The following is a 55,965-nucleotide window of genomic DNA, read 5'->3' as shown; positions in this document are numbered from 1 at the left end:
ATCGGTATCGCCGTCACGGCATTCTGCGGACTACCCTCGATGATCCGGTCGCTGTAGACCAGGTAAACCAGGGTATTGCGCTTCTTATCCAGGAAGCGCACCACCTGCATGGTCTTGAAGACCAGCGACGTACGCTCCTTGAACACCTCTTCGCCCTCCTTGAGCGGCGACTCGAAGCGAATAGGCCCCACCTGACGGCAGGCAATGGAGGCCTCGGCACGATCCTCGGCCAACCCCAAGCCACCCTTTACCCCACCGGTCTTGGCGCGGGACAGATAGCAGGTCACACCTTCAACCTTGGGATCATCGAAGGCCTCGACCACGATCCGGTCATTAGGCCCCACAAACTTGAACACCGTCGAAACCTGACCAATCTCTTCGGCCGCAGCCAGCGCCGGAACGACCAGCAAAGCCGCCAAAAAAGCCTTCATGCCCCGCATCGAACCTTCCTTTTTGGTGAGCCCGATTCAGACGAGAATCAGGTTATCCCGATGAATCAGCTCCGGCTCGGCCATATAGCCCAGCTCACGCACAATCGCGTCGGATGACTGACCGATGATCTTCTGCGCCTCAACTGCACTGTAATTACTCAGGCCGCGAGCGATCTCGCGCCCGTCAGGCGCCACGCAGACCACCATTTCGCCACGCCGGAAACTGCCTTGCACCACTTTCACACCGACAGGCAGCAAGCTCTTGTGATCATTGACCAGAGCCGCAACAGCCCCCTCATCCAGAACCAGCGTGCCCCGAGTCTGCAGATGCCCCGCCAGCCATTGCTTGCGAGCCGCCAGCATTTCCCGCTCAGGTGACAGCAACGTCCCCAGCAGCTCACCCGCCTTGAGGCGCGCCAGAACCTGCTCGATACGCCCACCGACAATCACGGTATGCGCGCCAGAGCGAGCCGCCAGGCGCGCCGCACGCAGCTTGGTCTGCATCCCACCACGCCCCAGAGCGCCACCCGTACCGCCCGCCACTGCATCCAGAGCCGGGTCATCGGCACGCGCCTCATAAATGAGCTGCGCATCCGGATTGTTGCGTGGATCGGCGTCGAACATGCCATCACGATCAGTCAGAATGACCAACAGATCCGCTTCAACCAGGTTGGCCACCAGCGCCGCCAATGTGTCGTTGTCGCCAAAACGGATTTCGTCGGTCACCACCGTGTCATTTTCGTTGATGACCGGCACGACACCCAACTCGACCAGCGTGCGCAGGGTGCTGCGAGCATTCAGGTAACGCTTGCGGTCGGACAGGTCGTCATGGGTCAGAAGGATCTGCGCCGTATGGCGGCCATGCTCGGCAAAGCTCGACTCCCACGCCTGCACCAACCCCATCTGACCAATGGCAGCAGCAGCCTGAAGCTCATGCATGGCACTGGGTCGTGTCGCCCAGCCCAGACGGCTCATCCCGGCAGCCACCGCCCCGGAAGAAACCAGCACCAGCTCGACGCCCGCCTCATGCAGCGCCACCATCTGCTCCACCCACACACCCATGGCCGAACGATCCAGGCCTTTACCGTCCGCCGTCAGCAGGGCACTGCCGATCTTCACGACCCAGCGCTGGGCACCCGTCACTTTGCTGCGCATCATCTTCCAACCTTAGCCAGAGAGTTTCTTAATACGGATTCGAGATACAAAAACGCCGCTATCAGTCAGTAGCGGCGTTCAAGTTTACTGCAAGCGATCAATCTCGGACGTAAATGATTTCCGGACCATCGTCATCATCCACATCGTCTTCATCCCAATCATCCTCACCGATGTCATGCACGCTCTTCACGCCGCTACGGCGCAGAGCACGCTGATCATCCAGAGCCTGCAACTGGGCACGCGCCTCGTCTTCGATACGCTGATCCAGCTCGGCAAGCTCCTCGGCATAACCCGGCTCCTCGATCAGACGCAGACTGCGCTCCTCAAGGTAACGCATGATGTCGCGAGAAAGCTGCTCGGTGCCTTCTTTCGCAATTGCAGAGATCACGTAGACCGGTCCGGTCCACTCAAGACGATCGATGATTTCCTGCTTGCGAGCCTCATGCTCTTCCTCAAGGATCTGATCGCACTTGTTCAGCACCAGCCAGCGATCACGCTCAGCCAGAGAAGGACTGAACTTGATCAGCTCATTGACGATCACCTCGGCCGCATCCGGAGCACTGGACTCATCCAGAGGCGCCATATCGACGAGATGCAGCAACAGACGCGTGCGCGCCAGGTGCTTGAGGAAGCGAATCCCCAGACCCGCGCCATCGGACGCCCCTTCGATCAGACCCGGAATGTCCGCAACGACAAAGCTTTTCCAGCGATCGACACTGACCACACCCAGGTTCGGCACCAGCGTGGTAAACGGGTAATCGGCCACTTTCGGCTTGGCGGCCGAAACGGAGCGAATGAAGGTACTCTTGCCCGCATTCGGCAAGCCCAGCAGACCGACATCCGCCAGTACTTTCAATTCCAGCTTCAGGTCACGCTGATCGCCGGGCTTGCCCGGAGTCGTCTGGCGCGGAGCACGGTTGGTACTGGACTTGAAGCGGGTGTTGCCCAAACCGTGCCAGCCACCTTGAGCCACAAGCAGGCGCTGACCGTCTTTGGTCAGGTCGCCGATGATTTCCTGGGTCGCCGCATCGATCACGGTCGTTCCGACCGGCACGCGCAACACCAGATCCTCACCCTTGCGCCCCGTGCAGTCGGTGCTGCCGCCATTGGAGCCGCGCTCGGCGTCGAAATGGCGGGTATAACGGTAGTCGACCAGCGTATTGAGGTTTTCGTCGGCGATCATATAGACCGAACCGCCATCACCGCCATCACCGCCGTTAGGCCCACCGTTTTCGATAAATTTTTCGCGACGGAAGCTCATGCAACCGTTGCCGCCGTCACCGGCTTTTACTCGAATGGAAACTTCATCTACAAACTTCATAACGCACGCTCCCGCCACAGGGACGAGCAGAACCACATAAATTACATAAGACTCTTGCAAAGATGAGCGTTGCGATACCGATCAGAAACCAGTGACCCCAAGGGTCAACATCACAACAGCCCGCACAAACAGCTTTGCAAGAGACTCACCAACATCTACAAACAAAAAAGCCCCGTCGCAAGACAGGGCTTTTCAAGCTACTGCGAGATTACGCCGCGGAGACTTCAGTCTTCGGAACGATGCTCACATAGCGACGACCGAAGGCGCCTTTAACCTGAAACTTGATCACGCCTTCCACTTTCGCGAACAGGGTGTGATCTTTACCCATGCCAACGCCGTAGCCAGCGTGGAATTGGGTGCCGCGCTGACGCACGATGATGTTGCCTGGAACGATAGCCTGGCCGCCATACATCTTCACGCCAAGTCGTTTGGCTTCTGAGTCGCGACCGTTGCGGGTACTACCACCAGCTTTTTTGTGTGCCATGAGTCAATTCTCCAAATGAGGATTAGGCTGAATTAAGCCTGAATACCTGTGATTTTGATCTCGGTGTACCACTGGCGGTGGCCCATACGCTTCATGTGGTGCTTACGACGACGGAACTTGATGATGCGAACCTTGTCGTGACGACCTTGCGAAACGACTTCAGCCACAACAGTAGCGCCAGCAACAACCGGAGCACCGATGTTGACGTCGTCGCCATTGCCGACCAGCAGGACGCGGTCAAAAGTAACGGATTCGCCAGTAGCGACTTCCAGTTTTTCAATTTTCAGGTATTCACCTGGGGCGACTTTGTACTGCTTGCCACCGGTAACAATTACTGCGTACATGGTATTTCTCCGAAAATCCTGCTCACCCAGCTCTTTATAAGAAGAGTATCGGCTGGCATGGCTGCATCAGGCTGGAACGGCCCGCATGCAATTGCGTAAGGCAGGTGCTGCCCAGGAAAGTTAGGGTGCGCGATTGTACGCAAGGCCGGAACGGCTTGCAAGGGGGCCGACGTCATACCTTGACATGCCCTACCCTGCGACCTAGCATGCGGCGCAACCTTTCTGGAGCACCTGTCGCTGATGCAACCCCAAGCCTTCTACCGCGCGGTGGCGGACGACTTTAGTGCCGTCGACCTGATCATCAAGAAGCAACTGACGTCGCGCGTACCACTGGTTTCGAAAATCGGCGATTACATCACGTCCGCCGGCGGTAAACGCCTGCGCCCGCTGCTGGTGCTGCTCTGTGGCAAGGCCCTTGGACGCGAAGGCGACGACCTGCGCCTGCTGGCCGCCACCATCGAATTCCTGCACACCGCCACCCTGCTGCATGACGATGTCGTCGACATGTCCGGCATGCGTCGTGGCCGCTCCACGGCCAACGCCCTGTGGGGCAACGCTCCCAGCGTGCTGGTCGGTGACTTCCTCTATTCCCGCTCGTTTGAAATGATGGTCGAGCTGGGCTCGATGCCGGTCATGCAGATCCTGTCCAAGGCCACGCGGATCATCGCCGAAGGCGAGGTTCTGCAACTGTCGAAGATTCGCGACGCCAGCACGACAGAAGAAACCTATATGGAAGTGATTCGCGGCAAGACAGCCATGCTGTTCGAGGCCTCGACCCACAGCGCCGCCGCCCTTTGCCAGGCCACGCCCGAGCAGAGCGAAGCGCTGCGCACCTTCGGAGATCACCTGGGCGTTGCCTTCCAGTTGGTGGATGACCTGCTGGATTATCGCGGTGACGCGGAAACCCTGGGCAAGAACGTCGGCGACGATCTGGCCGAAGGCAAGCCGACCCTGCCATTGATCTACACCATGCGCGAAGGCTCGCCAGAGCAGGCTGCCCTGGTCCGTCAGGCCATTCAGAAAGGCGGTCTGGACGATCTGGAAAGCATCCGCAATGCCGTCGAAAGTGCTGGTGCCCTGGATTACACCGCCCAGCTGGCCCGTGACTACGCCGCCCGCGCCATCGCCTGCCTGGAAGCCCTGCCCCCCAGCGAATACCGCGATGCACTGGTCGAACTGAGTGAATTCGCGGTCGCCCGCACCCACTGAGTGCTGCCGGTCGTACAAGAGCCCGTCTTCGTGACGGGCTTTTTTATTGCCTCAGATCAACCGCTCGCCAGAAAATGCGAATTAATCTCAAATAGAAGCTTGCTATTATCGTAATAAGAATTATTCTCATTGCAACAACGCAGGAGATGCTCCATGACTTATTTGATCGATGCATGGCTGGACCGACCACACCCTTATTTGAGGATTCTTCATCGCGAGACAGGAGAAGTCTGCGCCGTACTGGAAGAAGAGGCGCTGGAAGAACTACGCGATCAGGGCGACCTGGACGTGCACAGCCTCAACTCCAGCGAGCCGGTGGTGCTGAAGGAACTGGTGCGCAATCTGTTTCTGTTCTGTTATGCGCGGGCATTGCGCCCGATAGGTGAGTTGCACTGAACATGACGCACTTACATGCCGCTACTGCTGAGCGAATCAACCCGATTCGCTCAGCAGCCTTCTGCATCGAACCGTGATCGATTACAGAACGGCCAGCAGTTCCACGTCGAACACCAGAACGCTGTGTGGAGCAATGCTGCCAACGCCTTGAGCGCCGTAAGCCAGCTCGCTCGGCACGTGCAGGCGCCATTTGCTGCCAGTGTTCATCAGTTGCAGCGCTTCGGTCCAGCCAGCGATGACACCGCTGACAGGGAATTCGGCCGGCTCGCCACGATCGTAGGAGCTGTCGAAGACAGTACCGTCGATCAGTGTGCCGTGGTAGTGAGTACGAACCTGATCTTCACGAGTCGGTTTCGGACCGTCGCCCGCAGTCAGCACTTCGAATTGCAGACCCGACGCCAGCGTCGTCACGCCTTCGCGCTTGCCGTTTTCAGCCAGGTAAGCCAGACCGGCACCCGCAGCCTTTTCAGCCTTGGCAGCCGCTTCGGCCTGCATGATTTCACGGATAACCTTGAAGCTGGCGGACATTTCTTCCTGACCCACACGGCTTGGCTGACCGGCGAACGCATCGCTCAGGCCGGCCAGGATGGCTTCCAGGCTGACACCCGGTGGCGGGTTGTCGCGCAGTTGGTCGCCCAGCTGACGGCCAATACCGTAGCTGACGCGGGTTTCGTCGGTAGACAGATTGACTTCGGACATGACACTGCTCCGTTAAAGGGGCACGCCGACGGTAAACAGCAAAAACCTGAACGGCCACCGCCATTTACCCTGATGCGCCCCGAACCAAAAGGGCAAGCAGCCTAGCACAATTGACCGCGACGCCCTATCGCAGCAACGAACAGGGCCAGAGGGAGAAACAAAACCGCCCGCCCCTTTGCTCATGACTGAACACAGAGGGCGGGCGGCCAGGTATTCCGGGAAAAGCGTCAGTGCTTGGTGAGCTTGTCCAGATAGCCCATCGCAAATGCCGATACCACGAAGGTCATGTGGATGATCACGTACCACATCAGGTATTGCGGCTCGACATTCTTGGCATCCATGAAAACACGCAGCAGGTGGATCGAGGAAATCGCCACGATGGAGGCCGCAACCTTCATTTTCAGCGACGAGGAATCCATCGTCCCCAGCCAGTTGAGCTTTTCCTTGTCTTCACCGATATCCAGTTGCGAAACAAAGTTCTCGTAGCCGGAAATCATCACCATCACCAGCAGACCGCCCACCAGCGCCATGTCGATCAACGACAACAGGACCAGAATCAGGTCGGCTTCGGCCAGCGAGAAGATGTTGGGGAGAACGTGAAAGATTTCCTGGAAAAATTTCAGGCCAAGGGCCAGCAAACCAAAGGACAGACCGAAATAGATGGGGGCCAGCAGCCAACGCGATGCGTACATCGCATTCTCAAAAAAACGTTCCATTGAAACTCGCCAGTGATTTGGAATGACGGGCGAGTATATCAGCGAGAGCCAGCAGCTCTAGAGATGCGACAAAATGACACAGAAAAACCACCGTCGGAAATGACGGATATCAACGACATAACGCAGCCAGGAACTCAGAAAGGGAACGATCGCTGGTAACGGGAAAGCTCGCCATTGATGCGACGTAGCTCACCCTGCATATGCAGTCTCCAGATGGGCACATCTCCGGCCCCTTGATAGCCATGCAGGGCAAGGCTTTCAGCGATGGCGAGCAATACCGACTCGGCGGCCAGAAAACCGTGAAAAGGTCCTTGAGATTTGATCGCGGAAGGTTGCTCGCCTGACATCCCGGCGGCGAAAAGCAACATCCACATGCCACCGTCGCCGGGAAGCGGCCGGATGACACATTCAATGCGGGTCATCAAACCCAGGCATTGACGGGTAAGACAGAGGGTACGCTGCATGGCGGTTTCCTCGTAAGCGACAGTATTCGCCTCCTCCTGTCTCAGCGAGATGACGCGCCAGTCCGTTTGACCACTGTGGTAATCAGACAGAATAGAAGAAAAGTCGCAGAGTAAACGCATGCCGGATGAACGGACTCCGCGAATGAATTCGCTCCAACCATGGTGGGAGCGAATTCATCCGCGAAGGGCCTATCAAACCTTCAATTCAGGTTGTAACTGAGCCGGTTCCTTTTCCAGCTCTTCCTTGAGGTCTTCGTCGCTGAGCATTTCTGCGATATCGCGCAGGCGCTCGACCACCCGGGCGTTGACGCTGCCTTCCGGGAACTCGCCATTCTCATCCGGTGTACCGGCCGGCTCACCGACCAACAGGCTCAAGGCCTCATCGGCCTGACGCACCGCATACACATGGAACTGCCCGGCCCGCACCGCCTGTAGCACACGCTCATCGAGCATCAGCGTCGCGACGTTGGCCTGAGGAATGATTGCGCCCTGCTCTCCTGTCAGGCCTCGTGCTTCGCAGAGTCGGAAGAAGCCCTCGATCTTCTCGTTGACGCCCCCCACCGCCTGCACTTCACCGAACTGGTTGATCGAGCCGGTGATCGCAAAACACTGTTTGAGCGGGGTACGCGACAATGCCGAAATCAGTGTGCAGGCCTCACCCAGCGAGGCGCTGTCACCGTCGACATAACCATAGGATTGCTCCAGCGCGATGCTGGCGGAAATGGCCAGCGGGAATTCCTGCGCATACCGGCTACCCAGGTACCCCGTGAGAATCATGACGCCCTTGGAGTGAATCGGCTGCCCCAGGTTGACCTCGCGCTCGATGTCGACAATGCCGCTGCCACCGGGGTAAACCGTGGCCGAAATACGGGCCGGCACGCCGAATGCCGAATCACCGACCTCCAGCACCGTCAGACCGTTGCACTTGCCGACTGCGGCACCGTCGGTGTCGATCAGAATGATACCGGCCAGCATGTCGTCGAGAATCCGCGCCGAGACACGCCCGGTACGGGTGGCCTTGGCCTTGAGCGCACGCTCGATATGCCCGGCATCGGTCTGCTCTTCGTTGGCCAGCTGGCGAATGAAATCGGCCTCGCTGACCAGTTGGAACAAATCACCGATCCGGGCCGACAAGCGCCCCTGATGCTCGGCCAGACGCGCACTGTAGGTCGCCAGACGCGCCACGGCATCGGCCGTCAACGGCGCCATCCCTTCCTCAGAGGTCCGGGTTTTCAGCAACTGGGCGAACTGTTCCAGGGTTTCGTCGACCATCTGGATTTCTTCGTCGAAATCCACCAGTACCCGGAACATCTCCTGGAAGTCGGGATCCAGGTCCTGCAGGGTGTAATACAGCGAGCGGGCGCCAATGATGATGATCTTGACGTTCCACGGGATCACTTGCGGGGTCAGGGTCACCGTAGCAAAACGCCCCATCTCGCCCAGCGGGGACTCCATTTTCAGCTTGCGCGATTGCAAGGTGCGCTTGAGCGCATCCCAGACAAACGGCTCGCCGAGCATCTTTTCCGCTTCCAGGATCAGGAAGCCGCCATTGGCACGGTGCAACGCACCGGGACGCAACTGGCGATAGGTGGTGTAGAGCGCGCCCTGATCGGTGCTGTATTCGATACGGCCGAACAGGTTGTCGTAGGTCGGGTGCGGCTCGAATACGACAGGCGCTCCACCGCTGTGGGTATGACCGACCACAAGGCTCGGGCTGTATTGCTCTTCCAGCAGCTTGCGGGCCTGAGCGTCGGTCTTGCTGTCATCGACCAGTTGCTCGACGACCGTCTTGAGCAGATAGACCTGCATGGCCTGCAGATAGGCGCAGACGGCAGCGTTCTCGGCATACTTTTCCGACAGCGGTGCCAGCAATGGCTGCAAGGTCAGGGTGATGGTTTCTTCATTCAACTGACGCAACTGATTGCTGGATTCACGCTTCCATTGCGGCAGGCTGGCCAGTTCTTCGTTGAGGCGCTCTTCAAGGCCGGAGATATCTTCGTGGAAACGCTCGCGCTCGGCTTCCGGCAACTGGGAAAACTCGGCCTCGTCCAGCGCCTTGCCGTCGGCCATGGGCGTGAAGGCGATATTGGTGCTGTCACGGTACAGCGCGATGTCCTTTTCCAGCGCCAGACGCTCGATCACGTCCAGGGCACGGTCATAGCGCTGGTTGAAGGCACGGTCGATGGCGCTTTTCTTCTGCTGATACGACGGATGCTCGAAGACCGCCGGAAAGGTCGCCAGCAGGTTATCGATCAGGACACCGATGTCGGCCATGAAATCCTGAGCGCTGCCGGGAGCCAGTTCCAGTGCCTTGGGCTCGCGGGGCTCATCGAAGTTATTGACGTAGACCCAGTCCGACGGGGTCTGCATGCGCTTGGCCTCAGCCTTGAGGTAGCGCTTCACGAACGAAAACCGGCCAGTGCCAGGCTCACCCATGACAAACACGTTATAACCGGGGCGCGGCATGGCCACACCGAACTGCAAGGCCTCTACGGCTCGTTCCTGGCCGAGGACACCTCGAAAGGGCTCCAGATCGTTGGTCGTCGAAAAGCTGAACTGTTCAGCGGAAAACGGACGTGTCAGCGCTTGTGGCGCTAGACGAAGGCTGGCTGCGACAGAATCGGGCATCAGTGTTCCTTACATCAGGCGGGGCAGATGTCGGCATTCTGGCGCTCGCCGGACAAGACTTGCAACACGAGAACGATCTGAATGTTTTTCGTTACAGGGAGGACGGCCGTTCGCGCCTGAAAAACCCTCGTAACAGAAACAATCTGCAATCTCCTACGGAACCCTTGGAACCGTCCTAAACTCCAAACTGCGCGAATGGTTGTTAAATAGCCGTTGGCCTTGACGCACGGCCGGGAACGAGAAGTCAGCGAACGTGGAGCTTGTCGCGCCCGACCGATTCAAGAACCCCGACTTTGGTTGAACATAAAAGAGAAAAAGCTATGAAACGGATTCTTCTTGGAACGCTCTTTACCGCAGTCTCTATCAATGCCATGGCACAGGCACCCGGCGGCCCCGATTGTGGCTGGGGCAACCTGCTGTTCGAAGGCCAGCGTGGCACCCCGGCCCACTTCCTGGCCTCCACCACCAACGGCACCTCCGGTAATGCCACATTCGGCATGACCTCCGGCACCAACGGCTGCTCCACCAGCGGCGCACTGACCTACGGCGGCAAATCCTGGCTAGCCATGAATGGCATGATGGATGAACTGTCCAAGGACATGGCCATGGGTCAGGGTGAAGCACTGACCACCTACGCGGTCGTGCTGGGCGTTGCACCGGAAGACCGTGCGCATTTCGCCGCAGTCACCCATGAACATTTCTCGCAGATTTTCAGCAAGGCAGACACCACTGCCGAGGACGTTCACAGCAACACTCTGAATGTTCTGAAAAACGATCCGACCCTGGCCAAATACGCAACCCAGGCCTAAAGTCGTTTGCCCGCCCTCCAGCTCTGGAGGGCGGGTCTCCATCTTCTGACAAGTTGCTTTCTATGCTCAAACGTCTTGCGTATCTGGCGCTGTCTTTCTGTGCCCCGTTATCCGCTGCCCCTCACGTGACCGCAGACCGTTTGCAGCAATTGGCCAATGAGCCATTCTGGATTTCCCTGGGCCATTACGAGCCTGCCAAGCTGGGCGGCTGGCGCAGTTATGTCGACGACCCCAAATTTTTTCTGGCTGACCACGGCGCCCATGACCCGAAGGCCGAACTGAACGCAACGCTGGAAGCCCTCTATGCTCCGGTCGCCAATGAGCAGACCCACGCCCAGTGCGTCTATCCGGCCCGCACACGCTGGCTGCGCGACCAGTTGCAACTGACCGACCTGCCAGCAGTGGACTGCACGGAATTCAAAGCCTGGTTCAAGGATGTCGACCCCGACAGTACCGTCCTGATCTTCCCGGCGGCCTATCTCAACAGCCCGTCGTCCATGTTTGGTCACACCCTGCTGCGTATCGATCCGGCCAGCGCCAGGACCAGCGGGACGACACTGCTCAGTTATGCCATCAACTTCGGTGCCTATATCGAGGGCATGGACAACAGCATTCTCTATGCCTGGAAAGGCCTGATGGGCGGCTACCCTGGCCTGTTCGCACTGGTGCCCTACCAGGAAAAGCTGTCGGAATACCGCAGCCTGGAAAACCGCGACCTGTGGGAATACCGGCTGAACCTGACCCGCGAAGAAACACAACGCATGGTCGAGCATGTCTGGGAGCTGAAGCAGATTCGTTTCAGCTACTTCTTCTTCGACGAAAACTGCTCTTATCGCCTGCTGGAGCTGCTGCAGGTGGCACGGCCGGGCCTGAAGCTGACCGAGCAATTTGACCTCACCGCCATTCCGACCGATACCGTCAAGGCGATCAAGGCCGCCGGGCTGGTGGAAAAGATCGAATACCGCCCTTCTCGCGAGCGCGAGCTGCTCAGCCGCGCCGAGCCTTTGAGCCAGGACGAGCAACAGTGGGTGCTGAAAGTCAGCGCTGACCAGACCCTGCTCAAGGACAACCAGTATCAGGCCATTCCCAAAGAGCGCCGAGCCTTGATCCAGGACGCCGCCTATCGTCTGGAACGCTACCGGGCCAACGGACTGGAACGTGACAGTGCCCGTTCTCAGCGCAGCTTCGAGCTGTTACAGGCCATCAATCAGAACCCGCCCCCTCAGCTGGATATTCAGCGTCCCGGCCTGCCGGAAGAAGGCCATGAGTCCCGAACCTGGCAACTGGGCGTGGGCAGCCGCAATGACAGGGCATTTGCCGAATACGGCCTGCGCATGGCCTATCACGACCTGAACGACAACGCCTACGGCTTCCCGCTGGGGGCACAGATCGAGATCCTTCAGCTCAAACTGCGCCAATACGAAGGCAATGAGTGGCAGGTACAGCAACTGGACCTGGCAACCATCCGCTCATTGACGCCCCGAAATGCCTTGCTGCAACCCTGGTCCTGGCAAGTGACGGGCGGCCTGGAACGTGTACCGGGCAAACATGGCGATGAAAACCTCGTCAGCCACGTCAACGGCGGTGCCGGTGGCACCTGGCAATTGGCCGAAGAGGTTCTGGGCTTTGCACTGGGCACCGTGCGTGTCGAGCACAACAATGACTTCTCGGAGTTCATCTCACCGGCAGCCGGGTTCAACACGGGCCTGCTCTGGCGCAATCCGCTGGGCAATCTGAGCCTGGAGGCCAAGGGCGATTACTTCACCAATGGCGAAGTACGACGCAGCATCAGCCTCAATCAACAATGGGAACTGTCCCGCAATCTGGGCCTGCGCCTGAGTGCGCAGCGTGAGTTCAGTCAGATGGCCACGCCGCAGAATGAAGTGATGCTTGAGGTGAAGTGGTACCACTATTGATGGGGGATGGTTTTTCGCGAATGAATTCGCTCCTACGGGGTTAAGGGGCATCTCGCGCTCCGGTGTAGGAGCGAATTCATTCGCGAAAGCTGAACGCGACTTTTACAAATAACTCACAAGCAGGCCACTACACTTAAGCCATCAGTAGAGGAAATCAACATGAACCTGCGCTGGGCGTTATTGTGGCTGGCTATCGTATTGACGGGCTGTCAGTCCCCCCAGAACCGTCTGGTGGCCGAGGGTTACCCACCGGCATTCGCGGCGGGCTTTCAGGATGGCTGCGGCAGCGGCAAGGAAGCGGCCGGGGCCTTTACCGGGCAGTTCCAGAAGGATGTGCCCCGCTACCTCAAGGACAAACTCTACGCTGAAGGCTGGAACGACGGATTCCGTCAATGCCAGGCCATGGCGGACAGACGCGACAGGCTTGACCCCGGACAGGTCTGGAATGACCGCGACCGTGACTGGGAGCGAGAGAAGACCCGAAGTGCCGCCAAGGCCTATCGTCCAGATTAAGGTCGCTTCGGGACATTCGACGAAACCAATCGGATGCAACCATGGCCCAATCCCCAAACAGGAGGACAAACCATGAGTCGCGCTTTCGTCAATGAGGACAACGCCGCTGCTGACGCCAGCCAGCCGGTGGAACGGCTGGTCAGCACGCAGCCCAATTACGTCACCGCCCACGGGCTCTTGCTATTGCAACTGCACGTCAGCGAACTGCAGACGCAACACAGCGCACAAACCGCTCTGGGCGACAACGCCGACAAACAGCGCCTGGCCGATCTGGAGCGTGATCTGCGTTATTTCACGCAACGCCTGCAAAGCGCACAGGTGGTCACGCCTGCCATTTCCACCGAACAGGTACAGATCGGCAGTTGGGTGACCTTCGCGGATGAGCAGGATAATCGCCAACGGGTGCAGTTGGTCGGGGAGGATCAGGCCGATGCAAACAAAGGGCTGATCAACTGGAGCTCGCCCCTGGGGCGCGCATTGCTGGGGACGCAGTTGGGGGATGAGGTGTTATGGAAACGTCCGGCAGGGGATCAGATCATTGAAATCGTCTTGATCGAGCCCGATGACGGGGTATCCGGAACATGACCTCCGCAGGCAAGCGCATGACGCGCTTGCCTGCGAAGATGCATCCGATCAGGCCAGCTTCTTGTGCCGTACCCGATGTGGCTGGGCTGCAGCATCGCCCAGACGTTTCTTGCGGTCGGCTTCGTACTCGGTGTAGTTGCCCTCGAAGAACACCGCTTGCGAATCGTCTTCGTAAGCCAGGATGTGCGTCGCCACACGGTCCAGGAACCAGCGATCGTGGGAAATCACAATGGCAGCGCCAGGGAAGTCCAGCAGGGCCTCCTCCAGCGAACGCAAGGTTTCCACGTCCAGGTCGTTGGACGGTTCGTCGAGCAGCAGCACGTTGCCGCCTTCTTTCAGGGTCAACGCCAGGTGCAGACGACCGCGCTCACCACCGGAGAGGTCCTTGACGAACTTCTGCTGATCGCCGCCCTTGAAGTTGAAGCGACCGACGTAGGTGCGCGACGGGATCTCGTAGTTGCCGATACGGATCTGGTCCGAACCGTCGGAAATCTGCTGGAATACGGTCTTGCTGCCGTCCAGGTCCTCACGGCTCTGGTCGACGCAGGCCAGTTGCACGGTTTCACCGATTTCGATGCTGCCCGAATCCGGTTGTTCCTTGCCCATCAGCATGCGGAACAGCGTCGACTTACCGGCACCGTTACCACCGATCACGCCGACAATGGCGCCTTTAGGCATGGAGAAGGACAGGTTGTCGATCAAGACGCGGTCGCCATAGCCTTTGGTGACGTTCTTGAACTCGATGACCTTGTCGCCCAGGCGTGGGCCGGCCGGGATGTAGATCTCGTTGGTTTCGCTGCGTTTCTGGAATTCCTGCGATTGCATTTCCTCGAAACGTTGCAGACGGGCCTTGGATTTGGACTGACGAGCCTTGGCACCTTTGCGCACCCACTCCAGCTCTTCCTTCATGGCCTTTTCATGGGCGGATTGCTGCTTGGATTCCTGGGCCAGACGCTCGGACTTGGCTTCCAGCCAGCCCGAGTAGTTGCCTTCGTACGGAATGCCCGCGCCGCGGTCGAGTTCCAGAATCCAGCCAGCGACGTTATCCAGGAAGTAACGGTCGTGCGTGATCGCAACCACAGTACCCGGGAAATCGTGCAGGAAACGCTCCAGCCAGGCGACAGAGTCGGCATCCAGGTGGTTGGTCGGTTCGTCGAGCAGCAGCATGTCCGGAGCGGACAGCAACAGACGGCACAGGGCTACACGGCGTTTTTCACCACCGGACAGGACCGAAACCTTCGCATCCCAGGCCGGCAGACGCAGTGCATCGGCGGCGACTTCCAGCTGACGATCCAGGTTATGGCCATCGCTGGCTTGCAGGATCGCTTCCAGTTTGGCCTGCTCGGCCGCCAGCTTGTCGAAGTCGGCATCCGGGTCGGCGTATTCGGCATAGACCTGATCCAGACGAGCCTGAGCGTCCTTGATGACGCTGACCGCCTCTTCGACCACTTCACGAACGGTCTTGTTGGGGTCAAGTTGTGGCTCTTGCGGCAGATAACCCACATTCAACTCAGGCATCGGACGGGCTTCACCGTCGAACTCGGTATCGACACCGGCCATGATTTTCAACAGCGTGGATTTACCCGAACCGTTGAGGCCCAGTACACCGATCTTGGCGCCCGGGAAGAAGGAAAGGGAGATGTTCTTCAGGATTTCCCGCTTCGGCGGCACAACTTTGCTCAGCCGATGCATGGTAAAGACGTATTGAGCCATGGAATGAAAACCTAGCGTCTGTGAGAGTGACTGATTAAAGCGCGAGCTTTTATTTGTCTATGGTACTTGCCGCCGTGCCATTCCAAGCCTTGAATGAAGCAGACAGGAAACAGACTTTGGCATAGGGGCAAATATAAAGCAGGATCGATGTTTGCAGGCAGTGGATTCACGCTTGCAGGAGTCGGTTTAAAACGCGCATCGGGCAAAGCTACCCGAATGCGGCTTGCAGGGCAAACGATCCAGCCCACCAGGACTGGCACTTAGCCACAAGTCAAGGCATGCTAGCCGCCCTTTGGGCGCCCGGCTTATATTGCATAACGCACTCGCTGCTTCAGTCCAGTAGTCAGGAACAACGATTTGCCAACACCAACGCCCTCAAAGCCATCAGAAACAGCCAAAGGAACGGCTGTTTTGCCTTTGCGTAGCTCCTTGAAAGGTGTACTGGCAGCCCTTGTTCTGCTGATGCTTGCGTTATTGCTGTGGCAACTGCTTGAACAGTTCCATCAGAATCAGGAACGCCAGCGCCAGCGTAGCCTCGATTACAGTACCCAGCTGGCCGACCGCCTGGGCCTCAACATGGCCCTGAGTGCGCAGATCACCATGAACCTGCTCGATGAAGCCATGCCTTCGGAGAAGCAGGATCCGGAGCAGAAGTCGACACAGGAGAAACTGCGCGAGGCCCTTCCCTCCCTGCGCAGCATTGTCTGGCTCAGCCCTGAAGGCGAAGTGATCAAGGACAGTGCCGACAACACGCCCGACAGAGCGTTTCTCAAAGGCGCGCTTCAGCAGGCATTGGGCCGCACCTACTACTACACCAATTCCGAAAACGGCTCACAGATCTACATGTTCGTGCATCAATCCGGAGGCATGACGGGGGCCTACTGGGTCGTGCGTCTGGCACCGGATGCGCTGAGAACCCTGATGCAACAGCCCAATCAGGACATCCCGTACCTGTGGCGTCTCGAAAACCGCATCACGCAACGGATCATCCTGCGCGACGTGGCCATGACCAGCGACTCCGACCATGCCGAAAGCGTTCTGCTTCAGCCATTGAGCAACAGCGACTGGCAACTGCACGGCCTGTACGATGCCGACAAGGCACGCCGGGAGCTTCTTGCCCCCCTGATCCTGAAATGCATGATCGGCCTGCTGTTTTCACTTCTGCCGCTGGCTGCGATCCTCAGCCTGCGCCGTCGCCAGCGCCTGTTGCTGGAGAGCCGCCGCCGTTATCAGGACATTTTCGAGGGCGCCGGTGTTGCCATCTGTGTACTGGACATGTCCGGTCTGCCCGAGCAGCTTGAAACCCTTCAGGTCCACACATCGCAAGACTTCGACCATTTGCGCGAAACACAGCCGGGCCACTTGAAAAGGTTGTTGCAGCAATTGCGCATTACGGAGGTCAATCAGGTTGCCCTGAGCCTGCTGAATATCGACTGTGGCGATCAGGCCTGGCAACAATTGATCGAGGGCGAATCCCGCACCCGCCCCGGTATCGGCATCCAGGTGATTCATGCGGTTCTCAATAGACAACAGCGGCTTGAACTGGAGATCCGCCTGACCCAGGAATCCGGCCAGGACCAGCATCTGTGGCTGGTATTACGCTTGCCCGAGGCCCAGTCCGACTTTGATGCCGTCATTCTCAGCATTGGCGACATCACCAGCCGCAAGCAGATCGAACTGTCGTTGCAGGAGCGCGAACGCTTCTGGTCGGATGTGGTACGCACCGTACCGGATCACCTGTATGTGCAGGACGTCCTCAGCCAACGCATGATCTACAGCAACCACCACCTCGGGCAGACGCTGGGCTACAGCAAGGGCGAGCTGCACGCGATGGGGGAGTTCTTCTGGGAAATCCTGCTGCACCCGGACGACGCCAAGAGCTATCAGGACATGCGCCTGCGCCAGCGCCATCACGGGCACAACGAGTTGCTGCAGTGTGTCCTGCGCTTTCGCGACAGCGAACACAACTGGCGCTGCTTCGATATCCGCGAACAGGCACTGGCGCGTGACAAGGACGATCTGGTCACCCGGATCATCGGTGTCGCCAAGGACATTACCGAACAGGTGGCGGCCAGCCAGTCTCTGCGTGACAGCGAGCAACGCTACCGCATGCTCGCCGAAAGCATCAGCGATGTGATCTTCTCCACCGACAGCATGCTTGAAGCCAATTATGTCAGCCCTTCGGTCCAGAGCGTTCTGGGCTACAGCGCCGAGTGGATCCTCAAGAATGGCTGGAGCGCCACGGTTGCCAACCCGTTGCAGCTCTCGGGCTTCTACAACCTGATAGCGCGTATCAACAAGGTTCTCGACAAACCCAATGAGCTCGCCAGACTGCGCCAGGATGTACCGACCCAGGTATACCTGTTCGACTGCCTGCGCGCCGACGGCCGCAAGATCCCCGTCGAACTGCGACTGGTTCTGGTGTGGGACGAGAACGGCACCTTCGAAGGCATATTGGGTGTCGGCCGCGATATCAGCACCCAGCGTCGCGCAGAAAAGGATCTGCGCATGGCCGCCACCGTTTTCGAGCACTCCACGTCCGCGATCCTCATTACCGACCCGGCGGGCTATATCGTGCAGGCCAACGATGCCTTCACCCGTGTCAGCGGTTATGACGTCTCGCAGGTGCTCGATCAGCTTCCCAACATGCTGACCGTAGATGGAGAACAGGAGGCCCACCTGCGCTACATCCTCAAACAGCTGAATCAGCGTGGGACCTGGGAAGGAGAGGTCTGGCTCAAGCGTCGCAATGGCGAGAATTACCCGGCCTGGGTCGGTATCACAGCCGTGGTGGACGATGAAGGCGACCTGGCCAGCTATGTGTGCTTCTTCAGCGATATCAGCGAGCGCAAGGCCAGCGAACAGCGTATTCACCGCCTGGCCTATTACGACGCCCTGACGCACCTGCCCAACCGGACCCTGTTCCAGGATCGCCTGCATTCGGCCCTGCAACAGGCCGAGCGGCAACAGGCCTGGGTGGTCCTGATGTTCCTGGACCTGGATCGCTTCAAACCGATCAACGACTCCCTGGGCCATGCCGCCGGCGACCGCATGCTCAAGGAAATGGCTACACGCCTGCTGGCCTGCGTTGCCGACGATGACACCGTGGCACGCATGGGCGGCGATGAGTTCACCCTGCTGCTGCAACCGGGCGCCACACGCGACATCGCCCTGAACCGGGCCATCCACGTGGCCGAGCAGATCCTGAACAGCCTGGTGACCCCTTTCGTGCTGGAAGGGCGCGAGTTCTTCGTGACCGCCAGTATCGGTATCGCCCTGAGCCCTCAGGACGGTAACGAACTGAGCCAGCTGATGAAAAACGCCGACACCGCGATGTACCACGCCAAGGAACGCGGCAAGAACAACTTCCAGTTCTATCAGGCCGACATGAACGCCACGGCCCTGGAACGTCTGGAACTGGAAAGCGACCTGCGCCATGCCCTGGAACAGCAAGAGTTCACGATTTATTACCAGCCCCAGTTCAGCGGCGACGGCAAACGCCTGACCGGTGCCGAAGCGTTGCTGCGCTGGCGGCATCCACGCCGCGGCCTGGTACCGCCCAGCGACTTCATCCCGGTCCTGGAAGAACTCGGGCTGGTGGTGGAAGTCGGCGACTGGGTGCTGGCCGAAGCCTGCCGCCAGCTCAAGAGCTGGCATCAGGCCAAGGTCCGAGTGCCCAAGGTCTCGGTGAACATTTCTGCCCGTCAGTTCTCGGATGGACAGCTCGGCAAACGTATCGCTCACATGCTGGGCGAAACCGGCCTGCCACCGGCGTGCCTCGAGCTGGAACTGACCGAAAGTATTCTGATGCGCGAAGTCAACGAAGCCATGCAGATGCTGGACGGGCTCAAGAACCTTGGCCTGAGCATCGCGGTCGATGACTTCGGCACCGGCTACTCGTCGCTGAACTACCTCAAGCAGTTCCCGATCGACATCCTCAAGATCGACCGCACCTTTGTCGACGGCCTGCCTTCGGGCGAACAGGACGCCCAGATCGCCCGCGCCATTATCGCCATGGCCCACAGCCTGAACCTTGCGGTAATCGCCGAAGGCGTCGAGACCCATGAACAACTCGAGTTCCTGCGCGAGCACGGTTGCGACGAAGTCCAGGGCTACCTCTTCGGCCGCCCGATGCCCGCCTCGCAGTTCGAGGCGCAGTTCAGCAATGATGCGCTGTTCATGTTCGACTAGGTCGAACAGGAACAGTAGCGGCAAGCGGCAAGTTGGAAGCTTCAAGAAAAAGCAAAGGACGCTGCGGTCTGCTCTTGCTTGTAGCTTGTAGCTTGTAGCTTGTAGCTTGTAGCTTGAGACTTGCCTCCCCCCCACTTGCATCCCCCTCATCGACAAATGAACCCCTTTCATATGCCAGATAAAACCCGATGAGGTAGAATGCCCCCCTTTTCTGCTCCAACCCTCGAGGACTGCCATGTTCAGCCGTGATTTGACTATCGCCAAGTTCGACCCCGATCTCTTCGCCGCCATGGAACAAGAAGCCGTGCGCCAGGAAGAGCACATCGAACTGATCGCTTCGGAAAACTACACCAGCCCGGCGGTCATGGAAGCCCAGGGTTCGGCTCTGACCAACAAGTACGCCGAAGGCTATCCAGGCAAGCGTTACTACGGCGGTTGCGAGTACGTCGACGTGGTTGAGCAACTGGCCATCGACCGCGCCAAGGAGCTGTTCGGTGCCGACTACGCCAACGTCCAGCCGCACGCCGGTTCGCAAGCCAACTCGGCTGTTTACCTGGCCCTGCTGCAAGGCGGCGACACCATTCTGGGCATGAGCCTGGCTCACGGCGGTCACCTGACTCACGGCGCCAGCGTCAGCTCGTCGGGCAAGCTGTACAACGCCGTTCAGTACGGCATCGACGCCAACGGCATGATCGACTACGACGAAGTCGAGCGCCTGGCCGTCGAGCACAAGCCAAAAATGATCGTGGCCGGTTTCTCTGCCTACTCGCAGGTTCTGGACTTCGCCCGTTTCCGCGCAATCGCTGACAAGGTCGGCGCCTACCTGTTCGTCGACATGGCTCACGTAGCCGGTCTGGTCGCTGCGGGCGTCTACCCGAACCCGGTTCCGTTCGCCGACGTCGTGACCACCACCACTCACAAGACCCTGCGTGGCCCACGTGGCGGCCTGATCCTGGCTCGCGCCAACGCCGACATCGAGAAGAAGCTGAACTCCGCTGTTTTCCCGGGCGCACAAGGCGGCCCGCTGGAGCACGTCATCGCGGCCAAGGCTGTCTGCTTCAAGGAAGCCCTGCAACCTGAGTTCAAGACCTACCAGCAACAAGTGGTCAAGAACGCCCAGGCCATGGCAAGCGTGTTCATCGAACGTGGCTTCGACGTGGTTTCCGGCGGTACTGAAAACCACCTGTTCCTGCTGTCGCTGATCAAGCAGGACATCTCCGGTAAAGATGCCGACGCCGCTCTGGGCCGTGCATTCATCACCGTGAACAAGAACTCCGTACCGAACGACCCACGCTCCCCGTTCGTCACCTCCGGTCTGCGCTTCGGCACCCCGGCAGTGACCACTCGCGGCTTCAAGGAAGCAGAGTGCAAGGAACTGGCTGGCTGGATCTGCGACATCCTGGCTGACCTGAACAACGAAGCCGTGATCGACGCGGTTCGCGAGAAGGTCAAGGCCATCTGCGCCAAGCTGCCGGTTTACGGCGCTTAAGACAGCCTCGCTTCAGCGATGAAACACAAAGCCCCGACTCTCGCGAGCCGGGGCTTTTTCGTAACGCGCTGTCACTCGGAACGCCTCAGGCGCCCTCCATCCTTGCAAACCCCGCCCGGATCTTCTCCTCCGGCAAATCGTCGGCAATGAACACGATCACGCTTTCGCGTGTTTCGTCTTCTGCCCATTCGGTATCCCAGTCGAAACCATAGAGTTTCAACACCCCCTGAAACACCATGCGACGCGGTTCGCCCGCGATATTGAGCACGCCCTTGTAACGCAGCAGTTGCTTGCCGTGGTCTTCAAGCAGCTCGTTCATGAACTCGCTGAGCCTGTCGATATCCAGCGGCTTGTCGCTGCGCAGTACAAGGCTGGAAATCCGGTCAGTGGAATTACCGACCGGCGCAAGCGGCCGCAGCGTCACGCCACCGCCAAGATCGGCATTGAGGTTGAAGCCCCTGACATCCAACAGTTCAGCCAGATCGATCTTGCCGTGTTCTACGACACGAATCGGCGCACGACGGTTGATGCGAGTCAGACGAGCGGAGAGTGCCTGGAAGGCCTCTTCATCCACCAGGTCGCGCTTGCTCACCAGCAGGCGGTCGGCAAAGCCGATCTGGGCCTGGGCAATGGTCTGGGTCAGGTGGGTGTCGGCATGGGCCGCATCCACAAGCGTGATGATGCCGTCGAGGATATAGCGCTCGCGCAGTTCCTCGTCGATGAAAAAGGTCTGGGCCACAGGGGCCGGGTCCGCCAGCCCGGTGCACTCGATGACCAGCCGGTCGAAGGCGATTTCGCCGCTGTCCAGCCGCTCCAGCAGCAAGTACAGCGCCTTGGTCAGGTCAGTGTGGATGGTGCAGCACACGCAGCCGTTGGACAGGGTCATCACCTGCACCGGGTCGTCGCCCAACAACTGACTGTCGATGCCCGCATCGCTGAATTCGTTTTCGATCACGGCGATCTTCAAGCCGTGTTCGGCCTTGAGCAAGTGACGCAGCAAGGTGGTCTTGCCGGCGCCCAGAAAACCGGTCAGTACCGTGACCGGGATGGGTTGCAATTCGCTCATTGGGGCTCCTTGGCAGGACAAAAATGACAACGCGCCACAGGCACAGGCCTGTGGCGCGTCGGGTCAGACAATAACGCAGTTCAGAGGATCAGCAACACTTCGGACCACTCTTGCCACCGTAACGGGCTTCCTGGCGCTCCCGAAAGAACTCCTCGTAGCTCATCACCGGCTTGTCCGGGTGAGTGGCCGTCATGTGCTCGACGTAGTTGTCGTAGTCCGGCATGCCCACCATCAGGCGTGCGGCCTGACCGAGGTATTTGCCGAGGCGACTGAGGTCATTGAACATGGGCCGATCCTCTGGTGACTGTCACGTTCACACCTGCGATGCCGGTGGCATTTCTTTGTACGGGGCTTCCTTGTCGCTACGCTCGGTCTTGCTCCAGGCGGCACTGCCGACTTTCAGGGCGTAGAACAGGATGCTTGCCACCACGAACAGGAACAGCACCGTCAGGCCAGCGTTGGTGTAAGCGTTGAAGATCACGTGCTGCATCTGGTCCATGTTCTTGGCCGGAGCCAGGATCTGACCGGCATCCGCCGCTGCGCTGTACTTCTTGGCCAGGGCCAGGAAGCCGACGGCAGGGTTGCTGTCGAACAGTTTGATCAGACCGGCAGTGACGGTGCAGATCAGCAGCCACGAGGCTGGCAGTACGGTGACCCAGACATAGCGCTGACGCTTCATCTTGATCAGCACCACGCTGGCGAGCATCAGGGCAATACCGGCCAGCATCTGGTTGGAGATGCCGAACAGTGGCCACAGGGTGTTGATGCCACCCAGCGGATCGATCACGCCTTGATACAGCAGGTAACCCCACAGGGCCACGCAGCCACCGGTGCCGATGACGTTAGCGGTCCACGACTCGGTGCGCTTGAGGGCTGGCACGAAGCTGCCCAGCAGGTCCTGAAGCATGAAGCGACCGGCACGGGTACCGGCATCGACAGCGGTGAGGATGAACAGCGCCTCGAAGAGGATCGCAAAGTGGTACCAGAACGCCATGGTGTTCTCACCCGGCAGGGCCTGGTGAAGGATCTGCGCGATACCGACCGCCAGGGTCGGTGCACCACCGGCGCGGGCCAGGATGGTGTTCTCGCCGATGTCCTTGGCCACGGCGGTCAGCTGGTCCGGCGTGATGAGGAAGCCCCACTCGCTGACCTTGGCCGCTACCGACACCACATCGCTGCCGACCACAGCGGCCGGGCTGTTCATGGCGAAGTACACGCCTGGCTCGATGACCGAAGCCGCCACCATCGCCATGATCGCCACGAACGACTCCATCAGCATGCCGCCGTAACCGATATAACGAGCGTTGACTTCGTTATCCAGCAGCTTGGGCGTGGTGCCCGAGGAAATCAGGGCATGGAAGCCCGACACCGCGCCGCAGGCAATGGTGATGAACAGGAACGGGAACAGGGTGCCCTTCCAGACCGGGCCAGTGCCGTCGGTGAACTGGGTCAGGGCTGGCATTTTCAGCTCGGGCGCCAGGATCAGGATACCGATGGCCAGGGCCACGATGGTGCCGATCTTGAGGAAGGTCGACAGGTAGTCACGCGGGGCCAGCAACAGCCAGACCGGCAGCATGGCGGCGACAAAACCGTAGCCCACCAGCATCCAGGTGATCTGCACACCGGTGAAAGTGAACATCGGTGCCCAGGTCGGATCGGCCGCAACCGAACCGCCGATCCAGATCGAAGCCAGCAACAGAACCACGCCGATGATCGAGATTTCACCGATGCGACCCGGGCGGATGTAGCGCATGTACACGCCCATGAACATCGCGATCGGAATGGTCGCCATCACGGTGAACATGCCCCATGGGCTTTCGGCCAGGGCCTTGACCACGATCAGCGCCAGCACCGCAAGGATGATGATCATGATCAGGAAGCAGCCGAACAGGGCGATGGTGCCGGGAATACGGCCCATTTCCTCGCGCACCATGTCGCCCAGCGAGCGACCGTTACGGCGTGTGGACAGGAACAGGATCATGAAGTCCTGCACCGCACCGGCCAGTACCACACCGGCGATCAGCCAGAGCGTGCCGGGCAGATAGCCCATTTGTGCGGCCAGTACCGGACCGACCAATGGACCCGCACCTGCGATGGCCGCGAAGTGGTGACCGAAAAGAATGTGTTTGTTGGTCGGCACATAGTCCAGACCATCGTTGTTGACCACTGCCGGTGTCGCACGCAACGGATCGAGCTGCATGACATGGTTGGCAATGAAGAGACTGTAGTAACGATAAGCAACCAGATAGATGGCAACAGCAGCGACCACAATCCACAAGGCGTTGATTGCTTCGCCACGACGCAGTGCCACAACCCCCAAGGCACAAGCCCCCACGATTGCGAGCAGCAACCAGGGGATATGCCGCATAAGGCTATTATTATTTTTCATTTTTCTATTCCAGCAGAGTGACTAGAAGGCAAGCAATGCGAGTTTAGCTCTGTCGCAGCGAAAGGCCACCCCCCACGATGGTCTAGACGGCCTTTGAACAGGAGAAAAGAAATAACAGGGTTCATTGCCCTGGCCAGCAATAAAAATCGGCGCGGGAACTGTTCGGCAGACCCGTTCAGGTCTATCTTGCGTAGACAACGGTGCCATTATCGTGGCCTGTCCGCTGACCGACCGTCAGTCGTTACCAAGAGAGTTCAGTTGATGACCGACTCACCCGCAGATCGTCGTCGTTTCAAGCGCATCGCTTTCGACGCCAAGACCGACCTCTACCAGGGTAACAACACCTGGAAAGTGCAGTTGCTTGACCTGTCCCTGAAAGGGATGCTCATCGAGCGACCTGAACCCTGGACAGGCGATCCGAAAGAGCACTTTCTGGTCGACATCCACCTCAGCGACGATGTTTACGTAAAGATGGACGTGAAGCTGACCCACGATGATAACCACCACCTCGGGTTCGTCTGCCTGCACATCGGGCTGGGCTCCATCAGCCACCTGAAGCGGCTGGTGGAACTGAATCTGGGTGATCCTGCCGAACTGGATCGGGAGCTGGCAGCCCTGATCGACGTCTGAACAAATCGGTGGAAGGTCCCGCAGTGTTCCTGACGCTGCACTGTCGATCAGCAAACAGGAAACCTGTGGGACCGGATTTATCCGGGAAGAGCCGCGACATTCACACTATCTGTACCGTCAGAAAGAATGCCTTCGCGACTGAATTCGCTCCTACTCGAACAACGCATCCAGCGCCTGTTCAAGGCGTGTAACGGCAATGATCTGCAACCCGGCCGGCGCTTCCTTGGGGGCATTACCCTTTGGCACGATGGCACGCTTGAAGCCATGCTTGGCGGCCTCTTTCAAACGCTCCTGCCCACTGGGCACCGGCCTGACTTCTCCGGAAAGCCCCACCTCTCCGAATACCAGCAAATCATGGGGCAATGGCCGGTTGCGCAGGCTGGACATGACCGCCGCCATCAGCGCCAGGTCGGACGCCGTTTCCAGCACTTTCACACCGCCTACCACGTTAAGGAATACATCCTGATCATGGGTCGGAATGCCGCCATGGCGATGCAGCACCGCCAGCAGCATGGACAGGCGATTCTGATCCAGCCCCAGCGTCACCCGGCGCGGGTTGGACATGTGGCTGTCATCGACCAGTGCCTGAACTTCGACCAGCATCGGTCGAGTGCCTTCCCAGGTAGCCATGACCACACTGCCGGGCACTTCTTCCTGGGCGCGGGTCAGGAAAATCGCCGATGGATTGGAGACTTCCTTGAGCCCCTTGTCCGTCATGCCGAACACGCCCAGTTCGTTGACAGCCCCGAAACGGTTCTTCACGGCGCGCAACAAGCGCAAGCGCCCATCGGACTCGCCCTCGAAATACAGCACGGTATCGACCATGTGTTCCAGGACGCGGGGGCCAGCCAGCGCGCCCTCCTTGGTGACATGGCCCACCAGGAAAATCGCCGTGCCGCTCTGCTTGGCATAACGCACCAGCAATGCCGCGCTTTCCCGCACTTGTGCCACGCCACCGGGAGCCGATTGCAGTTGTTCGGTAAAGATCGTCTGGATGGAGTCGATCACCATGACCTTGGGGTGTTCGACACGGGCGGTGGCGATGATGGACTCAATGCAGGTTTCGGTCATGACCCGCAGCTTGTCCTGAGGCAAGCCCAGACGCCGCGCACGCATGGCCACCTGCTGCTGGGATTCTTCGCCCGTCACATACAGGGCCGGCATGCGCTCGGCGATGTTGCACAGGGTCTGCAACAGAATCGTGGACTTGCCGATCCCCGGATCACCGCCGATCAACACCACCGAACCATCCACAAGCCCGCCACCCAGCACACGGTCCAGCTCGGTGGACTTGGTGGAGAAACGCGGAATCTCTTCGACACTGACTTCGGCCAGGGTCTTGATCTGAGCCTGAGAACCGGCCCAGCCGGTGCGTCCACTGGGCGCAGCGGCCGCGCCGCTTTCCAGCATGGTTTCAACCAGTGTGTTCCAGGCACCACAGTCGCTGCACTGGCCTGCCCACTTGGGAAAAGTCGCGCCGCACTCTGTGCAGCCGTACAAACGTTTTGCCTTGGCCATGGCAACCCCAGTCGTAAAAAGGACCATGATAACGCAGCACGAGACCTGCCGCCGGGTGCTGGTTTTTACCGGATTCGATAAAACTTCCCACGCCGGCTTCGGTCGATTGCAGGTGGACCGGGCAAGACAGGGCTTGCTCCATTACACTGAATCCGATCACATCCATTTGTAACAAGGAGCGCCCATGAGCGTATTAAGCGAATTCAAAGCCTTTGCCGTCAAAGGTAATGTGGTCGATATGGCCGTCGGTATCATCATTGGCGCAGCATTCGGCAAGATCGTTTCGTCGTTCGTCGGCGACGTCATCATGCCTCCGCTGGGCCTGTTGATCGGCGGTGTGGACTTCAGTGACCTGGCCATCACGCTGCGAGCCGCCGAAGGCAATACCCCGGCCGTACTGCTGGCTTACGGCAAATTCATTCAGACCGTGATCGACTTCGTCATCGTTGCCTTCGCCATCTTCATGGGCGTCAAGGCCATCAACCGCCTCAAGCGCGAAGAAGCCAAGGCCCCGACCCTGCCACCGACACCGTCCAAGGAAGAAGTGCTGCTGGGCGAGATCCGGGATCTGCTGAAGGAACAGAACAAACCTGCGGCTCCCGTTACCGTGGACCCGACTCGCCCGCTGTGATGTCGGGATAAGCGCGTGACAGCGAACCGGATTGACCTGTAGGAGCGGATTCATCCGCGAAGAGGCCGGAGGATCCGCAACACATCCATTGCCTGGAATGCTGTCTTCGCGAATGAATTCACGCCTACCAGTAGTTTTCCACCACCACCTGCCCCGGGCGACGGGTCAGGTTCAACTGCATGTCCCGTTGTTTGAGCACTGCTCTCGTGTCATCGATCATTTGCGGATTGCCGCAGATCATCACGCGCGAATGCTCGGGCGTCAGCGCAACACCGGCCGCTCGCTCCAGCTCGCCATTCTCGATCAGGGTCGTAATGCGGCCATGCAAGGCCCCCGGATGTTGCTCGCGGGTGACGGTGGGCAGGAACAGGAATTTCTCTGCGTACTCGGCCAGGTAATCGCGCGCCATCAACTCGGCGATCAGCTGTTGATAAGCCAGCTCTCTGGACTCCCGCACGCTGTAGACCAGGATGATGCGCTCGAACTTCTCCCAGATCTCGAAATCCTGAAGGATCGAAAGAAAAGGCGCGACGCCCGTGCCTGTGGACAACAGCCACAGATCCCGGCCATCGACAAAGCGATCCGGCGTCAGATAACCCGTCGCCTGCTTCTCGACCAGCAGCGTGTCCCCTTCACGCAAGCGGCTCAACTCGCTGGTGAACTCGCCATCCGGGACCACGATGGAGAAAAACTCCAGAAACTCGTCATGAGGCGAAGAGACCATCGAGTAGGCACGCCAGACCGTGCTGCCGTCCGCCTTTGTCACGCCAAGGCGTGCAAACTGCCCGGCGCGAAAGCGAAACCCCGGATCACGGGTCGTGCGCAGGGTAAACAGGTTGTGGGTCAACGGCGTCACGCATTGCAGGGTCTGACGGGTGAACTTGTCTTCGCTGGTGGTCATGGTGTGTTTCTGACTCCGGGCTGGCAGGGGTGTATGGGCCTCTAGTCTCCCCCAAAGCGCGCCCGATAAACACCGGCTGTTTGTAGTGCCTTGGCCTGTCGACGCACAGACATCCATTTAGAGTATTTGGTTCTTGAGTCTGATGCTCTTTGGTCGAGCGCTTCTACAACACGAAAGAAGCAACCACGCCCCCATCATCATTTCAGCCAGAAACACCTCTCTGGCATTCAAGAAAGCCATCACACCACTCGTCTGGATGCGTTTTCCCACGGCTATTACTCAAGGGATTGTTCCTAGACTACAAAGACAATTAGAAACATCTCGCCATCAAAGGTATGGAGGCGATCATGCATCCCATGGAACTTAACTCACTGTCTCCCTCGCAATCGAAAAACCTCACACAACGAGAAATCGAAATTCTCAAATGGTCCGCCGAAGGCAAGACCGCCGGCGACATCGCAATCATCCTCAGCCTCAAGGAACGAACCATCCATTTCCATATCGCCAGCGCGATACAGAAAATGGGGGTTTGCAACAAGACTGCGGCCGCCGTGCAGGCAGCCTTGAGTGGAATGTTCTGATCATACGGAGTGCCAAACCGCAAAAAGTACGTAAAACTACCGGCCTCAGCGAGCCCGCCCGATTCCGGGCTTATGTGACATACGTCGATTGCCCAGAGTTTTGCCAGCCATGCCCTTGCTTACCAGCCCTTTTGCTCAACTTGACCTCATCCGCCAACCCGAGCAACAGGATGAACCTCTGCAGGCATTCGACGCCGCTGATGAATACTTGCTCAACCATGTCGCGGAAATCGGCCTGACGCTGCAAAGCAAGGTGCTGGTTCTCAACGATAACTTCGGCGCCCTGGCCGCCAGCCTGGCACAGCATGCCACCGTCATCAGCAGCACGGACTCGTATCTGGCGGCCCAGGCTCTGGAGAAAAACCTTGCGCGCAATGGCATGGCCTATGACGCCGTACCGCTGATTCCCGCCAGCGCGCCCCTGACCGGCCCTTTCGACTGGGTATTGATCCGGGTGCCCAAGACGCTGGCCCTGCTGGAGGAACAGCTCATTCGCCTGCAAGGCCAACTGGCCCCCGGCGCACGGGTGATCGCCGCCGCCATGGTCAAGCACCTGCCGCGCTCGGCCGGTGATCTGCTGGAAGAATACGTAGGCCCGGTGCAGGCATCGCTGGCCGTGAAAAAAGCCCGCCTGCTGTTCGCCACCCCGGAAAGCAGAGAGCCCCTGAGCTCGCCCTACCCGACCCGCTACACCCTCGACCAGCCCGCCATCGAACTGATCAATCACGCCAACGTGTTCTGCCGTGACGGACTGGACATCGGCACCCGCGCCTTCCTGCCTTACCTGCCGAAAAACCTCGGCACGGCCAGGGTCGCCGACCTGGGTTGCGGCAATGGTGTCCTGGCCATCGCCAGCGCACTCGACAACCCTCAGGCCCACTACACATTGGTGGATGAGTCCTTCATGGCCGTGCAGTCGGCGGCCGAGAACTGGCAGTCGGTTCTGGGAGAACGAGAAGTAGTGATCCGGGCCGCCGACGGCCTCGCCGGTCAGGAGCCCGACTCACTGGATGTGGTGCTCTGTAACCCGCCTTTCCATCAGCAACAGGTGGTCGGCGATTTCCTGGCATGGCGCATGTTCCTGCAGGCACGATCTGCACTGGTGGTCGGCGGCGCACTGTATATCGTGGGCAATCGTCATTTGGGCTATCACAGCAAGCTCGCACGGCTGTTCCGTGGCGTGGAACAAGTCGCCGCGACACCCAAGTTCGTCATTCTGAAAGCCCGTAAATAAATAACCTAAAAAAAACCCTCCACTGCAGAGTGTGTGAAAACGTAGCGAGCGACGGTCAGGCAAGGCGAAAACAGGCGAGGAAGCGGAGTTTACGTATTGTAAATGAGCATTCCGAGCCTGTTTTCAACGCAGCATGACCGAGCGCAGTAGTTTTCACACAGTCTGATAAGGAGGGTTATAAAACCGTGTCAACAAACACGGGATGGGAATTCAGTGCATGGCAATCAGTGGGTGGTCAGTCCCGCTGCATTCATGAACATGCGCATCAGGCTGGCTACGATGAACAGCGTAAAGACACTCCCTGCCCAGATACCCGCCAGCCAGGCCAATCGTTGCCAGAGCGGTTTGCTCATTGCCGGATCTTTATCGTGCATCGAGTCTTTGCCAGACATCGCCAATCTCCTCTAATCCAGACTAGGTTTTGTACGTAAAGTGGCTGCGCTCGGTCATGCTGCGTTAAAAACCGGCTCGGAATGCTCATTGACAACCCGTCAACTCCGCTTCCTCGCCGTTTTTTGCCTTGCCTGACCTTCGCTCGCCGACTTTTCATACAGAACCTAGTGATAACCGTCTTCAGCGGTCACCTTGCCCCGGAACACGTAATAGCTCCAGAAGGTGTACCCCAGGATGAACGGGATGATGAACAGCGTCCCCACCAGCATGAATCCCTGACTCTGAGGAGGAGCCGCAGCCTCCCAGATCGAAATCGAAGGCGGCACGATATGCGGCCACAGGCTGATGCCCAGGCCGCTGTATCCCAGGAAGATCAGCAGCAGTGTCAGCAGGAACGGCGTGTAATGGGCATTACGAGCCACGGCCTTGAACAGCCCGTACATCGTGACCAGCACCAGGATCGGCACCGGCATGAACCAGAACAGGTTGGGCAGGCTGAACCAGCGGGCCGCGATGTCCGCATGCGTCAGCGGGGTCCAGATACTGACAATGCCGATGACCGCCAGCATCACCAGCGCCAGAGGGCGTGCCAGATCATGCATGGCCTGCTGCAACGAGCCTTCGGTTTTCATGATCAGCCAGGTGCATCCCAGCAGGGCATAGGCCACGATCAAGGCCAGGCCGCAGAAGATCGGAAACGGTGCCAGCCAGTCCAGCGAACCACCCGCGAACTCGCGATTGACGACCGGGATGCCTTCGATGAAGGCCCCCAGCGCAACGCCCTGGAAAAAGGTGGCGACCAGTGAACCGCCGATGAACGCCTTGTCCCACAGGTGACGCTTGGCTTCAGTGGCCTTGAAGCGAAACTCGAAGGCCACGCCCCGGAAGATCAGCCCCATCAGCATGAAGATCAGCGGCAGGTACAGGGCCGACAGCACCACGGCATACGCCATGGGAAAGGCACCGAACAGCGCTGCGCCGCCCAATACCAGCCATGTCTCGTTGCCATCCCAGACCGGCGCAACGGTGTTCATCATCACGTCGCGATCGGAGCTGTCTTTCATGAACGGGAAGAGAATCCCGATGCCCAGGTCGAAACCGTCCATCACCACGTACATCATGATGCCGAAGATGATGATGACAGCCCAGATCAGTGGAAGATCGATGCCCATGACTCAGTTCCCCTTGCTCAGGCTGTCGAGTGTGTCGTTCTCTTCAGCGCCTTCTTCGGCAGCAGAGAGCGGACGAGCCGGTGTGCGTTTCTGGCCCGGACCGCCTGTCGGCGTATGCTCGACGTGTTTCTTCGGCCCCTTGCGCACCAGACGCATCATGTAGCCCAGACCGGCGCCAAACAGCAGGAAGTAGACGACCACGAACAGCACCAGCGTGATGCTCATTTGCGCAACGCTGTGTCCGGACGAAGCATCCGCCGTACGCATCAGGCCATAGACAACCCAGGGCTGACGGCCGATTTCAGTGGTGAACCAGCCAGCCAGAATCGCGATCAGACCCGATGGCCCCATCCACAAGGCGAGGTACAGGAAAGGACGGGACTTGTAGAGGGCGTCGCGCTTGCGCAGCCAGAGACTCCACAAACCGGTAAAGATCATCAGGAAGCCCAGGCCGACCATGATCCGGAACGACCAGAACACGATGGTCGAATTGGGACGGTCTTCCGGCTTGAACTCCTTGAGCGCCGGGACCTGCTTGTCCAGGCTGTGGGTCAGGATCAGGCTGCCCAGGTAGGGAATTTCAAGGGCGTATTTGGTCTTCTCTTCCTTCATGTCGGGCCAGCCGAACAGAATCAGAGGCGTCGGTTCGTCACCGACGTTTTCCCAGTGCCCTTCGATGGCCGCGATTTTCGCCGGCTGATGCTTGAGCGTGTTCAAGCCATGGAAGTCACCGACCACCGCCTGCAGCGGCGCGACCAGCAGCGCCATCCACATGGCCATCGACAGCATCTTGCGGATCGCAGGTGTATCGCGGCCACGCAGCAGGTGCCAGGCGGCGGAAGACCCCACGAAGAACGCGGTCGCCACAAAGGCGGCAATCGACATGTGCGCCAGGCGATACGGGAAGGACGGGTTGAAGACCACCGCGAACCAGTCGGTCGGAATCACACGACCGTCGATGATTTCAAACCCTTGTGGCGTCTGCATCCAGCTGTTGGACGACAGAATCCAGAACGTGGAGATCAGGGTGCCGATGGCCACCATGACCGTCGAGAAGAAGTGCAGGTTACGGCCGACGCGATTCCAGCCGAACAGCATGACACCGAGAAACCCGGCCTCGAGGAAGAAGGCCGTCAGCACTTCATAGGTCAGCAGCGGCCCGGTGACCGCACCGGCAAAATCGGAAAACCGGCTCCAGTTGGTGCCGAACTGATACGCCATGACCAACCCGGAGACCACGCCCATGCCGAAGTTGACGGCAAAGATTTTCGACCAGAAATGGTAAAGGTCGCGATAAACGTCGTTGCTGGTTTTCAGCCACAAGCCTTCGAGCACCGCCAGATAACTTGCCAGACCAATGGTGATGGCAGGAAACAGGATGTGGAACGAAATCGTGAATGCGAACTGAATGCGGGCAAGATCTATTGCCTCCAAACCGAACATGATTCTTCCTCTATCAGGTGATACCAGCCGATAGCATCAAGCCATCGGCGATTGCCCCCACGGTCATGGAGTCGTGCATCGGACATCTTCTGGTGAGTATCTCGACGCGGATTTCATGCTTTCGGTTCATACTTCATGCGCTGGCGCAATGACGCAGGTCAACCGACGATGAAAGAGTAGTCCCATTCATAAACACAGGTTGTGTGGTCTTTTGTCGCGTGACGAGTTGCCTCATCCCTGAAAGCCCGTGATTACGGGCTTTCCAGCCCCTTTCCAGGCCAGGACAGAAAACGCCCCCACCCATGCATCCGTCTCGACTGATGGCATTTGTGATGAGGGGATCAGAATCGCCCTTCTCGGCTTAATAGCTTTGTGATATTGAGTCTGGACTCCCTGTTGAACAGCCATCCCGGCCTTCGGTAACGAGATCTGCATGCACATTCCCAAACCGCATGAGGAAGGCGAGCGTCTGCGCCTGATGTCCTTGGTCACGGAACACTCCGACAACGCGATCGTCATCACCGATGGCGACTGGAAAATCGTGTACGTCAATGCGGGCTTCGAGCGCATGTCCGGCTATAGCCTCGAGGAAGTCTGCGGCTCTCGTCCCATTGCTCTGCTGGTGCCTCAGCTCACGACCGATCTCGTGCGTCATGCACGCTCACATCTGCTCAGGGGCGATTCCTACAAGACCGAAGAGCTGATCACCATCAAGAACGGTGAGCGCATCTGGTGCAACCTGACGATCAACCCGGTTCTGGACAGCAATGGCTGGATCATCAACACCGTCGGCATCCTGACCGACATCACCAGCTCGAAAATCCATGAAGTGCTGCAACACAGCATGCTCAACGCCATGGTTCGCGAAGTCCCACTGGAAGAGTTGATGGCATTGGCCTGCCGTGAAATCGAGCGCATTGCGCCTGAAGTGACAATGTCGGTCCTGCAGGTAACCGATGACGGGTACCTGCACCCGCTGGCAGCGCCCAGCCTGCCCGCCAGCTATGCCCAGCGACTGGAAGGTCTCGCTATCGGCGAAGGTGTCGTGGCTTCCGGGACAGCTGCATTTTTCGGCCAGTCCGTGATATCCCGCGACATCGAGAACGATCCTGACTGGGAGCGTCTTCGGGATCACGTACTGCCACTGGGCCTGAAAAGCTGCTGGGCAACGCCCATCATGGGCAGCAATAACCGGGCGCTCGGCACTCTGGCGCTCTATTACAAGGAAGTGCGTGGCCCCTCCTCGTTTCACCAGCAACTGATTGATGTCATCGTTCCGCTTTGCGCGCTGGCCCTGGAGCGGGAAAAGGCCCGGGCACACATCAGCCAGTTGGCGTTCTACGACAGCCTGACCGAACTGCCCAATCGCAGCCTGCTCAACGCCAAGGCCGAACATGCACTGAACATGGCCAGACGGAACAGGGAAAACCTGGCGGTGTTATTCATCGACCTGGATCGCTTCAAGCAAGTGAATGACTCGCTCGGCCATCCCGCTGGCGATGAGCTCCTGAAAACCGTCGCCAGACGCCTGCGGGCCGACAGGCGTCGAAGCGACATCGTCGCCCGCCTGTCCGGGGATGAGTTCATCGTCGTCTTGCCGCAATGCGACAACGTCCATGTCACTGATATTGTCGAGCAGATCAAGCTGACACTCAGCCAGCCCTGCCACATTGCAGGCACCACCCTCGCGCCCTCGGCCAGCATCGGCATCAGCGTCTTTCCCGAAGACGGGGGCGACATGGGCACCCTGATTCATCGTGCCGACATGGCGATGTACCAGGCCAAGAGTGCCGGCCGTGGCCGTTTCAGCTTCTTCTGCCACGAACTCAACCAGTTGGCACAGGAGCGTCAGGCGCTTGAAAACGCTTTGCGACATGCGCTGGAACACAACGAGCTGGAGCTGCACTACCAGCCCCAGGTGAACCTGCTGGACGGCACGCTGTACGGGATCGAAGCCCTGGCGCGCTGGACACACCCGGAACTGGGCGTCATCTCTCCAGTACGCTTCATCCCCATGGCCGAAGAATGCGGCCTGATTGGCGACCTGGGGCTCTGGGCAATACGCGAAGGCTGCCGGCAATTGGGCATCTGGCGTCGCAAAGGCCTGCACATCCCGACCATTTCGATCAATATTTCGCCAACCAACTTCCATAATCTGGACCTGCCCGACACGATCATGGGCGCGCTGGACAAACACCGGCTCCGGCCTCAGGACCTGACACTGGAACTGACCGAAAGCATCCTGATGGACACCAACCCCAGCACGATGAATGTGCTGCAAGCGGTTCATGAACTGGGCATCCAACTGGCCATGGACGATTTCGGCACCGGCTATTCAAGCCTGAGCTACCTGCGTCGCCTGCCGATCCAGGAACTCAAGCTCGATCGCAGCTTTGTCATGGACCTGGAAAACGACGCCACCAGCCAGGCCCTCAGCGATGCCGTGATCCATATCGGCAAGAGCCTGCATCTGAAGGTTGTGGCCGAAGGCATCGAAACCGAAGGCCAATACAAGATCCTTCGCCAGCAGGGCTACCACGTCGGGCAGGGCTACCTGTTTTCCAGGCCCTTGAACGCAGTGGACCTGGAGCACTGGCTCGACGCCGATTGACAGCCGGTTTTCAGCATAAAACCTGACCGAACGCACAAGATCGCTCCTCTTATCATCCACCAGCAGCCATAGTCGCAAGCTGCTGGTATGATGCGCGGCTTTTTCCGACCCGCAAAAAACCACAAGCTGCTGCGTCAGCCTGTGCTTTGCTTCTGGGGGTCAGTCATTCACGACGCAGGCCGCGTCATGGGGAGCCAGACATGCTGGAAAGGCTGTTTCAACTCAAGGCACACAACACCAATGTGAGGACCGAGATTCTCGCGGGCGTCACGACCTTCCTGGCCATGGCTTACATTCTGTTCGTCAACCCGAGCATTCTGGGTGCAACCGGCATGGACAAGGGCGCGCTATTCGTCGCCACCTGTCTGGCGGCGGCCATCGGCTCGACCGTGATGGGCCTGATCGCCAACTACCCGATTGCCCTCGCACCGGGCATGGGCCTGAACGCTTTCTTCACCTACACCGTGGTCCTGCACATGGGCCATACGTGGCAGGTGGCACTGGGTGCGGTGTTCATTTCGGCGGTGATGTTCTTCCTGCTGTCGCTGTTCCGCATCCGCGAATGGATCATCAACAGCATTCCCCTGCCCCTGCGCTCGGCCATCGCGGCCGGTATCGGCCTGTTCCTGGCCTTGATTGCCCTGCATAACGCCGGCATCGTGGTCAGCAACCCGGCCACCATGATCGGCATGGGCGACCTGAAACAACCGGCTCCGGTGCTCGCGACCCTGGGCTTCTTCCTGATCGTGGCGCTGGACAAGCTCAAGGTACGCGGTGCCGTCCTGATCGGCATCCTGACCGTGACACTCGTATCCATCGGCCTGGGCTTCACGCCATTCGGCGGCGTGGTCTCGATGCCGCCTTCGCTGGCTCCGACCTTCCTGCAACTGGACATCATGGGCGCGCTGGACGTCGGTCTGGTCAGCATCATCTTCGCCTTCCTGTTCGTGGACATCTTCGACAACTCCGGCACCCTGATCGGCGTTGCCAAGCGCGCCGGGCTGATGGGCAAGGACGGGCACATGCCGAAAATGGGCCGTGCACTGATCGCCGACAGTACGGCAGCCATGGCCGGCTCGCTGCTGGGCACCTCGACCACCACCAGCTATATCGAATCCGCTGCGGGCGTCAGCGCCGGTGGCCGCACAGGCCTGACCGCCATCGTGGTCGCCGTGCTGTTCCTGCTGGCGCTGTTCTTCGCACCACTGGCAGGCAGCGTACCGGCCTTCGCCACAGCCCCAGCGCTGCTGTTCGTCGCCGTGCTGATGGCTTCCGGCATGGCTGAAATCGACTGGGACGACATCACTGTCGCCGCACCGGTGGTCATCACGGCGCTGGCCATGCCTTTCACCTACTCCATCGCCAACGGCATTGCCTTCGGCTTCATTTCCTGGACGGCGATCAAGCTGCTGTCCGGGCGTGGGCGCGAGCTGAATTCGGCGCTGGTGATTCTGTCGATCCTGTTCGTGATCAAACTGGGCTGGTTCAACGCATGAGTGTTCCTTTCGATCCCGCAAGCTACGACCGTCAGCTCGAAGAAAAAGCCGTCCGCCTGCGCGAGCTGCTGGCCCCTTTCGACGCACCTGAGCCGCAGGTTTTCGACTCGCCCCGCGAGCACTACCGCCTGCGTGCGGAGTTTCGTCTGTGGCGCGAGGACCAGAAACGCTATTACGCGATGTTCGCCCCCGGCGATAACAGGACGCCGATCCTGCTCGAAGGCCTGCCCATCGCCAGCGAACGTATCAATGCCTTGATGCCGGTGCTGCGCGAGCGCTGGGAGGCCAGCCCGACGCTGAATCACAAGCTGTTCCAGGTCGAGTTCCTGACCACCCTGGCCGGCGATGCCATGATCACCATGTGCTATCACTCCCCGCTGGGTGAGGCCTGGCAGATCGAGGCCGAAGCTCTGGCAACAGAGCTGAACGTCAGCCTGATTGGTCGCTCCAAGGGGCAGCGTCTGGTGATCGGGCGCGACTATGTGACCGAGAAACTGGAGGTCGCCGGTCGCACGTTCAGCTATCGCCAGCCCGAAGGCGCGTTCACACAGCCCAACGGCACCGTGAACCAGAAGATGCTCAACTGGGCCTATGACGCGCTGGGCGAGCGTGATGACGACCTGCTGGAGCTGTATTGCGGCAACGGCAACTTCACCCTGCCGCTGTCCACCCGCGTGCGCAAGGTGCTGGCGACCGAGATCAGCAAGACCTCGGTCAATGCCGCGCTGAGCAACCTGGAAGACAACGCCGTCGAAAACATCACGCTGGTACGGCTTTCCGCCGAAGAGCTGACCCTGGCGCTGAACGACGTACGTCCCTTCCGCCGCCTGCAAGGCGTGGACCTGAAAAGCTACGACTTCGGCACGGTGTTCGTCGACCCGCCACGCGCCGGCATGGACCCGGACACCTGCGAACTGACCCGCCGTTTCGAGCGCATCCTGTACATTTCCTGCAACCCGGAAACCCTGGCCGCCAACATCGCCCAGCTACACGACACCCACCGTGTCGAGCGTTGCGCACTGTTCGACCAGTTCCCCTATACACACCATATGGAATCAGGGGTTCTGCTCGTCAGGCGTTGATAGCCTGGACCTCTTCGCGAATGAATTCGCTCCTACCGACGGCGTCCCATGCGCCCAATATCTGTAGAAGCGAATTCATTCGCGAAAAAGGTAACGGTACTCCCCAGCAAACCTGTCAGTTATTTCATGTGTGGTGATGCATGCGCTAAGGTATAACGCCCCAGCGTATTTACCGCATGGATATCTGTCTTGAGCTCTGAATCTTCCGCGCCATCAGCCAGGTTGTCCCGGGAACCGGGTTTCGTCCATTTCATCCTTGCACGACTGATGGCGGTGTTCGCCATGCAGATCCAGGCCGTGGTCGTGGCCTGGCAGGTCTATGACATGACCCGCGAACCCATGTCGCTGGCGTATGTGGGACTTGCCCAGTTCATCCCCATGTTGCTGCTGCTCATGCCCGCCGGGGACCTGATCGACCGCTACAACCGCAAGCTGATCCTGAGCATCAGTTGGGCGGTGCAGGCGCTGTGCGGACTGATCCTTCTGCTGTTCTCGGTCTTCAACCTGCAAGACCTTCGCCTGATCTACGGCGCGCTCATGCTCTATGGCTGCGCACGGGCCTTCACCGGGCCTGCGCTGCAAAGCCTGCTGCCGCAGATCGTGCCACGTGAAAAACTCGCTTCGGCCATTGCCACCAACAGCGTGATCATGCGTTGCTCCACCGTCGCCGGGCCGTTGATCGGGGGTGGCCTGTATGCACTGGGCGGTGCAGAACTGACGTATTCGACCTGCGTCGCATCATTCCTGGTCGGCATTCTGTGCCTGAGTCGCGTCACCACGCCTTTCGCGGGCAAGCCTGTAGACCTGGGCGACGGGGCCTGGCGGCGTTTTACCGCCGGGATCGCCTTCATTCGCTCCCGCCCGATCATTCTTGGCACCATTTCCCTGGACCTGTTCGCCGTGCTGCTCGGCGGCGTGGTGGCGCTGCTGCCGATCTATGCCCATGAAGTCCTGCACCTTGGCCCGCAGGGCCTCGGCATGCTGCGTGCGTCAATGAGCCTTGGCGAACTGGCGACCGGCGTCTACCTGAGCATGAGGCCTCTGGATCGCAATGTCGGCCTGACCATGTTCCTGGCGGTGGGTGTCTTCGGCGTCGCGAACCTGATCTTTGCCCTCTCGACCCTGTTCTGGCTGTCCTGTATTGCCCTGTTGATTGCCGGCGCGGCCGATATGGTCAGCGTCTATATCCGATCGGCGCTGGTCCAGTTTTCGACCCCGGATGCCATGCGCGGCCGGGTCAATGCCGTCAACATGCTGTTCATCGGCTCATCCAATGAACTGGGTGAATTCCGCGCAGGCACCAGTGCATCGCTCATCGGCCCGATACCGGCGGCCATCATGGGCGGCCTGTGTACGTTGGGCGTCGTCGGCGCCTGGATGATCGGCTTCAAGACCTTGCGACGAGTGAATCACTTTGCCGATGCGTCACCGCCGGTAGAGACGCAGAACGAACACCCGGTAAAAGCTCGCCAGACGGTGTAACGATACATGCGGGTGACAGCCGGACTGGCGCACGGCTGTATCACCAGCAACACTCTCTAGAGTTCAGCGGAGGGTTTCCGGAATGCTGTGGAAAAAAGGCAGGCGCAGCGACAACGTTGTCGATGCCCGCGATGACAGTAGCAGTGGCGGCGGTCTGCGCATCGGCGGCAAGGGCCTCAGCCTGGGCGGTGTGGTGATTATCGTCGCCATCGGCCTGCTGACCGGCCAGGACCCGATACAGATCCTGGGGCAACTGACAGGCCAGATGACGCAGCAGCCCACTCAAGTCAGCCAGCAGCCTCGCCAGGCACCAGCCGCCAACGATCAGCAGGCCGAGTTCGTGCGTAGCGTGCTGGGCGATACCGAAGACACCTGGCGTGCCCTTTTTGCCCAGAACGGCCGCCAATACAAAGACCCGATCCTGGTGCTGTTTCGCGGGCAGGTAAACTCGGCCTGCGGTTTCGCGACGTCCGCCACCGGCCCCTTTTATTGTCCGGCCGATCAGCAGATTTACCTGGACCTGGAGTTTTTCCGCGAGATGTCCCAGCGCTTTTCGGCCGCGGGGGATTTCGCCCAGGCTTACGTCATCGCCCATGAAGTGGGCCATCATGTACAGACTCTACTGGGCGTTTCAGCCAAGGTACAGGCCGCCCGCCAGAGAGGCCAGCGCATGGAGGGCAACAACGGCCTGCTGGTGCGTCAGGAGTTGCAGGCCGATTGCCTGGCAGGTGTCTGGGCCTATAACGCACAAAAGCGTTTGAACTGGCTTGAGCCGGGTGATATTGAAGAAGCACTGAATGCGGCAAACGCCATTGGCGATGATCGCTTGCAGCAGCAAAGTCGTGGCCGGGTTGTGCCGGACTCATTTACCCATGGGACGTCCGCCCAGCGAGTACGCTGGTTCAAGACCGGTTTTGCACAAGGCCAAATCAACCAATGCGATACATTCGCCGCCAAGAGTCTATGAACACATGATGAAACCGCTTCTGGTCCTGTTGTTAAGCACTGCCTTCGCGAGCCTTGGCGCTCATGCCGAGGATCAAGCGGTAAAATCCATCAGCCCGGATCGCCTGACCATCAATGGCACCCAGGCTACATTGGGATTGAGCCAGGAATGGGTCCATCCCAAACCCCGGATCGAGCGCGTCGTGATCGTGCTGCATGGTCGTCTGCGCAATGCCCAGACCTACCTGCGCAGCATCGAGCGCGCCGCCAACCAGTCCAAGGAGCGCAGCAAGACCCTGCTGATCGCCCCGCAGTTCCTGGATGAAAAGGATATCGTGGCGCACCACTTGTCCGACTCCATCCTGCGCTGGCGCCAGAACAGCTGGATGGAGGGCGCGACAGCCGTCAATCCCAAGCCGATCAGCTCATTCATCGTTCTGGACCATATCCTCAAGCGTCTGAGCGACAGCAAACTGTTCCCCAACCTCAAGGAGATTGTCATCGCCGGGCACTCCGGTGGTGCTCAGGTGGTGCAGCGTTACGCGATGATTGGCGGCAAGGAAGATGCACTGCTCACCCGTGAAGGCGTGAAGCTGCGCTACGTGATCGCCAACCCGTCGTCCTATGCCTATTTCGATGCCGAGCGGCCTGAAGCGGTTTCAGCACAAAGCTGCCCCAACTTCGACGACTGGAAGTATGGCCTGAAGAAAATGCCGTTCTACTCCGGCAAGGAAAAGCCTGCGGACATCGAGAAGGCTTACGTGAAACGCGACATCACCTACCTGCTGGGTGAACTGGACACGGACACCAATCACCCTGCGCTGGACAAGACCTGTGCCGCACAGGCTCAAGGCCCGACCCGGCTGACTCGCGGGCAGAACTACTTCAAGTACCTGCAGAAGCGCCATCCGGAAGGTCTGAACCAGCGTGTGGTGATCGTGCCGAAAGTCGGCCACAACGGTGACGGCATCTTCACCTCACCCGAAGGCCAGGCGGTGTTGTTCAAGCCGTTCTGACTTCAACCGCCCGTAGGAGCGAATTCATTCGCGAAAGTACGTGATCGCGAATGAATTCGCTCCTACAGCATCTCCCGCAAGGCCACACAATCGGCGACATGCCAGTCCGCCAGCTCAGGCCACGGGTTTTCGGGCAGGTTGACCAGCACGGTCTTCGCTCCCGCCGCCCGGCCACAGTCGAGGTCGTGGCGATAATCACCGATCATGACCATCTGTGTCGGATCTACATCCCAGGCACCCGCCAGCTTCAGCAGCCCCGCGGGGTTCGGCTTGGGTATGGCTTCGTCGCGCCCCAATACATCATCGCGTGCAAAGCAGTCCGCCAGGCCAATGGCCTCAAGGGTGATGTAGGCCAGCTCGCGGGCATTGCGGGTCAGGATGCCGAGGCGATAGCCCCGCCCGGCCAGCTCTCGCACCAGCTCGACAGCGCCTTCGGCTGGACGTGATGCCAGCGCCAGTTCACGCTCATGCTCCAGCAACCAGGCATGCTTGGCCGCCGAAACATCCGCCGGCAAGGCCGCCAGATGCCCGAGAATGTCGTCTTCCAGCGGGATGTCCAGCGCTCGCTTGATGGCCGGAAAATCATGCACGGAGATGGTCAGGGTGCCGTCCATGTCGAACACCCAGTTTTGAATATGCTTGAGGCTCATGCCCAGTCCTTGCGATGGCGGATCAATCCTTCCTGGCTGACCGAAGCGACCAGTTGCCCGGCGCGGTTGAAGATACTGCCACGGGAAAAACCGCGGGAGTTGCCTGCCCATGGGCTGTCCATGGCATACAGCAGCCAGTCGTCGGCGCGCAGGTCATTGTGGAACCACAACGAGTGATCCAGGCTGGCGACCTGCATGTCGCGCTGCCAGACGGTCTTGCCATGGGGCAACAGCGAAGTGGTCAGCAGATTGAAGTCCGAGGCGTAGGCCAGCATGTACTTGTGCAGTGCCGGAATGTCCTTCAAGGTGCCGTCCGCACGGAACCAGACATACTTGACCGGCTCGCCCGGCTTCGGGTTGTACGGGTCTTCAGCGGTGACCGGGCGAAACTGGATGGGCTTGGGGCACAGGAACTTGTCGCGCATCGCTTCGGGAATCAGGTGCGCACGCTGGGTCAGCAGCTCCAGCTCCGAAGGCAGGTTTTCAGGACCTGCGATCTGCGGCATCGTGGCCTGATGCTCGAACCCTTCCTCGTCATACTGGAACGAAGCACTGCACGTGAAGATCGGCTTGCCCTTCTGGATCGCGGTGACGCGACGGGTGCTGAAGCTGCCGCCGTCACGGACACGGTCGACCTGATAGACCACCGGCAGCCCCGCGTCACCGGGACGCAGAAAGTAGCCGTGCAGGGAGTGAACGTGCCGATCCTCTTCCACGGTCTGGCTGGCGGCGGACAGCGATTGCCCCAGCACCTGGCCACCGAACAGCTGACGAAAGCCCAGGTCCTGGCTTCGACCACGAAACAGGTTTTCTTCAATAGGTTCCAGCGTCAGCAGCTCGACCAGATCATCCAACACTTGGCTCATTCACGACTCCTCGCACAAAACATACCCATGCCCGCAAGGCCTGCGCGGCGGGATTGAAATGATACAGAATTTAACGCGCCCGGCTTCATCAAGGTTTGAGCGTGTTGAGCCACTGTTCGCGGTTGATCCGGTAAAGCACATGGGGCTTGAGCGGGTGTTCCTCCGGCAGTTGGGGATGCTCGAAGTCATCGGCCACGTCATGCTGCATGCCGATGGCCTGCATCACTTTTTGCGAAGGCTCGTTGCTCACCGCCGTGAAGGATACGATCTCCTCCAGCCCCAGGCGCTCGAACCCACACCCCAGAACGGTCCAGGCCGCCTCACTGGCAAACCCCAGCCCCCAGTGCTCACGCGCCAGCCGCCAGCCGATTTCCACTGCGGGGGTGAAATGTGCATCGAACCCCACCACTCCCAGGCCGGTAAAGCCGATGAAAGCACCGTTGTCCTTGCGCTCGAGCGCCCAGAGGCCAAACCCCAGCTCGGCAAAATGGCCACGCATGCGCCCGATCATGGCCGCGCTTTCCAGCCGGCTCATGGGCTCGGGAAAGTAGCGCATGACCTGCGGGTCCGCGCACATTGCGGCGAACGTTGGCAGGTCATCGTCACGCCATTGCCGCATCAGCAACCGCGCACTGTCGAGTTTGAGTATCGGCTCCATCGATTCCTCCCTGTTACCACGCAAATGATTGCGCCAGTGTAGCCTGTCGGCACGCCAGGTCACTGTGCGACAGCCTGCATTACTGGCACTATCCGGCTTCGACCCCAGACCGGACGCAAAATGTCCCTGCCGCTGATCTACCACGATGATTACAGCCCGGCCTTCCCGGCTGACCATCGCTTTCCCATGGACAAGTTCCGCCTGCTGCGCGATCACCTGATTGATAGCGGTGTCGCGCAGGACGATCAACTCCTGCGCCCGGAACTGTGCCCGGCCGACATTCTGGCACTGGCTCATGACCCTTCTTATATCCAGCGCTACATGAGCGGGGATTTATCACGGGAAGATCAACGTCGCCTGGGCCTGCCCTGGAGCGAAGACCTGGCCCGACGCACCGTCCGCGCAGTCGGCGGTTCGCTGCTGACCGCCGAACAGGCCCTCCGACACGGCCTGGCCTGTCATCTGGCAGGCGGCACACACCATGCGCATTACGACTACCCCGCCGGGTTCTGCATTTTCAACGATCTGGCCGTCATCAGCCATTACCTGCTGGCTGGCGGTCATGTGGATAAAGTGCTGATCTTCGATTGCGACGTGCATCAGGGCGACGGTACGGCACGCATCCTGGCCGAGACTCCGGACGCCATAACCGTCTCGCTGCACTGCGAAAAGAACTTTCCGGCCCGCAAGGCCCAGAGCGACTGGGACATTCCGCTGCCCATGGGCATGGGCGATGCGGATTACCTGAACGTCGTCGATGACCTGCTCAATTACCTGCTGCCGATCTACCAGCCGGATCTGGTGCTCTATGACGCGGGCGTCGATGTCCACAAGGACGATGCCCTGGGCTACCTGCAACTGACCGATGAAGGCCTGGCGACACGGGACGAGGCCGTCATGCGCCATTGCCTGGGACGCGACATTCCGGTGATGGGGGTTATTGGCGGCGGCTACAGCAAGGATCGCCAGGCCCTGGCGCGTCGACACGGGATACTGCATCACAGTGCGCAGCGGGTTTGGCAGGAGATGGGACTGAATTAGTATCTGGCCTACCAGCGGGACGGCGGCAGACGGCGAGTATGGAAGATTCGCAGTATCTGCAAACATCCGCCGCGAACACGATAAGGAATAATGTATGGCCGGTCAGGCAATACCCACTCACGAGTACCACTGAGTCTTCCTTCTCGCCCCATCGCAGGGAAAAGAGCCAGTTGTTCTACACCCGCCTTTATGACGAGAACAAACTCGGCGGCAGCCTGCGGATTATCCCCTGCAATGTAAGCGGCTTCGTCATCTAGATTCCTCAGTGCTGTTCTTAGCCACTCAACGCGCATTGCCTGTCCACTTGTCCATCACGGCGCTGACATCTTCATCGCTGGCAAAATCGCCAGCATCCGCCTCCTGTATGGCGCTTTGAATCTCGGCGATCTGCCAGGCCTCCCGGTCGAGATACTCGCGCAAGGCATCGATTGCCAGATAGGACTTGCTGCGTCCGGTGGCTTTGGCAAGGCTGGCAAGGGTAGCCGCCATTTCATCAGGTAAACGTATAGACATAGTGGACATGATGACCTCCAGAAAGAACGCGCAGCACATAACCATACATCGTCATACAACGCACTGCATCCATCGCTCATCGCGAAATCAGGCCGACCGTTGAATCTCGGGTAGAATGCCCGACCTCCCATCACCGACACTCTGCACCCCATGACCGACTCGACACCCTCCTCTCCCTCATCCGTCGCCATTATCGGAGGCGGCCCTGCGGGACTGATGGCAGCCGAGGTCTTGAGCCAGGCCGGGATCAAGGTCGATCTGTATGACGCCATGCCGTCGGTGGGACGCAAGTTCCTGCTGGCCGGGGTCGGCGGGATGAATATCACCCATTCGGAGCCTTATCCGGCGTTTCTGTCGCGCTATGCCGAGCGTGCCCCCTTCATTGCCCCGTTGCTGCGCGACTTCGATGCCGATGCGCTGTGCGAGTGGATTCACGGGCTGGGCATTCAGACATTCGTGGGCAGTTCCGGGCGGGTGTTCCCGACTGACATGAAAGCCGCACCGTTGTTGCGTGCCTGGCTTAAAAGGCTGCGCGACAGCGGCGTGGCCATCCATACACGCCATCGCTGGCTGGGCTGGAATGTCGATGGCAGCCTGCGCATCGCTCATGCCGATGGCGAACAGGCCATCAGGCCGGATGCCGTACTGCTGGCCTTGGGCGGTGCCAGTTGGGCGCGTTTGGGGTCCGATGGTGCCTGGCTGCCGTGGTTGCAAGAACGCGGTGTCGGGGTTGCAGCGCTACAGGCCGCCAACTGTGGTTTTGAAGTTTCTGCCTGGAGCGAGTTGCTGCGCAGCAAGTTCGCGGGCGCACCGTTGAAGAATATCGCCATTGGTCTGCACGACGACACGCCGCGCCTGGGCGAATGTGTACTGACGGAAACCGGCGTGGAAGGCAGCCTGATTTATGCGCTCTCGGCGCGGATTCGCGAGCAGATCAACCAGGCAGGTTCAGCCACTGTGCAGATCGATCTGCTGCCGGGCAAAGCCCTCAACGATGTGCAAAAAGCCCTGAGCAAACCTCGCGGCTCGCGCTCGATGTCCAAGCATCTGCACAGCCAGTTGGGGCTGGACGGCGTGAAAGCGGCGCTATTGCGTGAGCTGGCGACACGCGAGGCTTTTGATGATCCGGCGCTGTTGAGTCAGGCCATCAAGGCGCTGCCTCTGACCTTGATCAAGCCGCGCCCTATCGATGAAGCGATCAGCACCGCTGGCGGCGTGACCTTTGAGGCCATGGACGAGCGCTTGATGCTCAAGCAACTGCCGGGGGTGTTCTGCGCGGGTGAGATGCTGGACTGGGAAGCCCCGACCGGTGGTTACCTGCTGACCGCCTGCTTTGCGAGCGGGCGGGCGGCCGGGTCGGGGATTCTGGAGTGGCTGGCCGCCAAGAGCGAATGAGCGCTTCAGTGGGAGCTAATTCATTCGCGAGAGGCACGTGAGGCTGAGGAAAATCCATAGCCTTCAATGACGTATCGCGAATGAATTCGCTCCTACCGGGTGTCAATCAGGGCTTCTTCTTGCGTGGTCCGGTGTTGAAAACTGGCACTTTGCGTACCGGCTTGACCACGGGAGCCACCGGCTCCGAATCACCACTGTCGACCCATTTGCCCAGGTTGCGCTTGCCGCCCGACACCTTGGGCTTTTTCGGCTTCTTGGGTTTCTTGAGAATCTGGCCGCTGGCATCGGTGACCGGCACACGGTGTTCCGGCTCGAAATCAGGCTCTTCCTTGCGGGTCAGTGTCTGGCGGGTCAGCACTTCAATCGCTGACAGCAACTCGACTTCATCGGCACAGACCAGCGAAATTGCTTCGCCGGTCAAGCCTGCGCGCCCGGTACGTCCGATGCGGTGGACGTAATCCTCGGCCACGATCGGCAGGTCCAGGTTGACCACGGTCGGCAAATCATCGATATCCAGACCACGGGCCGCCACATCAGTGGCCACCAGAATCTGCACTTCACGGGCCTTGAAACGGTCCAGAGCACGCTGACGAGTCGCCTGCGGCTTGTCACCATGGATGCCATCGGCATCGATACTCAGCCCCTGAAGGCGCTCGACCAGCTGATCGACGCCGACGCGGGTCTTGGCGAACACCAGCACCTGGCTCCAGCGCTGCCTTTTCAGCAAGTGGATGAACAGCTCGCTCTTGCGCTTCTTGTCCACCGGCACCACCCACTGCTTGACCGAAGTCGCCGCCACGTTGCGCGGGCTGACTTCGATGCTCAGCGGATCGTTGAGCATCTGCGAGGCCAGCAGGCGGATGTCATCGGAAAAGGTGGCGGAGAACAGCAGGGTCTGGCGGCGCTTGGGCAGGGTCGCATAGATCCCGCGCAGCTCCTCGGCGAAGCCCAGGTCGAGCATACGATCGGCTTCATCGAGGATCAGGGTTTGCAGCTGCGAGAACTTGACCGCGTTCTGGCGATGCAGATCCAGCAAGCGACCTGGGGTGGCGACCAGAACATCGACGCCTCTGCGCAGCTTCATCATTTGCGGGTTGATGCTCACACCGCCATAGACAGCGTAAGTGCTCAGCGGCAGGTGTTCGGCGTACTGACGAATGCTTTCATGCACCTGTTCGGCCAGCTCGCGGGTCGGGGCCAATACGAGTGCCCGCACCGAGTTAGGCGCGACCTTCGGGCCTTCCATGGTCAGGCGCTGCAACAGCGGCAAGGCAAAACCAGCGGTCTTGCCAGTACCGGTCTGGGCGGCGGCCATCAGGTCACGACCGGCCAAAACCGGCGGAATCGCCTGTGCCTGCACAGGCGTCGGGGTCTGGTAGCCGAGTGCATCGAGGGCACGCAGCAAGGGTTCGATCAGGCCGAGAGAGGCGAATGTCATGGGGATACCGTAGGGGAATTCACTGCAAGGCGCGCAGTTTACCCTGTCCGGCCCTCGCAGGTTAGCTCGCGGACGATCCGGACGCTTGCGGCGGCTTCGGCTTGCGCCATTGCGGCAGGCCAATCAGCACCACCGCACCGATGATGACCAGCATCGCCAGGCACTCTTCGGCACCGATCGTCTCTCCGGCGAACAACGCCCCCAGCATGACCGCAACCGCCGGATTGACGTAGGCATAGCTGGTCGCTGCCGCCGGGCGCACGTTCTTGAGCAGGTAGACATAGGCACTGAAACCAACGATCGACCCGAACACCACCAGATAGGCCAGCGCCCCCCAACCGGCCGCCGTCGGCAGATGCGTCATCCGTTCGCCACTCATCAGGCTGCCAAGCAGCAACAGACCTCCGGCTGCGATCATCTGTGTTCCACTGGCCATCGGGCCTGTCGGCAAGGGCAGATGTCGGCTCCACACCGAACCGAATGCCCAGGCCGCAGCAGCGAAGACAAGCAGTGCCGCACCATAAGGGCTGGCCTGCAGGTTGGACCCCAGGTTGAGCAAGGCGATGCCGAGCAAGCCCAGGAATATCCCGGCCCATTCAAGGCGCGTCGTACGATTGCCCCACAACAGACCGAACAGCAAGGTAAACAGCGGCACGGTGGCCACCGCCAGCGCAGCGATACCCGAAGCCACGCCCGCATGTTCGGCCAGCGATACACCGCCGTTGCCGCATGCCAGCAGCAGAAACCCGATTGCCGCAGCGGCTTTCCACTCTCTCCAGCCCGGAGAGGGCACGCCGCGAAGCCTCAGAAAGCCATACATCAAGCTGCCAGCCAGCAAAAACCGTACACCGGCCAACATCAGTGGAGGCCAGGATTCGACGCCGATGCGGATAAACAGATACGTGGAGCCCCAGATCAGGTACAGAGCCACGAAGGCAGCAATGAGCAGCAAGGGGAAGCGGCGGGAAGCAGACATGTCTGGCTCTATGTGAACAGGTTAGGAGGTCAGGCTTCGGGCAGTCAGGTCAGAATCCACGCTGACGCTGGAGCGCTTCACTGATTCTGGCGGCCGGGACCTTCTGCAGCTTGCACAGCCACTGATGAGAGACGGCAGCGATACCGTGGGTCTGACGCAACTCGTTGGTCAGGTACGCCGTCAGGTTAGCCGCCATCTCGGCATCGGCCATGGCCCGGTGAGCCTTGCCGGTGTCGGGCAGGCGGGCATAACGGGTGAGTGTCCCAAGCTTGTGATTGGGGGCGTCCGGCATCAGGCGGCGCGCCAACAACATCGAACAGGCAAAGCCTTGCTCGCGCTGACGCTGGATACGTGACAACTCGTAGTCCCAGAATTTCTGGTCGAACGATGCGTTATGCGCCACCAACGGCGTTGTACCGACAAAATCACAGACATCGTTCATCACCCGCTCGGCAGAAGGTGCCGTGCGAATCATGCTGTTGCTGATTCCGGTCAGGCCTTCGATGAACGCAGGAATGCGCACACCGGCATTCATCAGACTCTGATAGCGGTCGACGATACGCCCCTCTTCCATGATCACCACGGCAATCTCGGTCGCCCGGCAGCCATGGCCCGGCGATATTCCGGTGGTTTCAAAGTCAATGACAGCGATACGTTCCAGCACTGGGGCCTACCCTTGAAAAATGATCATTACTTCAGCAGTAGCGCGCCTTCGATGGGCACATAGCGACTGGCAGCACGAATCAACGAATTGGCCGTCAGCCCCGGCACACCGTAAGCCACGGCTTCGACACCATGTTTAGCGATGATGCGTTCGAGCAACAGATCGAAATCCCCATCGCCGGACGCCAGCACCACTTCATCTACCTGCGGTGCGGTGTCCATGATATCGATGGTGATCCCCACATCCCAGTCGCCCTTGGCCGAGCCATCGCTGCGCTGGATGTATGGCTTGAGCTTGACGGTAAAGCCCAGGTTGCGAAGGATCTGCTGGAATTGCTGCTGCTTGCTGTCACCGCGATCGATGGCATAGGCAAACGCCTGAACGATCTGGCCGCGCGCACTGATGTCCGCCCACAGCGCAGCGTAATTGAAGTGACAACCATGCGCCTGACGCACGGTGTAATAGAGGTTCTGTACATCGGCGAACACAGCGATCTTCTTCACCGTAACTCCTCATGACGCGGACAATCAGTCAGCAGGTGTCGCAGTATGCCATGAGAGAGGTTACGGCTTGGGCTTCGCGAATGAATTCGCGCTCACTCGTTCAGTAGGAGCCATTCATTCGCGAACAGACATCACTCAGACAAACGAGTCATCGTCCGAGAACAGGTCGCCGCCATCGTCGTAACTGTCGTCGGCCATGTACTGCTGATCCTGCTGCCCCCACCCGCCCGAGTCATGAGTCTGGACAGGCTCGTCGTGAATGACCTCGACAATTTCCTGAGGCTGGTTGTGATGACCGAACAGGCTGCTGATGCCTTGCGCCAGCATCACGCCACCCGCCACACCCGCCGCGGTTTGCAGAGCGCCGCCCAGAAAGCCGCTGCCTCTGGGAGCGGCAGGTGCCGGGGCATAATTGCCGGGCTGTGACGGTGGCGGATTGAAGCCCGCCCCGTCACGCCAGCCACCGGTAGCGGTCGGCGCAGGCTGAGCCTGGGGTTGTGGAGCACGCGGAGCACTGCCGCCGAAGAGGCTCGACAGAAAGCCGCCACTGGCCGGCGCACTCGTCGATTGCCCCCTGGCCTGCTGGAGTTCGGCCTGGAGCTGTTGAATCTGTTCATCACGCTGCTTGAGCTGCTGGTTCAACTGATTGACTGCCGCCTCCTGCACCAGAATCGCCTGCGCCATGTAGTAAGGTGCGGCAGGCTGTCGGGCAAGATGATCCTTGATCAGCGCCTCGGCCCCGGCATCACGGGGAGCGGAGGTTGTCTCGGCGCTTTTGAGTTTCGAGAAAAGACCGTCGATCAGGGTTTGCTCTTCGCTGTTCATGGCGACCTCGCTGGATAGCCGTTGGAAATCTTCGTCCAGTCGAATGAGTGGACTTCACCTCCCTAATGGGGTCCGTAACCGCACGCTTCAACTGGATGAATAAAAAGTTAAGGAAGACCGACTCCTTGCATGAGCGGCCTTGGTTCGACAAAAGGCATGGGCTAAAGTGTCGGCCTGCTTTTTTGCCTGCGACCGACCTACATGAATCCGCTGAACGTTATCCAGGACTCGCTGTACTTTTTCCGGCGAAACCTGGGCAGCCTCCTGATGCTGTGCCTGCCACTGGTGGTGCTTGAAGCCCTGGCCAAACAGACCGTCAACAATGCCCTGGCCGCCAACGCCTCCCCGGCTTATGAATTGCTGGTCGGGTTGCTGTTTTATCCACTCTACACAAGCGCACTGATTCTGTTTCTCGATGCCCGGACACGGGGCGAGGAACCCCGCAAACGCGACCTGCTGGCCATGGCTCTGCGCCTGTGGCCAACCTTCGCCGTGCTGTCAGCCATAAGCACGCTGCTGATCATGTTCGGCCTGTCGCTGTTTGTCCTTCCTGGACTCTGGGTCATGATCAAACTGGCGTTCAGCGAATACCTGATGGTGTTGCGCAACCTGACACCCTTCATGGCCATGCGCGAAAGCATGCTGATGACCACCGGCCATTTCATGCGCATTCTTGTCTGCGTGCTGTGCGTCTACATTCCCCTGTCGCTGCTGGAAGGCGTGAGCCTCTACCTGTTTCCTGAACCGCAAAGCGCGTCGGTGTCTCTGGCAATAGACAGCCTCAGCAGCTTCCTGCAACTGTTCACCGGCATCGTCATGTTCCGTCTTTTCATGCTGGTCAGCGAGCCGGAACACAAGGCCTGAGGGACGAACCGGCTGCCAATGGCGCTCTACTCGGCTATGCTCGTTCGCGAACCCGTCACTGAGCGCCATGCGCTCCAAGCCGAGTAGATGCCCCGTATCCTTTCCCGCCTGCTGCTGACTGGCCTGCTCCTGACCGGCTTTCTGCTGGCGATGGTCTATAGCCTGACCTGGCGGCCTGAAGCCCGCGAACCTGTCACGGCCACCTGCAATCCGCAGACCCAGGTCCCGCCACTCGTACCGGGCCAGGCGCTGAAAGTCATGACCTGGAACATTCAGTACCTGGCAGGCAAGCGCTATGTGTTCTGGTACGACATGGCCGATGGCAGCGGTGAAGAAGAACGGCCAACCCCCGAAGACATCGCTTATAACCTCGATGAAGTGGCACGGGTCATTCGTGACGAACAACCGGATATCGTCCTGTTGCAGGAAGTGAACGACGGGGCCAAGAACACGGACTATCAGAACCAGCTGGCGTTGCTCCAGGAACGCGTGACAGACCTGTACCCGTGCAGCACGGAAGCCTTCTACTGGAAAGCCGACTTCGTACCCGACCCGCATATCCGGGGCAGTGTCGGCATGAAACTGGCCACCCTCAGCCGTTACAAGATCGATCATGCCGAGCGTCTGCAACTGCCGGTTGCCGACGCCGATATCATCCGCCGACAATTTCAACCCAAACCGGCCTTGCTGGTGAGTTACCTGCCATTACGCGACGGCGAGCAGCTTGCAGTCATCAATACCCACCTTAGTGCTCAGCCCGACGACGACACACGGCTGCGTCAGATACAGACCACCGGCAAGTTGCTGGACCGGTTTGAAAGCAGCGGCACACCCTGGCTGATCGGCGGAGACTTCAACCTGCTGCCACTAGGCCAATACCAGCGCCTGCCAGCCGAACAACAGGCCCGCTATAACGCCGACAGCGAGCTGCATACGCTCTGGGACAAATACCCGATGATCCCCAGCAACAACGAAGCCAGCGGTATCGAACGCAACCGATGGCTCACCCACTTCCCCAACGACACAAGAGTGAGCGGCCCGGACAGAACACTGGACTACCTGTTCTACAGCCCGAGCCTGAAGCGCATCGATGCCCGTGTTCGCCGGGATGACACGCTGCTGATCTCGAATCATTTGCCAGTGATCGGGCGGTTTCTGTTGCCGGTTGAGGAAGTGCGCTCCATGGCTTTTGAGGTTTTGTCTGGGCGGTAGGGTTGGGGATGAGACCGGGCCTACTTGGTAAGCCTCCTCCCCCAGATAGCCACAATCAAAATAAAACTAGCGACAATCACTCCGTGCAACAGCACTCGTACTATCCCCATCCAGCACAAAGCCTATGGAGTATCGAGTCTTCGGAACATCAGCAAATGAAAGTGAAAAAAGGCTTCCTTTTTTACAAAAACTCACACTACCATCACTTTTTTGGGTTGACCACCAACCCGAACTTTCAAACTGACGGATATAGAAAGATGATACCGCCCCCCTTGAGTGCTCACTTCTATAATCTTTTCTACCAAAAGCACGATATGTTTGATAACCACGACCCTCCCCCTCCAGTAGGTCACTTTCGGGAGGTGTTATCTGATCCAATTCCGTCAACATAACTTTATATTTAGAAATTGCAACCACAGAGAAATTAAGCATCTTACAAACCACAAAAACGCTCCCTACCAACACAAAAGGGAGCATCAACATCATTTGTAATTTTTTACGACATAAATCGCTCACTCACTTACCCCCGCATCATTTATTGGAAATTGCCCCTTCTAAAACCGAGGTGTGTGTGCGTGAGAGATTCGACCAACTAAAATAAATACGCCCCTCATAGCCAACCCCACTCCACATTCACAACAAACCAAAATAAAATTACACCCCCAGTTCTCAACCATCTCCAGAGTTACTTACCATGGCTAATGCTAACTACCGAACCATCAAATCTATTAACCCTCACCTCTACAACCCCACCCTTTTGATAGTGTAAAGTACCTCGTACAACCCATACATCTCCATCCGACTTCGCCTTATACGGCTTTTGATTTTCTGCATTTTCTTTGCCGTAAGCCATCCCAGCAATCGCCTCTCCAATTTGCGCGGCATCTTCAGCAGTTTTTATTAAAACGACTCTCTCTGCAGCCCAACACGAAAATGAGCAAAAGAGAAAAACACTGGCCAAATGAACCTTACCCATCCCTTCTCCCTGGCGTAACATCACCACCTGATGATCCACTGAAACACATTAAGCCTCACAACTCAGCTTCGATTATGACTAGCTCTATAGCTTAGAAACCGATCATAGCTCCTACTCCACATGCAAGCACATACCTAAAATAAAATGACATTTACTATCTCCACCTTTTCGTAAAGGGCAATGAGATCGCCATCATAAGATGAGGATACGTGCAAAATCTTAAAACTGGCGAATATAGAAAAACAATACGAAGCCTCTTGAGCGAACACCATTATATTTTCCTGCCTAAACACCGTATTTTGCCCTAGCACATGTCACAAACAGGAAAGAATTTTAAGCTCAAGCTATCAAGCCCTTCTATCACCAATTCAATTCAAACTTCAGATATAAACAAGAAAACCCCACATAAACAGTCCTGATTAACCAAGACGCTAAACATATAATCAGCCACTCCTCGAACAAATAGGAACAGATACTGCTCACCTGGTGATATTGCTATTTGCCTCCCCAACAACCCGGATAAAAATCTTCTTTGATTCCAGCACACCACATTACCACTAGGGTATTTTAAAAAAACATCTTCATCCTGTGCCTCTCCGAGGCTCGGAGTTTCCGACATTACATCCCAGTCTACTTTGTTACTCCCCACTGACACCCACAAACACCAATCATTATCAAAACGTAATACCAATGAAGAACCGTCACACTCAAAACCAACCAAAACCCTACCATTTACCAAATTACACTTCCTCTCAGACTCCAAATTTCCTGCAGAAAAAACCGCATCCGACAAATCATTATAGCCTTTAGGAATGATACCCGGAGTCACCTGTACCAATCTATCCATACCAAAACCTCTCACTTAAAACAACAATAAACTCACCAAAATTTATTATTTTTAGACGACTCATGCCCTCCAGTCCATTTCCCAGTCTTGGGATTTTTAAATCCTGATTGATATACACCGTCAGAATCTACTCCTGTCCACTTTTCGGTATACCCTTGTTCCCTAAGTCCGGGATCTTTAGTCTTCCCTTCATACTCAACTTCATCTAGAGGATTAACACAACCAGCACAAGCAGATACAACTGCCTCCACGGCAGTCGCGCAAGCCACCAGTCCAACACCAGGAATGAAACATCGGGCTAAAGGATTGAACCCTGTAGGATCGGAGTATCTCAGTGGATTACCCAGAACATTCCCATAAGTATTCAATCCACCCTCAAGCCCAATCGGCTCACTCTGCACATACCGCCCAGTCTGCTGGTCGTAATCCCGCTAGTAGTTATAGTTCAGTTACGCCTGCACATCGTAAATCTGCCCCGGAAACCGTAAGACGACCGTGGTCCCCACACCATCCCCGTCCACATCCTCTTCATTCCCACGCCATAGGCATCGCTGTTCCAGCACCACAGTAAGGCCTGTGTACTGCCAATCGCCAGTCGCGAGGTATTCAGGTGGTCCGTGTGCAGGTAGATCAACTTGGTGTTGCTCACCTCTCCCAGTACCGAGAAATTGGCCGTCAACTGGGCATGCGGCATGTCATCCAGCCAGACCCCTTATTGAACGCTGGCTTTCAGGCCATCCGCATCGTAGAACGTCTGACCGATGAGCTTGCCGCTCAGGTCGTATAAATGTAAGCGCTCCATAAACCCCACCAGCTTCATGATGGGTGGTGCGCTTAGCTAGGCGAGACCGGCGAGCAGTTCCAAGGCAGCAGCGCTTCGTAAT

The 55,965-nt window shown here is 58.8% G+C and carries 55 protein-coding genes (1 of these 55 only partly in view); 23 read left to right on the top strand and 32 right to left on the bottom strand.

Annotated features, from left to right (window positions below; translation table 11 throughout):
* The 5 genes from ACIPY9_RS21785 to rplU form a co-directional block, all read right to left on the bottom strand.
* Nucleotides 1–440, bottom strand: partial view of a CreA family protein gene (locus ACIPY9_RS21785; RefSeq protein ID WP_400706361.1) — the 5' portion only. It extends 31 nt beyond the left edge of the window; the window shows 440 of its 471 coding nt (coding positions 1–440); the start codon lies at nucleotides 438–440; its stop codon lies off the left edge, out of view.
* Between the two features lie 27 nt (nucleotides 441–467).
* Nucleotides 468–1,586 (bottom strand): glutamate 5-kinase, encoded by a 1,119-nt coding sequence (proB, locus tag ACIPY9_RS21780; protein ID WP_400706443.1) that lies wholly within the window; start codon nucleotides 1,584–1,586, stop codon nucleotides 468–470.
* A gap of 97 nt (nucleotides 1,587–1,683) precedes the next feature.
* The gene (gene cgtA, locus ACIPY9_RS21775; protein ID WP_400706358.1) at nucleotides 1,684–2,907 is read right to left on the bottom strand and encodes an Obg family GTPase CgtA; all 1,224 of its coding nucleotides are present in this window, start codon (nucleotides 2,905–2,907) and stop codon (nucleotides 1,684–1,686) included.
* A 208-nt stretch (nucleotides 2,908–3,115) separates the two neighbouring features.
* Nucleotides 3,116–3,391, bottom strand: coding sequence for a 50S ribosomal protein L27 (rpmA, locus tag ACIPY9_RS21770; RefSeq protein ID WP_025261879.1), 276 nt, complete (start codon nucleotides 3,389–3,391; stop codon nucleotides 3,116–3,118).
* A 32-nt stretch (nucleotides 3,392–3,423) separates the two neighbouring features.
* On the bottom strand, nucleotides 3,424–3,735 hold the full coding sequence (gene rplU / locus ACIPY9_RS21765; RefSeq protein WP_201006350.1) for a 50S ribosomal protein L21: 312 nt from the start codon (nucleotides 3,733–3,735) through the stop codon (nucleotides 3,424–3,426).
* A gap of 240 nt (nucleotides 3,736–3,975) precedes the next feature.
* Here rplU and ACIPY9_RS21760 point away from each other — a divergent pair, with 240 nt between their 5' ends.
* The gene (locus tag ACIPY9_RS21760; protein ID WP_400706353.1) at nucleotides 3,976–4,944 is read left to right on the top strand and encodes a polyprenyl synthetase family protein; all 969 of its coding nucleotides are present in this window, start codon (nucleotides 3,976–3,978) and stop codon (nucleotides 4,942–4,944) included.
* A 153-nt stretch (nucleotides 4,945–5,097) separates the two neighbouring features.
* Nucleotides 5,098–5,340 carry a hypothetical protein gene (locus tag ACIPY9_RS21755; RefSeq protein ID WP_400706350.1) on the top strand — a complete coding sequence of 81 codons (243 nt, stop codon included), beginning with the start codon at nucleotides 5,098–5,100 and terminating at the stop codon, nucleotides 5,338–5,340.
* A gap of 81 nt (nucleotides 5,341–5,421) precedes the next feature.
* Here the strand turns inward: ACIPY9_RS21755 and ACIPY9_RS21750 are convergent, their stop codons facing one another.
* From ACIPY9_RS21750 to ACIPY9_RS21735, 4 genes are all read right to left on the bottom strand, one after another.
* Nucleotides 5,422–6,039, bottom strand: coding sequence for an FKBP-type peptidyl-prolyl cis-trans isomerase (locus tag ACIPY9_RS21750; RefSeq protein ID WP_400706347.1), 618 nt, complete (start codon nucleotides 6,037–6,039; stop codon nucleotides 5,422–5,424).
* Between the two features lie 227 nt (nucleotides 6,040–6,266).
* Nucleotides 6,267–6,755 carry a TIGR00645 family protein gene (locus tag ACIPY9_RS21745; protein ID WP_400706344.1) on the bottom strand — a complete coding sequence of 163 codons (489 nt, stop codon included), beginning with the start codon at nucleotides 6,753–6,755 and terminating at the stop codon, nucleotides 6,267–6,269.
* A 134-nt stretch (nucleotides 6,756–6,889) separates the two neighbouring features.
* A complete protein-coding gene (locus tag ACIPY9_RS21740) occupies nucleotides 6,890–7,219 on the bottom strand; it encodes a hypothetical protein (protein WP_400706440.1) in 330 nt (109 codons plus the stop codon).
* A 192-nt stretch (nucleotides 7,220–7,411) separates the two neighbouring features.
* Nucleotides 7,412–9,847, bottom strand: a complete 2,436-nt coding sequence (locus ACIPY9_RS21735) for a Lon protease family protein (RefSeq protein WP_400706341.1) — start codon at nucleotides 9,845–9,847, stop codon at nucleotides 7,412–7,414.
* Nucleotides 9,848–10,167: 320 nt separating this feature from the next.
* Here ACIPY9_RS21735 and ACIPY9_RS21730 point away from each other — a divergent pair, with 320 nt between their 5' ends.
* The 4 genes from ACIPY9_RS21730 (at nucleotide 10,168) to ACIPY9_RS21715 (ending at nucleotide 13,670) form a co-directional block, all read left to right on the top strand.
* A complete protein-coding gene (locus tag ACIPY9_RS21730; RefSeq protein WP_400706338.1) occupies nucleotides 10,168–10,656 on the top strand; it encodes a DUF3015 domain-containing protein in 489 nt (162 codons plus the stop codon).
* A 62-nt stretch (nucleotides 10,657–10,718) separates the two neighbouring features.
* Nucleotides 10,719–12,572, top strand: a complete 1,854-nt coding sequence (locus ACIPY9_RS21725) for a DUF4105 domain-containing protein (RefSeq protein ID WP_400706335.1) — start codon at nucleotides 10,719–10,721, stop codon at nucleotides 12,570–12,572.
* A 159-nt stretch (nucleotides 12,573–12,731) separates the two neighbouring features.
* Nucleotides 12,732–13,085 carry a hypothetical protein gene (locus tag ACIPY9_RS21720; protein WP_400706332.1) on the top strand — a complete coding sequence of 118 codons (354 nt, stop codon included), beginning with the start codon at nucleotides 12,732–12,734 and terminating at the stop codon, nucleotides 13,083–13,085.
* 72 nt (nucleotides 13,086–13,157) lie between these two features.
* Entirely contained in the window at nucleotides 13,158–13,670 is a 513-nt protein-coding gene (locus ACIPY9_RS21715) for a GreA/GreB family elongation factor (RefSeq protein WP_400706329.1), read from the top strand.
* Nucleotides 13,671–13,718: 48 nt separating this feature from the next.
* On the opposite strand, the gene ettA is transcribed toward ACIPY9_RS21715, so the two are convergent.
* Entirely contained in the window at nucleotides 13,719–15,383 is a 1,665-nt protein-coding gene (ettA, locus tag ACIPY9_RS21710) for an energy-dependent translational throttle protein EttA (protein WP_400706326.1), read from the bottom strand.
* Nucleotides 15,384–15,740: 357 nt separating this feature from the next.
* On the opposite strand from ettA, the gene ACIPY9_RS21705 reads away from it, so the two are divergent.
* Entirely contained in the window at nucleotides 15,741–19,574 is a 3,834-nt protein-coding gene (locus ACIPY9_RS21705; protein WP_400706323.1) for an EAL domain-containing protein, read from the top strand.
* A 235-nt stretch (nucleotides 19,575–19,809) separates the two neighbouring features.
* Nucleotides 19,810–21,063, top strand: coding sequence for a serine hydroxymethyltransferase (gene glyA / locus ACIPY9_RS21700; RefSeq protein WP_400706320.1), 1,254 nt, complete (start codon nucleotides 19,810–19,812; stop codon nucleotides 21,061–21,063).
* Nucleotides 21,064–21,148: 85 nt separating this feature from the next.
* Here the strand turns inward: glyA and yjiA are convergent, their stop codons facing one another.
* From yjiA to ACIPY9_RS21685, 3 genes are all read right to left on the bottom strand, one after another.
* Nucleotides 21,149–22,129 (bottom strand): GTPase, encoded by a 981-nt coding sequence (yjiA, locus tag ACIPY9_RS21695; RefSeq protein ID WP_400706317.1) that lies wholly within the window; start codon nucleotides 22,127–22,129, stop codon nucleotides 21,149–21,151.
* 88 nt (nucleotides 22,130–22,217) lie between these two features.
* On the bottom strand, nucleotides 22,218–22,415 hold the full coding sequence (locus ACIPY9_RS21690; RefSeq protein WP_400706314.1) for a YbdD/YjiX family protein: 198 nt from the start codon (nucleotides 22,413–22,415) through the stop codon (nucleotides 22,218–22,220).
* A gap of 27 nt (nucleotides 22,416–22,442) precedes the next feature.
* Nucleotides 22,443–24,518: a carbon starvation CstA family protein gene (locus tag ACIPY9_RS21685; RefSeq protein WP_400706311.1), complete on the bottom strand. Its 2,076-nt coding sequence runs from the start codon at nucleotides 24,516–24,518 to the stop codon at nucleotides 22,443–22,445.
* A gap of 261 nt (nucleotides 24,519–24,779) precedes the next feature.
* Between ACIPY9_RS21685 and ACIPY9_RS21680 the strand changes: the two genes are divergently transcribed.
* Nucleotides 24,780–25,148, top strand: a complete 369-nt coding sequence (locus ACIPY9_RS21680; protein WP_400706308.1) for a PilZ domain-containing protein — start codon at nucleotides 24,780–24,782, stop codon at nucleotides 25,146–25,148.
* 150 nt (nucleotides 25,149–25,298) lie between these two features.
* On the opposite strand, the gene radA is transcribed toward ACIPY9_RS21680, so the two are convergent.
* Nucleotides 25,299–26,666, bottom strand: coding sequence for a DNA repair protein RadA (radA, locus tag ACIPY9_RS21675; protein WP_400706305.1), 1,368 nt, complete (start codon nucleotides 26,664–26,666; stop codon nucleotides 25,299–25,301).
* Between the two features lie 184 nt (nucleotides 26,667–26,850).
* On the opposite strand from radA, the gene mscL reads away from it, so the two are divergent.
* A complete protein-coding gene (mscL, locus tag ACIPY9_RS21670; protein ID WP_400706302.1) occupies nucleotides 26,851–27,297 on the top strand; it encodes a large-conductance mechanosensitive channel protein MscL in 447 nt (148 codons plus the stop codon).
* 124 nt (nucleotides 27,298–27,421) lie between these two features.
* Here mscL and ACIPY9_RS21665 read toward each other — a convergent pair whose 3' ends face one another.
* A complete protein-coding gene (locus ACIPY9_RS21665; protein WP_400706299.1) occupies nucleotides 27,422–28,198 on the bottom strand; it encodes a ferredoxin--NADP reductase in 777 nt (258 codons plus the stop codon).
* A 347-nt stretch (nucleotides 28,199–28,545) separates the two neighbouring features.
* Between ACIPY9_RS21665 and ACIPY9_RS21660 the strand changes: the two genes are divergently transcribed.
* Both ACIPY9_RS21660 and ACIPY9_RS21655 read left to right on the top strand, forming a co-directional pair.
* Entirely contained in the window at nucleotides 28,546–28,779 is a 234-nt protein-coding gene (locus tag ACIPY9_RS21660) for a helix-turn-helix transcriptional regulator (protein ID WP_400706296.1), read from the top strand.
* Nucleotides 28,780–28,888: 109 nt separating this feature from the next.
* Nucleotides 28,889–30,013 carry a methyltransferase gene (locus tag ACIPY9_RS21655; RefSeq protein ID WP_400706293.1) on the top strand — a complete coding sequence of 375 codons (1,125 nt, stop codon included), beginning with the start codon at nucleotides 28,889–28,891 and terminating at the stop codon, nucleotides 30,011–30,013.
* Between the two features lie 224 nt (nucleotides 30,014–30,237).
* Here the strand turns inward: ACIPY9_RS21655 and ACIPY9_RS21650 are convergent, their stop codons facing one another.
* From ACIPY9_RS21650 to ACIPY9_RS21640, 3 genes are all read right to left on the bottom strand, one after another.
* Nucleotides 30,238–30,405, bottom strand: a complete 168-nt coding sequence (locus ACIPY9_RS21650; RefSeq protein ID WP_400706290.1) for a DUF2474 domain-containing protein — start codon at nucleotides 30,403–30,405, stop codon at nucleotides 30,238–30,240.
* Between the two features lie 165 nt (nucleotides 30,406–30,570).
* Nucleotides 30,571–31,578, bottom strand: coding sequence for a cytochrome d ubiquinol oxidase subunit II (cydB, locus tag ACIPY9_RS21645; protein WP_400706287.1), 1,008 nt, complete (start codon nucleotides 31,576–31,578; stop codon nucleotides 30,571–30,573).
* A gap of 3 nt (nucleotides 31,579–31,581) precedes the next feature.
* Nucleotides 31,582–33,021 carry a cytochrome ubiquinol oxidase subunit I gene (locus ACIPY9_RS21640; protein ID WP_400706284.1) on the bottom strand — a complete coding sequence of 480 codons (1,440 nt, stop codon included), beginning with the start codon at nucleotides 33,019–33,021 and terminating at the stop codon, nucleotides 31,582–31,584.
* 433 nt (nucleotides 33,022–33,454) lie between these two features.
* Between ACIPY9_RS21640 and ACIPY9_RS21635 the strand changes: the two genes are divergently transcribed.
* The 6 genes from ACIPY9_RS21635 to ACIPY9_RS21610 all read left to right on the top strand — a co-directional run bounded on the left by ACIPY9_RS21635 (nucleotide 33,455) and on the right by ACIPY9_RS21610 (nucleotide 41,653).
* On the top strand, nucleotides 33,455–35,632 hold the full coding sequence (locus ACIPY9_RS21635; RefSeq protein WP_400706281.1) for an EAL domain-containing protein: 2,178 nt from the start codon (nucleotides 33,455–33,457) through the stop codon (nucleotides 35,630–35,632).
* A gap of 200 nt (nucleotides 35,633–35,832) precedes the next feature.
* The gene (locus ACIPY9_RS21630) at nucleotides 35,833–37,128 is read left to right on the top strand and encodes an NCS2 family permease (RefSeq protein WP_400706278.1); all 1,296 of its coding nucleotides are present in this window, start codon (nucleotides 35,833–35,835) and stop codon (nucleotides 37,126–37,128) included.
* Nucleotides 37,125–38,210: a tRNA (uridine(54)-C5)-methyltransferase TrmA gene (gene trmA, locus ACIPY9_RS21625; protein ID WP_400706275.1), complete on the top strand. Its 1,086-nt coding sequence runs from the start codon at nucleotides 37,125–37,127 to the stop codon at nucleotides 38,208–38,210. Before ACIPY9_RS21630 ends, trmA begins: the two co-directional genes overlap by 4 nt.
* Before the next feature lie 189 nt (nucleotides 38,211–38,399).
* The gene (locus tag ACIPY9_RS21620; protein WP_400706272.1) at nucleotides 38,400–39,692 is read left to right on the top strand and encodes an MFS transporter; all 1,293 of its coding nucleotides are present in this window, start codon (nucleotides 38,400–38,402) and stop codon (nucleotides 39,690–39,692) included.
* Between the two features lie 82 nt (nucleotides 39,693–39,774).
* Nucleotides 39,775–40,659, top strand: a complete 885-nt coding sequence (locus tag ACIPY9_RS21615) for a neutral zinc metallopeptidase (protein WP_400706269.1) — start codon at nucleotides 39,775–39,777, stop codon at nucleotides 40,657–40,659.
* A gap of 4 nt (nucleotides 40,660–40,663) precedes the next feature.
* Nucleotides 40,664–41,653, top strand: coding sequence for an alpha/beta hydrolase (locus ACIPY9_RS21610; protein ID WP_400706266.1), 990 nt, complete (start codon nucleotides 40,664–40,666; stop codon nucleotides 41,651–41,653).
* Nucleotides 41,654–41,715: 62 nt separating this feature from the next.
* On the opposite strand, the gene ACIPY9_RS21605 is transcribed toward ACIPY9_RS21610, so the two are convergent.
* The 3 genes from ACIPY9_RS21605 to ACIPY9_RS21595 form a co-directional block, all read right to left on the bottom strand.
* Nucleotides 41,716–42,303: an HAD family hydrolase gene (locus ACIPY9_RS21605; protein ID WP_400706263.1), complete on the bottom strand. Its 588-nt coding sequence runs from the start codon at nucleotides 42,301–42,303 to the stop codon at nucleotides 41,716–41,718.
* The gene (gene tesB, locus ACIPY9_RS21600; RefSeq protein ID WP_400706260.1) at nucleotides 42,300–43,169 is read right to left on the bottom strand and encodes an acyl-CoA thioesterase II; all 870 of its coding nucleotides are present in this window, start codon (nucleotides 43,167–43,169) and stop codon (nucleotides 42,300–42,302) included. The genes ACIPY9_RS21605 and tesB overlap by 4 nt, the downstream gene beginning before the upstream one ends.
* An 88-nt stretch (nucleotides 43,170–43,257) precedes the next feature.
* Nucleotides 43,258–43,827 (bottom strand): GNAT family N-acetyltransferase, encoded by a 570-nt coding sequence (locus ACIPY9_RS21595; RefSeq protein WP_400706257.1) that lies wholly within the window; start codon nucleotides 43,825–43,827, stop codon nucleotides 43,258–43,260.
* A 120-nt stretch (nucleotides 43,828–43,947) separates the two neighbouring features.
* Between ACIPY9_RS21595 and ACIPY9_RS21590 the strand changes: the two genes are divergently transcribed.
* Nucleotides 43,948–44,868: a histone deacetylase gene (locus tag ACIPY9_RS21590; RefSeq protein ID WP_400706254.1), complete on the top strand. Its 921-nt coding sequence runs from the start codon at nucleotides 43,948–43,950 to the stop codon at nucleotides 44,866–44,868.
* Between the two features lie 8 nt (nucleotides 44,869–44,876).
* Here ACIPY9_RS21590 and ACIPY9_RS21585 read toward each other — a convergent pair whose 3' ends face one another.
* Nucleotides 44,877–45,161 carry a type II toxin-antitoxin system RelE/ParE family toxin gene (locus ACIPY9_RS21585; protein ID WP_400706251.1) on the bottom strand — a complete coding sequence of 95 codons (285 nt, stop codon included), beginning with the start codon at nucleotides 45,159–45,161 and terminating at the stop codon, nucleotides 44,877–44,879.
* Nucleotides 45,151–45,390 carry a CopG family ribbon-helix-helix protein gene (locus ACIPY9_RS21580; RefSeq protein WP_400706248.1) on the bottom strand — a complete coding sequence of 80 codons (240 nt, stop codon included), beginning with the start codon at nucleotides 45,388–45,390 and terminating at the stop codon, nucleotides 45,151–45,153. The genes ACIPY9_RS21585 and ACIPY9_RS21580 overlap by 11 nt, the downstream gene beginning before the upstream one ends.
* A gap of 141 nt (nucleotides 45,391–45,531) precedes the next feature.
* On the opposite strand from ACIPY9_RS21580, the gene ACIPY9_RS21575 reads away from it, so the two are divergent.
* Nucleotides 45,532–46,776, top strand: coding sequence for a TIGR03862 family flavoprotein (locus ACIPY9_RS21575; RefSeq protein WP_400706245.1), 1,245 nt, complete (start codon nucleotides 45,532–45,534; stop codon nucleotides 46,774–46,776).
* 106 nt (nucleotides 46,777–46,882) lie between these two features.
* On the opposite strand, the gene ACIPY9_RS21570 is transcribed toward ACIPY9_RS21575, so the two are convergent.
* The 5 genes from ACIPY9_RS21570 to ACIPY9_RS21550 form a co-directional block, all read right to left on the bottom strand.
* Nucleotides 46,883–48,214 carry a DEAD/DEAH box helicase gene (locus ACIPY9_RS21570; protein WP_400706242.1) on the bottom strand — a complete coding sequence of 444 codons (1,332 nt, stop codon included), beginning with the start codon at nucleotides 48,212–48,214 and terminating at the stop codon, nucleotides 46,883–46,885.
* Nucleotides 48,215–48,275: 61 nt separating this feature from the next.
* Complete coding sequence (gene yedA / locus ACIPY9_RS21565; RefSeq protein WP_400706239.1) at nucleotides 48,276–49,190, bottom strand: drug/metabolite exporter YedA; 915 nt, start codon at nucleotides 49,188–49,190, stop codon at nucleotides 48,276–48,278.
* Between the two features lie 49 nt (nucleotides 49,191–49,239).
* Nucleotides 49,240–49,851, bottom strand: a complete 612-nt coding sequence (locus tag ACIPY9_RS21560) for a PolC-type DNA polymerase III (protein WP_400706437.1) — start codon at nucleotides 49,849–49,851, stop codon at nucleotides 49,240–49,242.
* 29 nt (nucleotides 49,852–49,880) lie between these two features.
* Nucleotides 49,881–50,357: an NYN domain-containing protein gene (locus ACIPY9_RS21555; RefSeq protein WP_400706236.1), complete on the bottom strand. Its 477-nt coding sequence runs from the start codon at nucleotides 50,355–50,357 to the stop codon at nucleotides 49,881–49,883.
* Between the two features lie 135 nt (nucleotides 50,358–50,492).
* Nucleotides 50,493–51,182 (bottom strand): DUF2076 domain-containing protein, encoded by a 690-nt coding sequence (locus tag ACIPY9_RS21550; RefSeq protein ID WP_400706233.1) that lies wholly within the window; start codon nucleotides 51,180–51,182, stop codon nucleotides 50,493–50,495.
* A gap of 201 nt (nucleotides 51,183–51,383) precedes the next feature.
* Here ACIPY9_RS21550 and ACIPY9_RS21545 point away from each other — a divergent pair, with 201 nt between their 5' ends.
* Nucleotides 51,384–52,046 carry a hypothetical protein gene (locus ACIPY9_RS21545; protein WP_400706230.1) on the top strand — a complete coding sequence of 221 codons (663 nt, stop codon included), beginning with the start codon at nucleotides 51,384–51,386 and terminating at the stop codon, nucleotides 52,044–52,046.
* Between the two features lie 87 nt (nucleotides 52,047–52,133).
* A complete protein-coding gene (locus ACIPY9_RS21540; RefSeq protein ID WP_400706227.1) occupies nucleotides 52,134–53,258 on the top strand; it encodes an endonuclease/exonuclease/phosphatase family protein in 1,125 nt (374 codons plus the stop codon).
* Between the two features lie 66 nt (nucleotides 53,259–53,324).
* On the opposite strand, the gene ACIPY9_RS21535 is transcribed toward ACIPY9_RS21540, so the two are convergent.
* The 4 genes from ACIPY9_RS21535 to ACIPY9_RS21520 form a co-directional block, all read right to left on the bottom strand.
* Complete coding sequence (locus ACIPY9_RS21535) at nucleotides 53,325–53,774, bottom strand: hypothetical protein (RefSeq protein ID WP_400706224.1); 450 nt, start codon at nucleotides 53,772–53,774, stop codon at nucleotides 53,325–53,327.
* Between the two features lie 169 nt (nucleotides 53,775–53,943).
* Nucleotides 53,944–54,234, bottom strand: coding sequence for an NTF2 fold immunity protein (locus tag ACIPY9_RS21530; RefSeq protein ID WP_400706221.1), 291 nt, complete (start codon nucleotides 54,232–54,234; stop codon nucleotides 53,944–53,946).
* Between the two features lie 373 nt (nucleotides 54,235–54,607).
* Nucleotides 54,608–55,081: a hypothetical protein gene (locus ACIPY9_RS21525; protein ID WP_400706218.1), complete on the bottom strand. Its 474-nt coding sequence runs from the start codon at nucleotides 55,079–55,081 to the stop codon at nucleotides 54,608–54,610.
* A 32-nt stretch (nucleotides 55,082–55,113) separates the two neighbouring features.
* Nucleotides 55,114–55,482 (bottom strand): hypothetical protein, encoded by a 369-nt coding sequence (locus ACIPY9_RS21520; protein WP_400706215.1) that lies wholly within the window; start codon nucleotides 55,480–55,482, stop codon nucleotides 55,114–55,116.
* Nucleotides 55,483–55,700: 218 nt separating this feature from the next.
* Here ACIPY9_RS21520 and ACIPY9_RS21515 point away from each other — a divergent pair, with 218 nt between their 5' ends.
* On the top strand, nucleotides 55,701–55,868 hold the full coding sequence (locus tag ACIPY9_RS21515) for a hypothetical protein (protein ID WP_400706212.1): 168 nt from the start codon (nucleotides 55,701–55,703) through the stop codon (nucleotides 55,866–55,868).
* Nucleotides 55,869–55,965: the final 97 nt, after the last annotated feature.

It is taken from the genome of Pseudomonas sp. NPDC089734, assembly GCF_044748865.1.
In the GTDB taxonomy this organism is placed as follows: Bacteria; Pseudomonadota; Gammaproteobacteria; order Pseudomonadales; family Pseudomonadaceae; genus Aquipseudomonas.
The sequence above is the reverse complement of the archived record's forward strand: the minus strand, read 5'-3'. Positions and strand labels throughout refer to the sequence as shown.

Bases quoted from the DNA above. Each gene is read 5' to 3' on its own strand.
- proB (WP_400706443.1), bottom strand. From the start codon at position 1,586: ATGCGCAGCAAAGTGACGGGTGCCCAGCGCTGGGTCGTGAAGATCGGC.
- cgtA (WP_400706358.1), bottom strand. From the start codon at position 2,907: ATGAAGTTTGTAGATGAAGTTTCCATTCGAGTAAAAGCCGGTGACGGC.
- rpmA (WP_025261879.1), bottom strand. From the start codon at position 3,391: ATGGCACACAAAAAAGCTGGTGGTAGTACCCGCAACGGTCGCGACTCA.
- rplU (WP_201006350.1), bottom strand. From the start codon at position 3,735: ATGTACGCAGTAATTGTTACCGGTGGCAAGCAGTACAAAGTCGCCCCA.
- ACIPY9_RS21760 (WP_400706353.1), top strand. From the start codon at position 3,976: ATGCAACCCCAAGCCTTCTACCGCGCGGTGGCGGACGACTTTAGTGCC.
- ACIPY9_RS21755 (WP_400706350.1), top strand. From the start codon at position 5,098: ATGACTTATTTGATCGATGCATGGCTGGACCGACCACACCCTTATTTG.
- ACIPY9_RS21750 (WP_400706347.1), bottom strand. From the start codon at position 6,039: ATGTCCGAAGTCAATCTGTCTACCGACGAAACCCGCGTCAGCTACGGT.
- ACIPY9_RS21745 (WP_400706344.1), bottom strand. From the start codon at position 6,755: ATGGAACGTTTTTTTGAGAATGCGATGTACGCATCGCGTTGGCTGCTG.
- ACIPY9_RS21740 (WP_400706440.1), bottom strand. From the start codon at position 7,219: ATGCAGCGTACCCTCTGTCTTACCCGTCAATGCCTGGGTTTGATGACC.
- ACIPY9_RS21735 (WP_400706341.1), bottom strand. From the start codon at position 9,847: ATGCCCGATTCTGTCGCAGCCAGCCTTCGTCTAGCGCCACAAGCGCTG.
- ACIPY9_RS21730 (WP_400706338.1), top strand. From the start codon at position 10,168: ATGAAACGGATTCTTCTTGGAACGCTCTTTACCGCAGTCTCTATCAAT.
- ACIPY9_RS21725 (WP_400706335.1), top strand. From the start codon at position 10,719: ATGCTCAAACGTCTTGCGTATCTGGCGCTGTCTTTCTGTGCCCCGTTA.
- ACIPY9_RS21720 (WP_400706332.1), top strand. From the start codon at position 12,732: ATGAACCTGCGCTGGGCGTTATTGTGGCTGGCTATCGTATTGACGGGC.
- ACIPY9_RS21715 (WP_400706329.1), top strand. From the start codon at position 13,158: ATGAGTCGCGCTTTCGTCAATGAGGACAACGCCGCTGCTGACGCCAGC.
- ettA (WP_400706326.1), bottom strand. From the start codon at position 15,383: ATGGCTCAATACGTCTTTACCATGCATCGGCTGAGCAAAGTTGTGCCG.
- glyA (WP_400706320.1), top strand. From the start codon at position 19,810: ATGTTCAGCCGTGATTTGACTATCGCCAAGTTCGACCCCGATCTCTTC.
- yjiA (WP_400706317.1), bottom strand. From the start codon at position 22,129: ATGAGCGAATTGCAACCCATCCCGGTCACGGTACTGACCGGTTTTCTG.
- ACIPY9_RS21690 (WP_400706314.1), bottom strand. From the start codon at position 22,415: ATGTTCAATGACCTCAGTCGCCTCGGCAAATACCTCGGTCAGGCCGCA.
- ACIPY9_RS21685 (WP_400706311.1), bottom strand. From the start codon at position 24,518: ATGAAAAATAATAATAGCCTTATGCGGCATATCCCCTGGTTGCTGCTC.
- ACIPY9_RS21680 (WP_400706308.1), top strand. From the start codon at position 24,780: ATGACCGACTCACCCGCAGATCGTCGTCGTTTCAAGCGCATCGCTTTC.
- radA (WP_400706305.1), bottom strand. From the start codon at position 26,666: ATGGCCAAGGCAAAACGTTTGTACGGCTGCACAGAGTGCGGCGCGACT.
- mscL (WP_400706302.1), top strand. From the start codon at position 26,851: ATGAGCGTATTAAGCGAATTCAAAGCCTTTGCCGTCAAAGGTAATGTG.
- ACIPY9_RS21665 (WP_400706299.1), bottom strand. From the start codon at position 28,198: ATGACCACCAGCGAAGACAAGTTCACCCGTCAGACCCTGCAATGCGTG.
- ACIPY9_RS21660 (WP_400706296.1), top strand. From the start codon at position 28,546: ATGCATCCCATGGAACTTAACTCACTGTCTCCCTCGCAATCGAAAAAC.
- ACIPY9_RS21655 (WP_400706293.1), top strand. From the start codon at position 28,889: ATGCCCTTGCTTACCAGCCCTTTTGCTCAACTTGACCTCATCCGCCAA.
- ACIPY9_RS21650 (WP_400706290.1), bottom strand. From the start codon at position 30,405: ATGTCTGGCAAAGACTCGATGCACGATAAAGATCCGGCAATGAGCAAA.
- cydB (WP_400706287.1), bottom strand. From the start codon at position 31,578: ATGGGCATCGATCTTCCACTGATCTGGGCTGTCATCATCATCTTCGGC.
- ACIPY9_RS21640 (WP_400706284.1), bottom strand. From the start codon at position 33,021: ATGTTCGGTTTGGAGGCAATAGATCTTGCCCGCATTCAGTTCGCATTC.
- ACIPY9_RS21635 (WP_400706281.1), top strand. From the start codon at position 33,455: ATGCACATTCCCAAACCGCATGAGGAAGGCGAGCGTCTGCGCCTGATG.
- ACIPY9_RS21630 (WP_400706278.1), top strand. From the start codon at position 35,833: ATGCTGGAAAGGCTGTTTCAACTCAAGGCACACAACACCAATGTGAGG.
- trmA (WP_400706275.1), top strand. From the start codon at position 37,125: ATGAGTGTTCCTTTCGATCCCGCAAGCTACGACCGTCAGCTCGAAGAA.
- ACIPY9_RS21615 (WP_400706269.1), top strand. From the start codon at position 39,775: ATGCTGTGGAAAAAAGGCAGGCGCAGCGACAACGTTGTCGATGCCCGC.
- ACIPY9_RS21610 (WP_400706266.1), top strand. From the start codon at position 40,664: ATGATGAAACCGCTTCTGGTCCTGTTGTTAAGCACTGCCTTCGCGAGC.
- ACIPY9_RS21605 (WP_400706263.1), bottom strand. From the start codon at position 42,303: ATGAGCCTCAAGCATATTCAAAACTGGGTGTTCGACATGGACGGCACC.
- tesB (WP_400706260.1), bottom strand. From the start codon at position 43,169: ATGAGCCAAGTGTTGGATGATCTGGTCGAGCTGCTGACGCTGGAACCT.
- ACIPY9_RS21595 (WP_400706257.1), bottom strand. From the start codon at position 43,827: ATGGAGCCGATACTCAAACTCGACAGTGCGCGGTTGCTGATGCGGCAA.
- ACIPY9_RS21590 (WP_400706254.1), top strand. From the start codon at position 43,948: ATGTCCCTGCCGCTGATCTACCACGATGATTACAGCCCGGCCTTCCCG.
- ACIPY9_RS21585 (WP_400706251.1), bottom strand. From the start codon at position 45,161: ATGCGCGTTGAGTGGCTAAGAACAGCACTGAGGAATCTAGATGACGAA.
- ACIPY9_RS21580 (WP_400706248.1), bottom strand. From the start codon at position 45,390: ATGTCCACTATGTCTATACGTTTACCTGATGAAATGGCGGCTACCCTT.
- ACIPY9_RS21575 (WP_400706245.1), top strand. From the start codon at position 45,532: ATGACCGACTCGACACCCTCCTCTCCCTCATCCGTCGCCATTATCGGA.
- ACIPY9_RS21570 (WP_400706242.1), bottom strand. From the start codon at position 48,214: ATGACATTCGCCTCTCTCGGCCTGATCGAACCCTTGCTGCGTGCCCTC.
- yedA (WP_400706239.1), bottom strand. From the start codon at position 49,190: ATGTCTGCTTCCCGCCGCTTCCCCTTGCTGCTCATTGCTGCCTTCGTG.
- ACIPY9_RS21550 (WP_400706233.1), bottom strand. From the start codon at position 51,182: ATGAACAGCGAAGAGCAAACCCTGATCGACGGTCTTTTCTCGAAACTC.
- ACIPY9_RS21545 (WP_400706230.1), top strand. From the start codon at position 51,384: ATGAATCCGCTGAACGTTATCCAGGACTCGCTGTACTTTTTCCGGCGA.
- ACIPY9_RS21540 (WP_400706227.1), top strand. From the start codon at position 52,134: ATGCCCCGTATCCTTTCCCGCCTGCTGCTGACTGGCCTGCTCCTGACC.
- ACIPY9_RS21530 (WP_400706221.1), bottom strand. From the start codon at position 54,234: ATGGGTAAGGTTCATTTGGCCAGTGTTTTTCTCTTTTGCTCATTTTCG.
- ACIPY9_RS21525 (WP_400706218.1), bottom strand. From the start codon at position 55,081: ATGGATAGATTGGTACAGGTGACTCCGGGTATCATTCCTAAAGGCTAT.